The 56,315-nt window shown below is 61.5% G+C and carries 53 protein-coding genes; 25 read left to right on the top strand and 28 right to left on the bottom strand.

The features are described 5' to 3' along the window. Window positions 1-7 precede the first annotated feature (7 nt). Together U862_RS0118300 and U862_RS0118295 are read left to right on the top strand one after the other, a co-directional pair. A complete protein-coding gene (locus U862_RS0118300; RefSeq protein WP_025111746.1) occupies window positions 8-565 on the top strand; it encodes a DUF4136 domain-containing protein in 558 nt (185 codons plus the stop codon). Window positions 566-828: 263 nt separating this feature from the next. After that, window positions 829-2,826, top strand: coding sequence for a pilus assembly protein TadG-related protein (locus U862_RS0118295; protein WP_025111745.1), 1,998 nt, complete (start codon window positions 829-831; stop codon window positions 2,824-2,826). Here the strand turns inward: U862_RS0118295 and U862_RS0118290 are convergent. Beyond that, window positions 2,823-5,570, bottom strand: coding sequence for a PAS domain-containing protein (locus U862_RS0118290; RefSeq protein WP_025111744.1), 2,748 nt, complete (start codon window positions 5,568-5,570; stop codon window positions 2,823-2,825). The genes U862_RS0118295 and U862_RS0118290 overlap by 4 nt on opposite strands. Then, a complete protein-coding gene (locus tag U862_RS0118285; RefSeq protein WP_025111743.1) occupies window positions 5,567-6,010 on the bottom strand; it encodes a TadE/TadG family type IV pilus assembly protein in 444 nt (147 codons plus the stop codon). Before U862_RS0118285 ends, U862_RS0118290 begins: the two co-directional genes overlap by 4 nt. A gap of 75 nt (window positions 6,011-6,085) precedes the next feature. Between U862_RS0118285 and U862_RS0118280 the strand changes: the two genes are divergently transcribed. Next, the gene (locus U862_RS0118280; RefSeq protein WP_025111742.1) at window positions 6,086-6,556 is read left to right on the top strand and encodes a prepilin peptidase; all 471 of its coding nucleotides are present in this window, start codon (window positions 6,086-6,088) and stop codon (window positions 6,554-6,556) included. A gap of 118 nt (window positions 6,557-6,674) precedes the next feature. Further along, on the top strand, window positions 6,675-7,460 hold the full coding sequence (locus U862_RS0118275; RefSeq protein WP_025111741.1) for a response regulator transcription factor: 786 nt from the start codon (window positions 6,675-6,677) through the stop codon (window positions 7,458-7,460). A gap of 60 nt (window positions 7,461-7,520) precedes the next feature. Here U862_RS0118275 and U862_RS0118270 read toward each other — a convergent pair whose 3' ends face one another. The 3 genes from U862_RS0118270 to U862_RS0118260 all read right to left on the bottom strand — a co-directional run bounded on the left by U862_RS0118270 (window position 7,521) and on the right by U862_RS0118260 (window position 8,534). Then, window positions 7,521-7,928: a response regulator gene (locus U862_RS0118270; protein WP_025111740.1), complete on the bottom strand. Its 408-nt coding sequence runs from the start codon at window positions 7,926-7,928 to the stop codon at window positions 7,521-7,523. A 66-nt stretch (window positions 7,929-7,994) separates the two neighbouring features. Further along, entirely contained in the window at window positions 7,995-8,207 is a 213-nt protein-coding gene (locus tag U862_RS0118265; protein ID WP_025111739.1) for a Flp family type IVb pilin, read from the bottom strand. A 120-nt stretch (window positions 8,208-8,327) separates the two neighbouring features. Beyond that, the gene (locus U862_RS0118260) at window positions 8,328-8,534 is read right to left on the bottom strand and encodes a Flp family type IVb pilin (RefSeq protein ID WP_025111738.1); all 207 of its coding nucleotides are present in this window, start codon (window positions 8,532-8,534) and stop codon (window positions 8,328-8,330) included. A 335-nt stretch (window positions 8,535-8,869) separates the two neighbouring features. On the opposite strand from U862_RS0118260, the gene cpaB reads away from it, so the two are divergent. From cpaB to U862_RS0118220, 8 genes are read left to right on the top strand one after another with little or no spacing between them, the layout of a single operon-like run. Then, the gene (cpaB, locus tag U862_RS0118255; protein WP_025111737.1) at window positions 8,870-9,802 is read left to right on the top strand and encodes a Flp pilus assembly protein CpaB; all 933 of its coding nucleotides are present in this window, start codon (window positions 8,870-8,872) and stop codon (window positions 9,800-9,802) included. 20 nt (window positions 9,803-9,822) lie between these two features. Next, window positions 9,823-11,046: a type II and III secretion system protein family protein gene (locus U862_RS0118250; protein ID WP_025111736.1), complete on the top strand. Its 1,224-nt coding sequence runs from the start codon at window positions 9,823-9,825 to the stop codon at window positions 11,044-11,046. After that, window positions 11,043-12,236, top strand: a complete 1,194-nt coding sequence (locus U862_RS0118245; RefSeq protein WP_025111735.1) for a pilus assembly protein — start codon at window positions 11,043-11,045, stop codon at window positions 12,234-12,236. Before U862_RS0118250 ends, U862_RS0118245 begins: the two co-directional genes overlap by 4 nt. Further along, window positions 12,233-13,501 (top strand): CpaF family protein, encoded by a 1,269-nt coding sequence (locus U862_RS0118240; RefSeq protein WP_025111734.1) that lies wholly within the window; start codon window positions 12,233-12,235, stop codon window positions 13,499-13,501. Before U862_RS0118245 ends, U862_RS0118240 begins: the two co-directional genes overlap by 4 nt. An 18-nt stretch (window positions 13,502-13,519) precedes the next feature. Then, on the top strand, window positions 13,520-14,404 hold the full coding sequence (locus tag U862_RS0118235) for a type II secretion system F family protein (RefSeq protein ID WP_025111733.1): 885 nt from the start codon (window positions 13,520-13,522) through the stop codon (window positions 14,402-14,404). A 1-nt stretch (window position 14,405) separates the two neighbouring features. Continuing rightward, window positions 14,406-15,290 (top strand): type II secretion system F family protein, encoded by an 885-nt coding sequence (locus U862_RS0118230; RefSeq protein ID WP_025111732.1) that lies wholly within the window; start codon window positions 14,406-14,408, stop codon window positions 15,288-15,290. 23 nt (window positions 15,291-15,313) lie between these two features. Continuing rightward, a complete protein-coding gene (locus U862_RS0118225; RefSeq protein ID WP_025111731.1) occupies window positions 15,314-16,036 on the top strand; it encodes a tetratricopeptide repeat protein in 723 nt (240 codons plus the stop codon). Between the two features lie 17 nt (window positions 16,037-16,053). Continuing rightward, window positions 16,054-16,326: a DUF3613 domain-containing protein gene (locus U862_RS0118220; protein ID WP_025111730.1), complete on the top strand. Its 273-nt coding sequence runs from the start codon at window positions 16,054-16,056 to the stop codon at window positions 16,324-16,326. Window positions 16,327-16,393: 67 nt separating this feature from the next. On the opposite strand, the gene U862_RS0118215 is transcribed toward U862_RS0118220, so the two are convergent. The 4 genes from U862_RS0118215 to U862_RS0118200 all read right to left on the bottom strand — a co-directional run bounded on the left by U862_RS0118215 (window position 16,394) and on the right by U862_RS0118200 (window position 22,409). Next, complete coding sequence (locus U862_RS0118215) at window positions 16,394-18,064, bottom strand: ShlB/FhaC/HecB family hemolysin secretion/activation protein (protein WP_025111729.1); 1,671 nt, start codon at window positions 18,062-18,064, stop codon at window positions 16,394-16,396. A 135-nt stretch (window positions 18,065-18,199) separates the two neighbouring features. After that, the gene (locus U862_RS0118210) at window positions 18,200-19,873 is read right to left on the bottom strand and encodes a collagen-like triple helix repeat-containing protein (protein WP_025111728.1); all 1,674 of its coding nucleotides are present in this window, start codon (window positions 19,871-19,873) and stop codon (window positions 18,200-18,202) included. A gap of 326 nt (window positions 19,874-20,199) precedes the next feature. Next, on the bottom strand, window positions 20,200-21,054 hold the full coding sequence (locus U862_RS0118205; RefSeq protein WP_025111727.1) for a MaoC/PaaZ C-terminal domain-containing protein: 855 nt from the start codon (window positions 21,052-21,054) through the stop codon (window positions 20,200-20,202). A gap of 2 nt (window positions 21,055-21,056) precedes the next feature. Then, window positions 21,057-22,409, bottom strand: coding sequence for a 3-oxoacyl-ACP reductase (locus U862_RS0118200; RefSeq protein ID WP_025111726.1), 1,353 nt, complete (start codon window positions 22,407-22,409; stop codon window positions 21,057-21,059). A gap of 249 nt (window positions 22,410-22,658) precedes the next feature. On the opposite strand from U862_RS0118200, the gene U862_RS0118195 reads away from it, so the two are divergent. The 3 genes from U862_RS0118195 (at window position 22,659) to U862_RS0118185 (ending at window position 26,578) form a co-directional block, all read left to right on the top strand. Further along, window positions 22,659-23,936 (top strand): acetyl-CoA C-acetyltransferase, encoded by a 1,278-nt coding sequence (locus tag U862_RS0118195; protein ID WP_025111725.1) that lies wholly within the window; start codon window positions 22,659-22,661, stop codon window positions 23,934-23,936. Between the two features lie 317 nt (window positions 23,937-24,253). Beyond that, window positions 24,254-25,150 (top strand): PA4780 family RIO1-like protein kinase, encoded by an 897-nt coding sequence (locus U862_RS0118190; protein WP_025111724.1) that lies wholly within the window; start codon window positions 24,254-24,256, stop codon window positions 25,148-25,150. A 225-nt stretch (window positions 25,151-25,375) separates the two neighbouring features. Further along, entirely contained in the window at window positions 25,376-26,578 is a 1,203-nt protein-coding gene (locus U862_RS0118185) for an MFS transporter (RefSeq protein WP_025111723.1), read from the top strand. Here the strand turns inward: U862_RS0118185 and cueR are convergent. The 3 genes from cueR to U862_RS0118170 form a co-directional block, all read right to left on the bottom strand. Further along, window positions 26,532-26,945 carry a Cu(I)-responsive transcriptional regulator gene (gene cueR / locus U862_RS0118180; protein ID WP_025111722.1) on the bottom strand — a complete coding sequence of 138 codons (414 nt, stop codon included), beginning with the start codon at window positions 26,943-26,945 and terminating at the stop codon, window positions 26,532-26,534. The two genes, U862_RS0118185 and cueR, sit on opposite strands and share 47 nt — an antisense overlap. After that, on the bottom strand, window positions 26,942-29,335 hold the full coding sequence (locus tag U862_RS0118175; protein ID WP_025111721.1) for a heavy metal translocating P-type ATPase: 2,394 nt from the start codon (window positions 29,333-29,335) through the stop codon (window positions 26,942-26,944). The genes cueR and U862_RS0118175 overlap by 4 nt, the downstream gene beginning before the upstream one ends. Before the next feature lie 195 nt (window positions 29,336-29,530). Continuing rightward, window positions 29,531-29,914, bottom strand: coding sequence for a hypothetical protein (locus U862_RS0118170; protein WP_025111720.1), 384 nt, complete (start codon window positions 29,912-29,914; stop codon window positions 29,531-29,533). Window positions 29,915-30,062: 148 nt separating this feature from the next. On the opposite strand from U862_RS0118170, the gene U862_RS0118165 reads away from it, so the two are divergent. Together U862_RS0118165 and U862_RS0118160 are read left to right on the top strand one after the other, a co-directional pair. Continuing rightward, window positions 30,063-30,260 (top strand): cation transporter, encoded by a 198-nt coding sequence (locus tag U862_RS0118165; RefSeq protein ID WP_025111719.1) that lies wholly within the window; start codon window positions 30,063-30,065, stop codon window positions 30,258-30,260. Between the two features lie 90 nt (window positions 30,261-30,350). Continuing rightward, a complete protein-coding gene (locus U862_RS0118160; RefSeq protein WP_025111718.1) occupies window positions 30,351-31,553 on the top strand; it encodes a multidrug effflux MFS transporter in 1,203 nt (400 codons plus the stop codon). Between the two features lie 5 nt (window positions 31,554-31,558). On the opposite strand, the gene U862_RS30920 is transcribed toward U862_RS0118160, so the two are convergent. The 3 genes from U862_RS30920 to U862_RS0118145 form a co-directional block, all read right to left on the bottom strand. Continuing rightward, window positions 31,559-31,732 carry a hypothetical protein gene (locus U862_RS30920; protein WP_177327351.1) on the bottom strand — a complete coding sequence of 58 codons (174 nt, stop codon included), beginning with the start codon at window positions 31,730-31,732 and terminating at the stop codon, window positions 31,559-31,561. 153 nt (window positions 31,733-31,885) lie between these two features. Beyond that, window positions 31,886-32,899, bottom strand: coding sequence for a zinc-binding alcohol dehydrogenase family protein (locus U862_RS0118150; RefSeq protein WP_025111717.1), 1,014 nt, complete (start codon window positions 32,897-32,899; stop codon window positions 31,886-31,888). A gap of 32 nt (window positions 32,900-32,931) precedes the next feature. Beyond that, entirely contained in the window at window positions 32,932-33,225 is a 294-nt protein-coding gene (locus U862_RS0118145; protein WP_025111716.1) for a putative quinol monooxygenase, read from the bottom strand. Window positions 33,226-33,345: 120 nt separating this feature from the next. Here U862_RS0118145 and U862_RS0118140 point away from each other — a divergent pair, with 120 nt between their 5' ends. From U862_RS0118140 to U862_RS0118130, 3 genes are all read left to right on the top strand, one after another. After that, window positions 33,346-34,275 carry a LysR family transcriptional regulator gene (locus tag U862_RS0118140; protein WP_025111715.1) on the top strand — a complete coding sequence of 310 codons (930 nt, stop codon included), beginning with the start codon at window positions 33,346-33,348 and terminating at the stop codon, window positions 34,273-34,275. 316 nt (window positions 34,276-34,591) lie between these two features. Continuing rightward, on the top strand, window positions 34,592-35,323 hold the full coding sequence (locus tag U862_RS0118135; RefSeq protein WP_025111714.1) for a helix-turn-helix transcriptional regulator: 732 nt from the start codon (window positions 34,592-34,594) through the stop codon (window positions 35,321-35,323). A 130-nt stretch (window positions 35,324-35,453) separates the two neighbouring features. Continuing rightward, window positions 35,454-36,836 (top strand): MFS transporter, encoded by a 1,383-nt coding sequence (locus U862_RS0118130; RefSeq protein WP_025111713.1) that lies wholly within the window; start codon window positions 35,454-35,456, stop codon window positions 36,834-36,836. 108 nt (window positions 36,837-36,944) lie between these two features. On the opposite strand, the gene U862_RS0118125 is transcribed toward U862_RS0118130, so the two are convergent. The 3 genes from U862_RS0118125 to U862_RS0118115 all read right to left on the bottom strand — a co-directional run bounded on the left by U862_RS0118125 (window position 36,945) and on the right by U862_RS0118115 (window position 40,160). Next, window positions 36,945-37,898: an adenosine deaminase gene (locus U862_RS0118125; protein WP_025111712.1), complete on the bottom strand. Its 954-nt coding sequence runs from the start codon at window positions 37,896-37,898 to the stop codon at window positions 36,945-36,947. Between the two features lie 80 nt (window positions 37,899-37,978). Beyond that, window positions 37,979-38,944: a 2-oxoglutarate and iron-dependent oxygenase domain-containing protein gene (locus tag U862_RS0118120; protein WP_025111711.1), complete on the bottom strand. Its 966-nt coding sequence runs from the start codon at window positions 38,942-38,944 to the stop codon at window positions 37,979-37,981. Between the two features lie 142 nt (window positions 38,945-39,086). Further along, the gene (locus U862_RS0118115) at window positions 39,087-40,160 is read right to left on the bottom strand and encodes a BMP family ABC transporter substrate-binding protein (RefSeq protein ID WP_025111710.1); all 1,074 of its coding nucleotides are present in this window, start codon (window positions 40,158-40,160) and stop codon (window positions 39,087-39,089) included. A 286-nt stretch (window positions 40,161-40,446) separates the two neighbouring features. Between U862_RS0118115 and U862_RS0118110 the strand changes: the two genes are divergently transcribed. After that, window positions 40,447-41,538, top strand: coding sequence for a calcium:proton antiporter (locus tag U862_RS0118110; protein ID WP_025111709.1), 1,092 nt, complete (start codon window positions 40,447-40,449; stop codon window positions 41,536-41,538). A gap of 126 nt (window positions 41,539-41,664) precedes the next feature. On the opposite strand, the gene U862_RS0118105 is transcribed toward U862_RS0118110, so the two are convergent. From U862_RS0118105 to U862_RS0118095, 3 genes are all read right to left on the bottom strand, one after another. Further along, entirely contained in the window at window positions 41,665-43,023 is a 1,359-nt protein-coding gene (locus U862_RS0118105; protein WP_025111708.1) for an 8-oxoguanine deaminase, read from the bottom strand. A gap of 257 nt (window positions 43,024-43,280) precedes the next feature. Continuing rightward, complete coding sequence (locus U862_RS0118100) at window positions 43,281-43,967, bottom strand: SDR family oxidoreductase (RefSeq protein WP_025111707.1); 687 nt, start codon at window positions 43,965-43,967, stop codon at window positions 43,281-43,283. A 17-nt stretch (window positions 43,968-43,984) separates the two neighbouring features. After that, window positions 43,985-44,341, bottom strand: coding sequence for a MerR family transcriptional regulator (locus tag U862_RS0118095; RefSeq protein ID WP_025111706.1), 357 nt, complete (start codon window positions 44,339-44,341; stop codon window positions 43,985-43,987). An 82-nt stretch (window positions 44,342-44,423) separates the two neighbouring features. Between U862_RS0118095 and U862_RS0118090 the strand changes: the two genes are divergently transcribed. Further along, complete coding sequence (locus U862_RS0118090) at window positions 44,424-44,837, top strand: hypothetical protein (RefSeq protein ID WP_025111705.1); 414 nt, start codon at window positions 44,424-44,426, stop codon at window positions 44,835-44,837. 79 nt (window positions 44,838-44,916) lie between these two features. Here U862_RS0118090 and U862_RS0118085 read toward each other — a convergent pair whose 3' ends face one another. The 7 genes from U862_RS0118085 to U862_RS0118055 form a co-directional block, all read right to left on the bottom strand. Continuing rightward, complete coding sequence (locus U862_RS0118085; protein WP_025111704.1) at window positions 44,917-45,843, bottom strand: ABC transporter permease; 927 nt, start codon at window positions 45,841-45,843, stop codon at window positions 44,917-44,919. Then, entirely contained in the window at window positions 45,843-46,949 is a 1,107-nt protein-coding gene (locus tag U862_RS0118080) for an ABC transporter permease (protein ID WP_025111703.1), read from the bottom strand. Before U862_RS0118080 ends, U862_RS0118085 begins: the two co-directional genes overlap by 1 nt. A gap of 14 nt (window positions 46,950-46,963) precedes the next feature. Continuing rightward, window positions 46,964-48,523, bottom strand: a complete 1,560-nt coding sequence (locus tag U862_RS0118075) for an ABC transporter ATP-binding protein (RefSeq protein ID WP_025111702.1) — start codon at window positions 48,521-48,523, stop codon at window positions 46,964-46,966. 538 nt (window positions 48,524-49,061) lie between these two features. Next, window positions 49,062-49,643: a YigZ family protein gene (locus tag U862_RS0118070; protein WP_025111701.1), complete on the bottom strand. Its 582-nt coding sequence runs from the start codon at window positions 49,641-49,643 to the stop codon at window positions 49,062-49,064. 8 nt (window positions 49,644-49,651) lie between these two features. Then, window positions 49,652-50,302 (bottom strand): TetR/AcrR family transcriptional regulator, encoded by a 651-nt coding sequence (locus tag U862_RS0118065; RefSeq protein WP_025111700.1) that lies wholly within the window; start codon window positions 50,300-50,302, stop codon window positions 49,652-49,654. Window positions 50,303-50,389: 87 nt separating this feature from the next. Beyond that, the gene (locus tag U862_RS0118060) at window positions 50,390-51,778 is read right to left on the bottom strand and encodes a uracil-xanthine permease family protein (RefSeq protein WP_025111699.1); all 1,389 of its coding nucleotides are present in this window, start codon (window positions 51,776-51,778) and stop codon (window positions 50,390-50,392) included. 120 nt (window positions 51,779-51,898) lie between these two features. Continuing rightward, window positions 51,899-52,819: a LysR family transcriptional regulator gene (locus U862_RS0118055; protein WP_007968115.1), complete on the bottom strand. Its 921-nt coding sequence runs from the start codon at window positions 52,817-52,819 to the stop codon at window positions 51,899-51,901. Between the two features lie 138 nt (window positions 52,820-52,957). On the opposite strand from U862_RS0118055, the gene U862_RS0118050 reads away from it, so the two are divergent. From U862_RS0118050 to U862_RS30790, 3 genes are all read left to right on the top strand, one after another. Next, the gene (locus U862_RS0118050; protein WP_025111698.1) at window positions 52,958-54,307 is read left to right on the top strand and encodes an aspartate aminotransferase family protein; all 1,350 of its coding nucleotides are present in this window, start codon (window positions 52,958-52,960) and stop codon (window positions 54,305-54,307) included. Between the two features lie 76 nt (window positions 54,308-54,383). Further along, entirely contained in the window at window positions 54,384-55,877 is a 1,494-nt protein-coding gene (locus U862_RS0118045; RefSeq protein WP_025111697.1) for a CoA-acylating methylmalonate-semialdehyde dehydrogenase, read from the top strand. Between the two features lie 158 nt (window positions 55,878-56,035). Further along, complete coding sequence (locus U862_RS30790) at window positions 56,036-56,191, top strand: hypothetical protein (protein WP_157836077.1); 156 nt, start codon at window positions 56,036-56,038, stop codon at window positions 56,189-56,191. Window positions 56,192-56,315 lie beyond the last annotated feature (124 nt).

Below are 56,315 nucleotides of genomic sequence, written 5' to 3'. Positions count from 1 at the left end.
AAAAACCATGTTCCGCCGTCTCGCTTTACTGGCCATGGCCGCGCTGCTCAGCGCCTGCGCCGCCAACCAGGTCAACCATGACTTCGACGCCAGCCGCGACTTTGCTGCGTATCGCAGCTGGAGCTGGAAAGAACCCGCGCTGCAATATCGCCCGGATGATCCCCGGATCAAAAGCGACCTGACCGAACAACGGATCCGCCAGGCCGTCAGCGATCAACTTGATCAGCGCGGTTTGCGTCCCGCCGCAGCGGGGGCCAAGGGCGACTTGAGCGTGCAGACCTATCTGATCGTCGAGGATCGTCAGCAGCAAGTGACCACCAACTACGGCGGTGGTTGGGGCGGCCCGTGGAACGGTTACTGGGGGGCGCCGATGTACAACGAGACCCGCAACATCACCTACAAGGTAGCGACGATCCAGATCGACCTCCTCGACGGCAAGGACGGCAAGCTGGTGTGGCGCGGCAGCGATGAGCAAATGCTCAGCAGCACGCCCAATCCGCAGGATCGCAGCAATGCGATTCGCGAGACGGTGGGCCGGATTCTGGCCAACTACCCACCGCGCTAAGCCGGTGTACAAAACGGGAGCCCAAGTGGCTCCCGTTTTTTTGCCTGACACAAATCCCCTGTGGGAGCGGGCTTGCTCGCGAAGGCGTCGTGTCAGTCACCTCCAATGTGAATGACACATCGTCTTCGCGAGCAAGCCCGCTCCCACAGGGGATCTTCATCGTTGCGAAGTGGCGCGTTGCCAGCAGTCTCGCTCAGCGCCGTCTACACTCAAATCCACCATCGGAGGTAGCGCTCGGCAATGCGCCGGCAAAGGAGTGCGCCATGTCGCCTCGTTCGCAGTTCAACGGCCCGGCCCGGCAACACGGGGCGATCGGGTTGATGGCGGCTGCCACCCTCAGCCTTGCATTGGTATTGATGCTATTGGTGGTCGATACGGGGCGGCTGTACATGGAGCAACGCAAGTTGCAGCGGGTGGTCGACAGCGCCGCGCTGGAAGCCGTCAGTCGTGGCGGCAATTGTCAGTCAGGCCTGACCGCAGCCGCTTACGCCGGGCAAAGCGCCGTGCGCAATGGCTACACCGTCGATGCCAACAACACCCTGGCAACCACTTGCGGCAGCGTGCAGACGGCGGCCAGCGGACTGCGCGCATTCACTGTCGATGCGACTCAGTCGAGCGCGATCAAGGTCGCCGCCAGCCGCACGGTGACCACCAGTTTTGCCGGTGGCGTACAAGCGTTGTTCACAGGCTCCCCCGTCAGCCTGAACACCACGCTGAATGCCTCGGCCGTTGCCGCCTTGCCGATCCCGACGGTGGCACAACTGAACATTCGCAGCACACTGGCGAGCATCAACACCGCCCAGTCGAGCATTCTCAATCCATTGTTTTCCGGGCTGCTCGGCGGCAACGTCAACCTTACCGCACTGGGTTGGGACGGGCTGCTCAATACCGACATCAACCTGCTCAGCTACCTCAATCAACTGGCGATCAACCTCAACGTCGCCGCCGGCAACTACACGCAACTGCTCAATACCCAGGCCACGGTCACCCAGCTGATTCAGGCAGCGGCGACGGTGGTACAGCTCAACGGCGCGACCGCCACGGTGATCACCGCGCTGGGGCAATTGCAGGTTGCGGCGATCAACGCCGCACCGGTCAAACTCGGCGACATCCTGCAGTTGCAGACCGGCACCACGGCGGCCGGGCTGGACGCCAACCTGCAACTGCTGCAATTAATTCAGGGCGTGGTGCAACTGGCCAACAGCAAAAGCGCGGTGGCCGCGACCTTGCCGATCAGCGTGCTGGGGCTGGCGAACGTCACGGTACGGGTCAAGGTGATCGAGCCGCCGCAGTTTTCGGCGATTGGCGACCCGGCGCGTGCCAAGGCCAACCCGTTGGGGGCGGACCGGATTTATGTGCGCACGGCGCAGATCCGCACGCTGCTCTCAGTGAATCTGCCGGTGCTGTCCGGGGTGACCGGGCTGCTCAATGCGGTATTGGGGCTGGTGGGAACGTTGACCCCGACCCTCAATGCCCTGTTGAGCCTGAATCTGGTGGCGACGCTCAATTCGGTCGGGTGTCTGCTCGGCGCCGGTTGCCAACAGCTGGATCCGCAGCTGTTGCCGTCGCCGGAAATCGACATTGCCCTGGATGCCGGCGGCGCGATCAGCTACGTCACCGACTACAGCTGCCCGGTCGGCACCACGGGCACCAAAAGCCTGACCGCTCACACCATCACCTCGATCGCGGACCTCAAGGTCGGCAAGATCGACCCGACCAACGCCTTTTCCTCGCTTGCCGAACCGACGGTCACACCGTTGCCACTGGTCGATCTCGGCACCGTCACCTGTCACAAGATTCTCGGCATTGGCAGTTGCGACGAGAGCACCCACGTCCAGTACGGGGCGGGCGGCATTGCGATCATGGTCAACACCAGCGTCGCGCAAAATACTCAGGACCTGGTGTATTCCAGCGGCACGCCGTTCGCCACTCCGGCCAACCTCAAACTGGCGCCGAGCGTGATTTCCGCAGCGCCGTCGAGCAACATCGTCAACAGCCTGGCGAACACTCTGGCGGGGATCAATCTGATCGTTTACAAGCCGCAGGGCAGCAACCCGCTGGGGGCCATCGTGACCGGCGTGGCCAGCCTGATCAGCGATGTCACGACCATCCTGCAACCGCTGATTACCAACCTGCTCAGTCCGTTGCTCGATCCGCTGCTGAACAATTTGCTCAAAGCCCTGGGCATCAACCTGATGGACGTCGATGTCGGCGCCAACATGACCTGCGGCCAGACCGGCAAGGCCTATCTGGTGATTTAGACCTCCGGTGCCACTGGCAGCTCAATGCAGAAGCGTGCGCCTTCCACCGAGTTGCGCACGCTGAGATGGCCGCCCATGTTTTCGATGATGCCGTAACTCACCGACAGGCCCAGCCCGGTGCCGACGCCCACCGGTTTGGTGGTGAAGAACGGTTCGAAAATCCGCTCCAGCAAGCGCGGGTCGATGCCGCCGCCGTTATCCTCGACCCACAGCCGCACCTTGTGCTCATCACGCTCGGCATAGATCGAGATCCATGGCTTGAACGTTGAATCCTTCTCGCGTTTGCTGAGCAAGGCATCGCGGGCGTTGACCATCAGGTTGATCAGCACCTGTTCCAGCTGATCGACATAACCGCGTACCTGCACGCTAAAACCGGTTTCGCTGATGCGCAGGTCCACGCCCTTGCCGCGCATGCCCTCGGCCAGCAACGACAGCGTGCCTTCGATGGCCGAAGCCGGGTTGAACAGTTGCTGCTCGACCTCCGAGCGACGACCGAACACGCGCATGTGATCGACCACTTTTGCCGCGCGCTGCACCTGGGCGTCGATGCGGTTGAGTTTGTCGGTGAGGTAGTCGATCTGCACATCGCCGTTGCCCAGGCGCTTGAGCACGTTGACGATGGCCATGCGCATCACGTTCAGCGGCTGGTTGATCTCGTGGGCAAGGCCGGTGGCCATTTCGCCGAGGGTGGCCATTTTTGCGCTTTGCGTGAGCTGCTGCTGCGAGCGCCGCACCTCGGTGTTATCGCGTCCCACGGCCTGCACTTCGAGCAGGTGCCCGCGTTCATCGAACACCCCGCGATCAGACCACACCCACCACGCATGTTCGCGCCCGGGCAGTTGCAGGCTGATTTCGGCGGTGCTCACTGGCTGCTCCGGGGTGAGCAGCGCCAGGCGTTGCACGAACGCTGCGCGTTGTTCGTCGGACATCCAGCTGCCCAGATCGACGCCCGGCAATTGCTCCGGCGTGCATTCCAGATAGGTCGCCAGCGGCCGGTTGCCGAAGGTCAGCGTCAGGTCCGGGCGATAGCGGCAGATCATCGCCGGCGAGTCTTCCACCAGAATCCGATAGCGCTCTTCGCTGTGTTTGACCTGTTCGGCAGCGAGGGTCGCTTCGGTGACGTCCAGCCACAGGCCGACGGCTTCGACCGGCAGGCCAAGGTCATTGCGCAGCAGCTTGGCTTCGTCGAGCAGCCAGTGGTAATCGCCGCGCGCGTCGCGCAAGCGATAACGCGCGCGCACCGAACCTTCGCGCAACAGCTGTCGGGTGCGGGCGAAATACAGCTCGCGGTCTTCGGGATGAATGCGTTGCGCCCAGTCGGTGGCGTTGCAATCGTCCAGCGTCCAGCCCAGCAGGGGTTCCAGGCTGGCGCTGAAAAAAGTCGGGATCAGCGCGCCTTCGACGTAGCGCTGGACATAGATCACCGCTGGCGAGCTGGCGATCAGGTTGTCCAGTCGCGCATGGGCGGCTTCGGCGCGTTGCTGCTGATTCTGGATGTCGCTGATATCGAGCATGAACCCGACCAACCGGCGCTGTTCACCGGTGCCTGCGACCTGTCCCTGTACGCGATACCACAGCGATGTCTGTCCGAGGCCGGTACGGTGCAGACGAACGTTCAGGGTCAGGGCCTCGCCGTGCAGTTGCAGGGCGTGCAGGCGGCTGCGCAGTTCTTCGCGGTCGGCCGGATGAATCAGCGCCAGCCACTCCTGCTGCGAGATTCGGGCACGCTCGGCAGGCAACACATCAAGCAGCAACGGTGCCAGCAGCACGTCGTCGCCGAGCATTTCCCACCAACCGGTGTCGAGCAGGGTTTGCAGCGATTCGAGGCGCTCGGTGTATTGATGATGTTGCTGGTCACGCAGGCGGCTGAGCAACGGGCCGGCGAGGGCGCTGGTCAGTGCCATCCAGTCGCGGTCGCTCAGGTACGGCGCGGCGGTGTCCACGGTGTAGAAGCCGCAGAGCAGCCACGCCATCACCCCGCGATCATCGCTGTAAGGCACGGCGAAACCATCGGCGTTGCCGAACGTGGCTTCCACCCGCGCGTGCTCGTACAGACCATGATGCGCACCGAGACGCTGCGGCGCACTGCCGTTGAGGCTGTCGAGCGGCGTGCCCAGGCGCTGGCCGTCCTGCCACAGCAGCGGCGCATCGTGGGCGCGATATTGCTCGAAGATCTGCCAGCCCTGTTCCTGTTCGTCGAGCAGGGCGATGGCCAGACACGGGATGTGCCAGCGCTGGGCGATGGCCTGCAATTGCTCGCTGACTACCACCGGCAGACGCATCAGGCTGCAGGCGCGCAGGTGTTCGCTGATCTGCCCGGCGAGGGCCTGACAGGATTCGCGGTGACGCGATTGCTGACGTTCCTGCAGCAGGTCGGCGATGTCCAGCAGTTGCAATACCCAGCCCTCGGCCAAAGGCTGCACCCAGCCGCGCAGGTGCAAGGTCTGATCGCTGAGGCCAGGGAAGTCCAGATCAAGCATTTGCCCCTGCCAGTCCCGAGGGCGGCCTTCAATCGCCAACGTGCTGTGCGCCAGTAAATAAGCCGACAGCGGCAACGGTGATTCGTGGGGCGGCTGTTGCGCCAACTGGTGGCGCAACGGTCCGGCCATCTGCAATACGCCGCCGTCGTTATCCAGATGCAGGTGCAAACCCAGCGGCGCAGAGCCGAGGGGGTCGGGCAGTTCATTGGCAGGTGCTGGCGCGCGTTTGAGCAGGCGCCCGAACAGATTATCGCCGGAGGTCAAAATTTCAGGCTCGACGTGGCGGTGAGGTTAGCGGGCAGGCTGGGTACGGCGCCCACGCCCGGCAACACCAGAAACGGGATGATCTGATTGAGCTTGCTGGTGGGGTAGTTGACGCTGACCGTCAGTGTGCCCTGAGTGGCGTCATACACCGCTGAGGTATCGACGCCCACTACCAGGTTCAGCGTTGATGTCCATTGCAATTGCTGGGTCAACGCGGCGTTGGCGGTGCTCACCACCACGGAGGCATAGCCGGGAGTATTGGGATCGACCGCGACGCTGCGGCGCACCGCTTCGGACGTCGCCTCATTGAAGCTCTGCATCAATAGAAACGGCAGGCTGTAGCTGACCAGCGCGTAGAACACTGCGAAAAAAATCACGAATACCAGGGCGAACTCGATCGCCACTGCGCCTGCCTGTGATTTTGCGAAGCCGGTTTTCATGACTGCGTCTACCCTGACGTGCACTGCGTAGTATCAGCATAGAATCATTCAGCAAAATCGGACGGATTTAACCGGATGCAGAGTTTAGTTCTCCTGATCTGGCTAGCGCTGTGCGCAGCCCAGGATGCCCGTCAACGGCGTATCTCCAATGTGCTGACATTGGGTGCGGGAGCGCTGGCGCTGATTTACCTGTGGGTGACCGGCACGACCTGGCTCGGGGCCGATGTGCAGGCGGGACTCTGGGCTGGCGTGATCGCGCTGGTGCTGACCGTACCGGGCTATTTGATGGGACGAATGGGCGCCGGGGATGTGAAATTAATGACAGCCATGGGTCTTGCGACGAACGGTTTGTTCATTCTTTGTGCGTTTATCGGCGCTGGCGTCGCCAGTCTCTTGTGGCTGCTCGTTGCGCCAAGAGTCTGGCTTCATATGAGTCAAGGACTTAGGCAACATCTTCGATATTTAGAGCCTAGAGCGTCAAAAAAGCTGCCATTTGCACCGTTCGTGCTGATGGGTGTACTGGTTTCGATCCATTGGATCCATTAGTCGCCAGTTGCCACTAGTCCTATGTACATAGTCGGAAAGTGCGTCTACTTTCAAATGAAGTCGTTACACCGCCAAAGTGTAGAAAAAGTCAGCTTTGGCCCGAGCAATGGAGTAGTTCGTGAACAAGCTTACGTCTGCGGTAAAGGTGCTCGTGGTCGATGATCAACCGCTGATCGTCGAAGAGTTGTGCGAGTTTCTCGAAAGCAGCGGCTACCGCTGTGTGCCGTGTGAATCCAGCCAGCAGGCGATCGAGCGTTTCAGCGAAGACGCCGAAATCGGCCTGGTGCTGAGCGATCTGCATATGCCGGACATGGACGGCATCCAGTTGGTGCAGGCGCTGCAACGTATCAGCGGCAAACACCGGGTGTTCGAAGCAATCATGCTCACCGGTCGCGCCGATAAACAGGATGTGATCAAGGCGCTGCGCGCAGGCATCGCCGATTACTACCAGAAGCCGATCGATCTGGATGAACTGCTCGAGGGCGTGAAGCGTCAAGAAGCGGCCCTGCAGGAGCGGCACAAGAATGTGCAGTTGGGCCACCTGAACCAGAAGCTGCAATTTCTTTCCGAGTCCATCGACGATCTCTACCAGGACCTGGACAAGGTTCGACGCAGCCCGGCGGCGGTGGTCAGCGATATGCTCGGCGGCGATGCTCACGAGGCGGAACAGGAGATCCCGGCTATCTTCAATCAGTTGTCGCCACGGCAACTGGATGTGGCGCGTCTGGTGGGCAAAGGGCAGACCAACTATCAGATCGCCTGTGAGTTGGGCATCACTGAAAACACCGTGAAGCTGTATGTCTCGCAGGTGTTGCGCCTGACCCACATGCACAACCGCACGCAGTTGGCATTGGCGCTTTCCCCCAGCGCTTCGGCGGCTCGTCAGCGTGTAACCGCACACTGATCCCGATTGCCTGTCCATCGCGGGCAGGCAGTCAATTCTTCCAAAAACACTTCGCCTGAATTACCCGGCCTGCGTCTTCGGTTTGGGGAACAGATTGTCCAGGGTTTCCAGCAGGCGCACGTGGTAGATCGGCTTGCGAAACAGGTCCAGCACCTGCAGGCGCAGCATGTCGCTGACGTCCTCCATGTCGGCGTGCCCGGACGTGACGATGACCGGCAGATGCTGGCGCGAAGTGTGTTCGCGCAGGCGTTTGATCAGCGACATGCCAGACTCCTCCGGCATGCGCAGATCGGTGATCACCAGGGCGATATCCGGATGCCGGGTGAGGTGATGCAGGGCGAGTTTCACCGATGTCGCGGTGTGGCAGACAAAGCCTTCGCCCTCCAGTAACTCGGCCAGCTCAAGCAACGCGTCCTCTTCATCGTCAACCAGAAGCAACTGTTGGCGGGGTAATGAGGAAGCAGTCATGGGCAATCCCTGAGAAGCTGAAAGTGCAATCGAGTGTAGCGCGACATTCGCCGGACGCGACTCACATCAGGGCGTCTGCACCGGAGCTGTCTGCGCAGTACCGCCGAGGGACACCAGTACGCTGTTGAAAATCGCCAGCACCTTGGCCCCCACCGGAGTCACGAACACCACGACCACCACCGCTACCATGGCCACCACAATCGCATACTCGATGGCCGAGGCCGCTTCAGTACTCGCCAGGAACGCCCGGGCACGCATCAGCAGATATTCAAGAGCCATGAACATTCTCCTTTGCCCCGGCCTGTGACCGGGCACTGGAAATTCAGGGGCCTCGTCAATGCCCGGGCGCGCTTTTACTCATTCGCGCACAGGCACTGAAAGGGAAGGGAGGGAGAGCGATCAAGGCGTAGGCCGGACCTGTGCCGTGCCGCCGAGACTGGTCAGGACTGCGTTGAAAATCGCCAGTACCTTATTGCCGACAGGTGTCACAAACACCACGACGACCACGGCTACCATTGCCACCACGATTGCGTACTCGATTGCCGATGCCCCTTCCTCGCTTTTGAGAAATACGCGGGCTCTGGCCAACAGATATTCGAGAATCATACGTCCACTCCTTTGCGCCTCTGGCGCCGATCCTACGCTACAGCGGCATGTTTTCACCGTGCTATCAGAGCATTGTCAACAAACCCCCGGTCAACAACTGTAAGAACGAATTAATCACAAAGGATTAACCGGATCGTTAGTCGACCCTGTCCCTACAGTTAATTGGCCAAGACTCATACTTTAGTGAGTTATTTTCCTGTCAGTAATGGCGTTTTGGCTCGGATCAGCTAGCTTGGAAATAGCGAAATAGTTGCATGTTCATAGCTGCCTGATCGCGAAAAATTCTCTCATCAGGAAGTACAGGCTGTCGGTGCAGCAGGAAAGGGAGATCCGTCATGAACAGTCGCGTCACCATGGCCCTTGCAGCAGTGCTGCTGCTGGGAGCAATCATCGTCGGTTACTGGGGCCTGGTCCTCAGTCGGCAGCCGGCGCCCGTTGCCCAGGCGCCTGCCGCTCCGGCAGTCGTCGTGGAAAAAACCGTCGCCGCCGCCGAAGACCAGACCCGCCAGCCGGTGGTCGTGCTGTTGCACGATGTCCCGCCTTTCACCCCGTTGACGGCTGCCGATGTGGCGCTGGAAAAGCTGCGCAGTGCCCCGGCCGGCAGCCTGTCCAGCGTCGATCAAGCAGTGGGCCGTACCCCTTGGCGGCACCTGAGCGCCGGCACTTGGCTCAACGATGAAAGCTTCGAGGCCGGTGGATCGCTGGCGCGGATGATCCACAGCGACGAGCGCGCTCTGACCGTGGCGGTGGATGAGGTGATCGGCGCTGCCGGGCAACTGATTCCCGGTGACTACGTCGACGTCCTGCTCTATCTGCGCCAGGACGCGAGCAACCTGCAGCAATCGGCGCAGATCGTCGTGCCGGCCATGCGCGTGCTCGGCGTCGGTGAACAATACGGGCTGACCAACGACGGCCAGCCAGCCACTCCGGCCCTGAGTGCCGACGACAAACTCAAACAGGATCAACGCCGGATCGCCGCGCGCACCGTGGTGCTGGCGGTGCCTGAGCAATTGCTGAGCCGGATGATGCTCGCCACCCAGGTCGGCACATTGCGCCTGGCCGTGCGCAGCAGCGAGGAGCAGCGACTGGCCAAATACTGGGCCGGAGAAAAGCAGGCGCCGGCTCATCTGGACAACGCCAACAGCCAACTCTTTCAGTTCACGCAACTGGCCCTGGGCGCCGCGCCGAAAACGCCGTCCACTGGCGGCCATGCGCGCACGCCGATGGAAGTGATCCGCGGCAATCAGGTTTCCCAACAAGCCCCATGACTGAGCAAGGATCCACGTGCATGCAGAGTCGATTCAGGCCGATAGTAAAACCTGTAGTCCGGGCCTTGATACTGATGGGACTGTCGATGAACGCGGCCATCGCGGCCACGGGCAATTGCTCGGCGCTGGGCCGTATGCCGGCGGTGATCGAGATCGGCGAAGGGTTCCAGCAGGACATCCAGTCGCCGGTGGCAATCACCCGCGTGGCTATCGGCGACCCGAAAATCGCCGATGTGCATGACACTGGCAGCGCTTCGTTTTTGCTGACCGGTGTGGCTCCCGGCGCCACCAGTCTGATGGTCTGGACCTCGTGCTCCAGTGAGCCGCGTCAGAGCATGGTGTTCGTTAAAGGCAGCGCCACCGCGGCATTGACCAGCGCCAGCAGAATGCCTTCGGATGATCCGACGTTGCCCTCGCAAGTGCAGACCGACATTCGTTTCGTCGAAGTCAGCCGCACCAAACTCAAGGAAGCCACGGCCTCGCTGATCGGTGTACGCGGCAACTTCCTGTTTGGCTCTCCGAACACGCTGCCGAACGTCGGCGGCGTTCCGACGCCGAAGTTGCCGGTGGACAACGGTCAGTTCAACTTCTCGTGGATCGGCGGCAAGACCATGGCGATCATCAATGCGCTGGAAGGCAGTGGCTTCGCCTACACCCTGGCGCGGCCGAGCCTGGTGGCGCTGAGCGGGCAGAGCGCAAGTTTTCTTGCCGGTGGTGAAATCCCGATTCCGGTGCCCAGCTCCGGCAGCGACACGGTGACCATCGAGTACAAGGAGTTTGGTATCCGCCTGACCCTGACCCCGACCGTCATCGACCGCAACCGCGTGACGCTGAAGGTCGCCCCGGAAGTCAGCGAGCTGGATTACGCCAATGCGATTACCATCGCCGGCACCCCGGTGCCGGCCCTGACCGTACGGCGTACCGATACCAGCGTGTCGCTGGCCGACGGCGAAAGTTTTGTCATCAGTGGCTTGATCAGCACCTCCAACACCTCGCAGGTGAACAAGTTTCCGGGGTTGGGCGACATCCCGGTGATTGGCGCGTTTTTCCGTGACTCGCAGATCAAGCGCGAAGAGCGCGAACTGTTGATGATCGTCACCCCGCACCTGGTGCAGCCACTCGCGGCGGATGCGCAACTGCCGTCGCTGCCGGGCGAGAAACTGCGCAACTACGACCCGAATTTCTACCGCATGTTCTTCCTTGAAAACGGTAACTTCGACAAGCGCAGTGGGTTGTCCCAATGAACCAGAACCTGAGCCAGACGTTTCTTGCGATCACCCGCAACAGCACTGATCTGGAGTGGCTGCAAGGCGCTCTCGCACCGCTGGGGCAAGTAGTGAGTGCCGGGGCCGGAAGCCTGGATGAGTTGCTGGCGCTGGTGGATGTCACCTTCGCCAGCCTGGTGTTCGTGGGCCTGGACCGTGACCATGTGGTGGCGCAGAGTGCATTGATCGAGGGTGCGCTGGAAGCCAAGCCGATGCTCGCCATCGTTGCGCTTGGCGATGGCATGGACAATCAACTGGTGCTCAATGCCATGCGCGCCGGTGCCCGGGATTTCGTGGCATACGGTTCGCGGGCCAGTGAAGTCGCCGGGCTGGTGCGCCGCTTGAACAAACGCCTGCCACCGGTGGCCACCAACACCCAGCTCGGTGGCCTCACGGTGTTGTACGGCACACAGAGCAATTCTGACGGCGCACTGCTGAGCAACCACATGGCGCAGGTGGTACAGAAAAGCGGCCAGCAAACCCTGCTGCTGGATCTGGGCCTGCCCCGTGGCGACAGCCTGGCGCTGCTCGGGCTCGAGAGTTCGTTTCACTTCGGCGATGCCTTGCGCCATTTGCGCAGGCTCGACACCACCCTGATCGACAGCGCCTTCACCAGTACGGACGGGGGCCTGCGAATACTGGCATATGCCAGCAACGACGAGCCGCTGGAAAGCACCAGCGCCGCCGAGCTGTACATGCTGCTCAGCGCCTTGCGTCAGCACTTCCAGCACATCGTCGTGAACCTCACCGGACAGTCCGACAGCGAAGCCTTGCGCACGTTTGTCAGCCATTGCGACAAGCTGCTGTGGTACACCGATCAGAACGTGATCAACTGCCGCCGCAATCTCGCTGTGCTCAATCTGTGGCGAGAGAAAGGCATGAAACTCGACCACGCCCGTTTGCTGGTGGACGGCTATCTGGGCAGCGTTGCACCGGATGCCGAGACCCTGGGCAAAACCTTCAACCTGGAAGTGATCGCGGTGCTGGCGGCCAACGCTGAAGTACGCCTGAACGCCAAGAACCAGGGCGTCAGCCTGTTCGAACTGGCCCCCCGGGAAAAACTCACGCAGAGCCTGCGCACCCTCGGCGAGCGCCTGGCCAAACGCTCCGAAGGACTGAGCAAACCGAAGGCCGTCACCTGGTTCGATCGCTTGCGAGGCACCTCATGAGCGCGGAAAAACTGTTCGGCGCGGTGCAACATGGCCCGGCCGGCAACTCCGATCACGAAGGCCTGAAGCTGGTCCTGCACCGCTACATCATCGATGCCATCGAGGAGTCGGGGAAAAACCTGCTGGAAGGTTCGCGTCAGTTGCTGGCGCAGTTTGTCACCGACAAGGTTGCCGAATACATCGCCCGTCTGCACCTGGCGATTTCCCGTTACGAGATGGAGCGGCTGGCCGAAGAGATCGTCGACGAACTCACCGGCTTCGGTCCACTGGAAGTGTTGCTGCGCGATCAGTCGGTGACCGAGATTCTGGTCAACGGCCCGCACCGGGTATTCATCGAGCGCGACGGCGTGCTGCACCAAAGTGACCTGCGTTTTATCGATGCGCATCACGTCGAGCGGGTCATGCAACGAATTCTTGCGCCACTCGGGCGCCGCCTCGACGAGTCCTCGCCGATGGTCGATGCGCGTCTGCCGGATGGCAGTCGGGTCAACGCGATCATTCCGCCGATTGCCCTCGACGGCCCGTGCCTGTCGATCCGCAAATTTCGCAAGGACATGCTCAAGAGCAGTGACCTGATGGCGATGCAGACCATCGATCTGGCGATTTTCGAATTCCTTCAAGAGGCGGTGGGCAAGCGCTGCAACGTGCTCATCAGCGGCGGCACCGGCACCGGCAAGACCACGCTGCTGAACATTCTCAGCCAGTTGATCAACCCGCACGAACGGCTGGTGACCATCGAAGACGTCGCCGAACTGCAACTCGGCCACCCGCACGTGGTACGCCTGGAAACCCGTCCGCCGAATGCCGAGGGTCACGGGGAGGTCAAAGCCAGCGACCTGATTCGTAACGCCCTGCGGATGCGTCCCGACCGGATCATCCTCGGCGAGATTCGCGGCGTCGAAGTGGTCGATGTGCTGACAGCGATGAACACCGGCCACGACGGTTCGATGAGCACCGTGCACGCCAACAATGCGCAGGATGCGTTGTTGCGTCTTGAGACATTGGTGGGCCTGACCGGCCGTTCCATCGCCGAGCGCACCTTGCGCCAGATGATCTGCGCCGCCCTCGACGTGATCATCCAGCTGACCCGCATGCCTGACGGCCGGCGCTGCGTCAGCGAGGTGGTGGAAGTGGTCGGCATTCGTGAAGACGTCTACGTCACCAACACCCTGTTTCGTCTGGATCGGCGTACCGGTTTCGGCTTCCTGCGCGAAGCGGTCAACCCGGCTGGCGACAAGTTGCGGCACGAGACGAACCTGGGCTGACAGCATGGGACGCACATCATGATCGGACCGGCCATTCTCATCCTGCTTTGCCTGATCCTGCTCGGGCTGTCGATCTGGCTGTTCCTGCACGGTGTGCACAAGACCAGCAACGAGCGTGTGCTCAACCGCCTCGCGGCAGGACAGCCACAACTGGTCGCGCCAAAGCCGACCTGGGTCGGGCTTGAACGGATGTTTCTGCGTGCCGGGCTGGGCCGTCCCACCGAACGCTTCGGCCTCTGGCTGACCTTGTGGGGCGTGGCGATGGCTCTCGGTTATCTGCTGGCGAGCTGGATCGGTTTGCTGACGATGCTGCTGGCGCCGCCACTGGTCTTGCGTCTGTACATTTCCTGGCTGTACCACCGGCGGATCAGGCGCATGATCGAGCAGTTGCCGCAGCTGCTCGACCACACCGTGCGCAGCCTCAAGTCCGGACGCACCTTGAGTGATGCGGTCATGGGCAGCATTGAGGCGAGTGACGATCCGCTGAAAAAAGCCATGGGCCGGGTGCAGCGCAACGTGCAATTGGGCGTCAATCTGCCGGATGCGGTCAGTGATTTTGCCGAGCTTTATGAGCAGGACGAACTGCGCATGTTCGCTCTCGGGCTGAAGGTCAACCATCGCTACGGCGGCAACGCCAGCGAGTTGCTGGAGAACCTGATCAAGCTGATCCGCGAGCGAGATCAGGGCGCCCGGCAATTGCGCGCGCTCACTGGCGAGACGCGCATGACGGCGTGGGTGCTGGGTTCGCTGCCGGTGATCCTGGTGAGCTATTTCATGCTGACCAACCCCGGCTACATGTTGGGTATGTGGCATGACTCCGGTGGCCAGACCATGTTGATCATCGCCGTGGTGTTGCAAGTGACCGGCTGCCTGGCGCTGTGGCGCATGTTGCGGAGTGTTTGAAATGGTCTATCTCGCTGCCTTGATGCTGCTGCTCGGTGCCCTGTTGCTGGTGGTCAATCACTTGCTGACGGAGCGGCGCCGGGTACGCCAGGTCAACCAGCGGTTGCAGGGCCATCTGGTGCGCGAGAACCGTTTCGGCCATTGGCTGCGCGCCTTGGGCAGCAGCCGGTTCGGCCAGCGTTCGGTGAGCATCGACAGCGAAACCCAGACCTTGCTCAGCCGCCTCGGCTGGCGCCGCGCCAGTGAGCGCTCGCTGTACGCCGCCTGCCAGATCGGCACGCCGTTGCTGGCGCTGGGACTGGCGATCTTTCTGCAGGAAGTGTTTTTCCCCCACGCGGCCAACGGCTGGCTGGTGCCCATGTTCGCCGCAGGTGGCGGGTACCTGTTACCCAAGCGGCTGTTGGCGTATGCCGCCGGGCGTCGGCAGAAAACCATCGCCGTGGAGATTTCCACGTTCATTCCGCTGTTGCGCATCCTGTTCGAGTCCGGCATGGCGGTCGAACAAGCCTTGCGCGTGCTCAGCCTGGAAGGGCAAAAACTGCTACCGGAACTGACCCGCGAACTGCGCCTGATTCTGGCGCGGGTCGACTCGGGACTTGAGCTGGGACAGGAACTGAACAAGGCCTCGGTGATGCTCGCGGTCGATGAATTCACTGACACCTGCGTGATCCTGCAGCAACTGATTCAGCAGGGCGGCGGGGCGATGAAATCGCTGCTGGCGCTCAAGCAATTGCTCGATGATCGACGCCTGACCCGACTGCAGGAATACATCTCGAAGATGTCGGCGAAGATGTCGGTGGTGATGATGCTGTTTCTGTTTCCTGCCTTGCTGATCGTATTGGCCGGTCCGGGGTTCACCGCGATTACCCGGGCGTTTGCAAACTGACGTTGGCTCATGGAGAGCGTTTGATGAAAGCACTGATTGTCGTGGCAAGTCTGTTGATGCTCGGTGGCTGTGCCACCGACGGCCAGGCGCCGTGGTCGGCAATGCTGGCGCCGACCAGTTGCAGCAAGCTCGATTCCGAGCAGGAACTGGCCCTGAACCTGGCGGACGATCTGGCCAACGACGGCAAGCTGCACGCCAGCCTGGCCAACCTGCAAAGCCTGCCCGACAACCTGGCTGAAGTGCGCCTGCGCAAGGCCAGGGTCTATCGGTTGCTCGGGCGCAACGAAGCCGAGCCGCTGTACCGTGGCTTGCTCGGTACTTGCCTGACGGCGGATGCCGAACATGGCCTGGGCCAGCTCTATGCGGCCCGTGGCGACAACGGCCAGGCGCAGGCGCACTTGCAGCGCGCGGTACGTCTGGCGCCGACCAATGACAAGATTCGCAACGACCTGGGCGTGGTCTACCTCAATCAGCTGCGCCTTGAAGACGCCCGCTTCGAGTTCCTCACCGCCATTGAACTCAAGCAGAGCGATCAACTGGCGCCACTGAATCTGGTGACCTTGCTGCTGTACCAGAACAACTGGCAGCAAGCCGCTGAAATTGTCAGCCGTGCGCATCTGACGCCGGAGCAATTCTCCGAAGCCCAGAGCCGTGCGGAAAAGCTCAAGGTTCCGGCCAAGGCCCCGACGGCGGCCGGCAATCAGGTGGCGGTGGTGGCTGACCCACAACCGTCGACGATCAAGTGACTTTCAGGGAGAACGCCATGAACCTCTTGCACCGTGTGTGCTGCCTGACCCTGCTCGGCCTGCCGCTCGCGGCTCAGGCGATCGACGCCGGACCGGCTTCGGCGCAGCAACAGGAAACCGAAGGCTGGCTGGTGTTGCAAAGCCGCAATCACGCCGCTTCGCCCAAACCGCAAACCGCCACGGCAGCCGAACGGGAACTGGCGATGCAACGCTGGTTGAAGAAGTACAAGTACGAGATTCCGGACTTCTATGACCCGGATGCCGGCGGCAAGATCGAGACTAAAAACTAGCTTGCTTGCGACACCCGGGCCAGACCGTCATCGCCGGCTTGCCGGCGATGACGGTCTGGCTGATGGCCTAAAGCTGATAGCTGAAACTGATGCTGTAGCGCGCCCGACGATTGAACGTATCCAGCGCCTCATCGGACATTGGCTTGGCCGCCTCCAGCGCAATGTTGTAATACTTGGCATCGCCAAAACGCAGGCCCACCGCCGCCGATGACAGGTCGTTGCTCTGCACCTGCAGTTTGTTGAACCAGGTTTTCGAACGGTCCAGCACCACGTACGGTTGCAGAATGCGTACCCAGTTACCGTCGCGATTGAAGCTGTAGTTGACCTCGTAAGCCGCGCCCCAGCCCTTGTCGCCCGAGGCCTGGTCATCCGGGTAGCCACGGCCGAAATTCTGTCCGCCAAACACTGCGCGTTCACTGTCGGGCAGGGTGTCGTCACTCCAGTACAGCGCCGCCGAAAGCACGCCTTGCCAGTTGTCGAAGAACTTGTCGCTCTGCACCCCGGAGAGTCGCAGACGCAGGAAGTTCAGGTCCAGCGCCGGGTTGTTGGAGTGCGCACCCATGCTGTCGAGGCCTTGGTACAGACCACCGCTGAGAATCCGCAGTTGCCGGGCATCGGTCTTGCGCCAGTCGCCCTCGAACGCGAGGGCGCGCACGTTGGTGCGCTCTTCGATGCTGATCGGGTAGCCGACCACGTCATAACGGTTTTTGTCATCCACCGCATACAGCCGCGCACCGGCGTTGAGCAACTCGTTTGATGCCGCAATGAACGGGTGGCTGACACCGATGGAATAACGGTCGTCTTCCTTGTGCGGCTTGAGTTCGAAACCGTCGCTGGTGAGCACGTTGGTGCCCGGGTCGGCCCGGTAGCGCGACGCAAACAGGCTCAGTTGCGTACCTTCACTGTTGAGGAACTGGTTGTAGTCCAGGCGGTAGTAATGTTCGTGATCATCCCCCGGCGGAAACAGTCCGCTGAGGGTTAACTGCTCGCCCATGGCGGTCTGCGAGTTGCTGCTGACCCCCAGCAGTGCCTGAGTGCCGTTGCGGTTGTCTTCGGTGGTGCTCATGGTGCTGGTGAACGGTTTGCGACTGGCCTGGGCAACCAGCGTTGTCGCGCCGTCGGTGGTGCCGGGTGGTGGTACTTGCGCCTGAATGGTGACGCCGGGGATGCGGGTCATCAGGGTGGTGTAGCGTTCGAACGTCTTGCGGGTCAGCGGCCGCTCGGCCTGGATTTTCGCCGCCAGTTCGTCGAGCAGGCCCTTGACCCGGCCGACATCGCCCTGCACCTGGACATCGCGCACATAACCTTCGACCAGCACCACCCGCGCCACACCATCGTCGAAGCGCTGTTGCGGCAGGAAGGCATAGGACAGCAGATAACCGTCCTTCTGATAGCGCCGGGTGATGTCGCGGGTGGCTTCGATCAGAGCGGCCAGGCTGGTCTGATGGCCGATCAGCGGTTTGTAGACTTCGGCCAGTTCGTTGAGCGGGTAGATCGTTCCGCCTTCGATCTGCACGGTCTTCAGATTGATTTTGGTCTCCATCAACAACGGCTGCGCGGCGGCCGCGCCAGGTTCGGGGACTTGCAGTGGCGCGGCGGCCGGGCGGTAGGCATCGGCCGGCAGGTTCGGCACGGGCAGGTTGCGGGTGGTTTCGTTGCTGTTGAGAAAACTGGGCAGGGTGTCGGCGAGGGCGGCGGAACTGAGACTGAGGAACAGCAAAGATGCCATTACGCGCATAGGACACTCCATGGTCAGATCACAGCGCTGGACGGAATTTTTTCCTAAGAAAAAAGCGGAAGACTCGTGGGAGTCTTCCGCCCTCAACCAAGCGTAGGCGCTGTAGGTGAGGCCGTCGAATCGGCCAGGTGCAATTTAGCGTTTGTTGCCTCCCAGAGCGCCAGTCAGGCCACCGAGTACACCGCCCAGTCCTCCGGTTGCGGTGCCGCCGGTGCTGGTGCCACCGTTGAGCAGGCCTCCGACGGCAGCGACGGTACCGCCCACGTTGCTGACCACACCACCGACCGCGGTGGTGACCGGGTTGTTGGTGGACGCGATGGTCGCGCCGACTGTGCTGACCGCTCCGCCGACCTGACCGGTGAGGCCGGCGACCGGTGCACCCAGGCCTGTCGAGGCGCCGACTTGTTGGGTCACGCTGGTGACCGCAGTGGTCACCGGGTTAAGCCCTGCGCCCACCGTGGCACCGACTGTCGCCAGCGGCGAGGTAGTGGCAGTGATCGGTGTGCCCGAACCACCGAGGACGGTGTTGAGCGAAGCAACGGTGTTGCCCAGCGAAGCGGTGGTGACGCCACCGGCACTGACTGCACCGTTGGTGTTGCCGGCGTTCAGACCGCTGCCGACGTTGACTACGGCGCCGCCAACGGTTTGCAGCAAGCCGGTACCGCCCAGCCCGCCACCCAGCCCGCCACCCAGACCGCCGCCCAGGCCACCACCGGACGCGGTGCCGTTGTCGACCAGACCGCCGGCTTTGCCAACCGTGGTGCCGACGTTGGTCAGGGCGCCGCCGACGGTATTGGTCAGGGCATTGCCGCTGCCAGCGCCGGTAACCTGACCGCCGAGACTTTTGACTGCGCCACCGACCTGGCCGATCACGCCATTGAGCGGAGCGCCGAGGCCGGTCGCATCGCCTACTTTGTCGGTGGTGCTTTCAACCATCGCAATCACTGGCACCAGGCCGTTGCCGACGCTCTTGGTCACTGAACCGAGCGGGCCGGTGGTCGTGGCAAGGCTAAGGGTGTCGCCGAGCATGGTGACTTTTTCGCCAACGCCATCGAGCACCGGTGCGACTTTGGTGACCACGCCGCCGACGACTGGAACGCTGCCGGTGGCGGTCGCCAGTTTGCCGCTCAGGTCCGAGACGCCGTTGCCGACATCCGTCACCACGCCGCCCACCGAGGAGGCGGTCACGCCCAGGCCATTGTCAACCGTGCCCAGTTTGCCGATACCGTTGGCCACACCATTACCCAAGGTGCTGACCACATTGCCGGCGGTGTTGGCCGCGCTTTGCACGACGCCACCGACGACCGGAACGGTGCTCAGCGAATCGCCGACCTGGCCGACGCCGTCGCCGACGCCGCTGACCGTTTTGCCAACATCCTGCACCAGGGTCGTGGTCACCAATGGGGTAGTGGTCGGGCCCGTCGGATCAGTTCCGCCTGTGCCACCTGTGCCTCCGGTTCCTCCAGTGCCACCGGTGCCACCCGTGCCGCCAGTGCCGGTGCCACCTGTACCGCCGGTACCACCTGTGCCAGCGGTGCCCGTGCCTCCGGTTCCTCCTGTGCCACTCGTGCCACCGGTTCCGCCTGTGCCGGCGGTTCCTCCGGTTCCGGTATCCGAACCACCGGTTCCGCCGGTTCCGCTGGTTCCGCCGGTTCCGCTGGTACCACCGCTGCCTGCTGCCGCACTGTCTGGCGATGAGCTGCCGGAGCTGCTGTGATGGCCGCCACCGCCGCTGCTGCAGCCTGCCAGGCCAAGGGAGAGGATCAATGCCAGCGCTGTTGCCGATTTGCACCACACTTGAGTTTTCATGATTGAGATTCCTTGCACCTGTAACAACATTCGTCGTTTTCGATGGCTCACCGATCTGTTGCCGGTAATGCCTCGTCCGTGGTGCCAATCTCAATCGCGCCGCCGCTTCCTGCCATTCTCAAGTTGGTATTAACGCCTTTATATATAAGGCGCTGCACAGCGCCTAAGGACTAATACCGAGGATATAAACGCGCAAAAAAAAGCCTTGAAAATCAAGGCTGGATGTTTTTCAGGGCGCGGTGCACGGCGCGGAAAAACTTAAGTGATATACACACAATTTACAGGCTTGCCGGGCTCCCGGCGGATGGAAAACCCGAGGCGAGGACTCAGGCAATCGGCTGCCACTGTCCGACCATGTGCTCCAGATCCCCCGCGCCGATCAGGCGTAATTCTCCACTCGACCCCGGCGCACTTGCCAGCAGCGAAACCTCACTGGGCAAGCGCACCGGTTTGCGAAAGTGCATTGCCACTTCAAGGTTGGCCTTGGGCAAGTGATCGGCCAGCGCCGCGAGGGTTCGCGCCTTGTTCCACAGTCCATGGGCAATCGCGGTGGGAAAGCCGAACAGTTTGGCGCTGGCGGCGCTCAGGTGGATCGGGTTGTAGTCGCCGGAAACTTTGGCGTATTGCCGACCGATGTCGGCCGGCGCTTTCCATTGCGCCACTTGCGTCAACACCTGCGAGGGCTCCCAAATGTGCTCGACAGGTTCACCATCAAGCTTCACCCCGCGACAGAGCATCTGGCTTTCGGCTTCCCACAGCGGTCCGAGTTGATCATCCAGAGTGGTCAGCACATCGAAGGTCGCACCTTTGGGATGCGGTTGCAGGTTGTGCACCCGGACACCGACTTGCGCGCGACTGATTCCGCCCATCGGCCGCAAGACACGGATACGGTTGCTCAGGTGAATAAGCCCCAACAGAGGGAACGGAAAGTCCTTGGCGGTGAGCAATTGCATTTGCAGGGCGAACGCGAGGATGTGTGGATAGGTCGGCGGCAACAGGCCGTCATCGGCAAAGCCGCAGACCTTGCGATAGGCCGCCAGTTTCTGCGCGTCGACATCGACCCAGCAGCGCAAGCCACTGTCGGGCAGTTGGGTGCCGGTGATCTTGCGGCGCGTCGCGGCCCGCGCATACAGCCCGGGCAAGCTCGGTTCGCGGTCGAGGGTGTGCCATTCAATGCTCATGCCTACGCCCCCAGAACACTTTGTCCACAGACCCGCAGCGCTTGTCCGGTGAACGCGCCGGTACCCGGTTGTGCCAGCCACGCAACGGCTTCGGCGACGTCTTGCGGCAAGCCGCCCTGGCCCAGCGAACTCATGCGCCGTCCGGCCTCACGCAGACCGAACGGGATGTGCGCGGTCATCTGGGTTTCGATGAAGCCCGGTGCCACGGCGTTGATGCTGATGCCGCGTTCGAGCAGCGTGGGCGCCCACGCCTGGGCCAGGCCGATCAACCCGGCCTTGCTGGCCGCGTAGTTGGTCTGCCCACGGTTGCCGGCAATGCCGCTGATCGAGGCCAGCAGAATCACCCGTGCATTGTCGTGCAGGGTGCCGCTGTCGAGCAGGGCTTTGGTCAGCACTTGCGGGGCATTGAGGTTGACCGCCAGCACCGCGTCCCAGAATTCCGGGGTCATGTTGGCCAGGGTCTTGTCGCGGGTAATCCCGGCGTTGTGCACCAGAATGTCGAGGCCGTCCGGCAGGTGTTCGATCAGTTGCGTAGCGGCGTCTTCGGCGCAGATGTCGAGGGTGATCGCGCGGCCACCGAGGCGTGCGGCGAGGGCTTCCAGATCAGTCTTGGCCGGCGGTACGTCGAGCAGGATCACCTCGGCGCCATCACGGGCCAGGGTCTCGGCAATCGATGCGCCGATGCCGCGTGCTGCGCCGGTGACCAGCGCCTTGCGTCCGGCCAATGGACGGGTCCAGTCGGTGACTGGGGTGGCGCACGCGGTCAGGCGAATCACCTGCCCGGAGACAAAGGCACTTTTCGGTGAAAGAAAAAATCGCAACGGGCCTTCCAGTTGTTCCTCGGCACCGTCACCGACATAGATCAGTTGCAGCGTGCCGCCACTGCGCAGCTCCTTGGCCAGCGAGCGCGAGAAACCTTCGAGCGCTCGTTGCGCACTGGACACAAAGGGATCGCGCAGGGTTTCCGGGGCGCGCCCGAGAATCACCAGGTGCGCGCTGTGTTCGAGATTCTTCATCAGCGGCTGGAAGAATTCGCGCAGTTGTTTGAGCTGGTCGGTGTGCTGCAGGTCGCTGGCGTCGAACACCACGGCCTTGAGTTTCGGGCCGTGGCCCGGAATCCACGCGGTGGCCATCGAGGGTTCGGTGCCATAGCTGTAGATCGCATCGGTCAGGCGGTTGGCGAACGCATTGACCCGTTCGGCCAGCGGCCCGCCGCCGATCAGCAGTGCACCGTCCACCGGCCGCAGGCGCCCGGCCTGCCAGCGTTCCAGCCGCACCGGCGACGGCAGGCCCAAAGCCCCGACCAAACGGTGGCCGATGGATGAGTTGGCGAAGTCGATATAGCGGTCAGACATGGAACGCTCTCCAAAAGTTGGGGTTCAAAGTGTGGACTACCAACGGCAATCAATCGTTCGATCCACGCAATAAGGCCTACGCTAGATCACTGAGGTTTAGCAGGTCTTGCAGATAAATGCGGTTCATGTGGCAGCGAGCCTGCTCGCGAAGGCGGTGCAGCAGGCCCTGAATATGCCGGCCTCTTCGCGAGCAGGCTCGCTCCCACTGGGGATTGTGCAAATTTCGACCATTTGGAAAAGGAGCTTTTCATGAGTCAGCTGCGCCGCGTCGCCATCATCGGTGGTAACCGTATCCCTTTCGCCCGTTCCAACGGGCCGTACGCCACTGCCAGCAATCAGGTGATGCTCACCGCTGCCCTCGAAGGCCTGATCGAACGCTACAACCTGCACGGCCTGCGCATCGGTGAAGTGGTCGCGGGTGCGGTGCTTAAATTGTCACGGGACATGAACCTGACCCGCGAATGCGTGCTTGGCTCACGACTGTCGCCCACCACCCCGGCCTATGACATCCAGCAAGCCTGCGGCACCGGGCTGGAAGCGGCGCTGCTGGTGGCGAACAAGATCGCCCTTGGCCAGATCGATTGCGGCATTGCCGGCGGCGTCGATACCACCTCTGACGCCCCCATCAGCGTCAGCGAAGGCCTGCGCAAGATTCTTCTGCAGGCCAACCGCGCCAAGACCACCGGCGACAAGCTGAAGACCTTTCTGCAACTGCGACCGCGACACCTGATCCCGGAGTTCCCGCGCAACGGCGAGCCGCGCACCGGTCTGTCGATGGGGCAACACTGCGAGCTGATGGCGCAGACCTGGAACATCCCCCGTGAAGAGCAGGATCAACTGGCCCTCGAAAGCCATCACAAACTCGCCGCCTCCTACAGCGAAGGCTGGCACAACGACCTGATGACGCCGTTCCTCGGCCTGACCCGCGACAACAATCTGCGCCCGGACCTGACCCTGGAAAAACTCGCCGCACTCAAACCGGCCTTCGAAAAAAGCGCTAAAGGCACGCTGACGGCGGGCAACTCCACGCCGCTCACCGACGGTGCTTCGGTGGTGCTGCTGGCGAGTGAGGAATGGGCGAAGGAACGTGGCTTGCCGATCCTCGCGTATCTGCGCGACGGCGAAGCGGCGGCGGTGGATTTCGTCAACGGCGCCGAAGGTCTGCTGATGGCCCCGGTATACGCGGTGCCGCGTCTGCTGGCGCGCAACGGCCTGACCTTGCAGGACTTCGACTACTACGAAATTCACGAAGCGTTCGCCGCGCAGGTGCTGTGCACGCTCAAGGCCTGGCAAGACCCGGAATACTGCAAGACCCGCCTCGGGCTGGAGGCGCCGCTGGGTTCGATCGACCGCAGCCGGCTGAACGTCAAAGGCAGTTCGCTGGCGGCGGGGCATCCGTTTGCCGCGACCGGCGGACGGATCGTCGCCAACCTGGCGAAACTGCTGGATGCGGCAGGCACGGGCCGAGGACTGATCTCGATCTGCGCCGCGGGCGGCCAGGGCGTCACCGCGATCATCGAACGCTGAGCATCGTTTACTGTGCGAGCGGGCTTGCTCGCGAAGGGGCCGTGTCAGTCGCCGTTATTGTGTCTGACACATAGCCTTCGCGAGCAAGCCCGCTCCCACGGGGATTGGTGCCGTGTCAGATTCTGTCGCAAATGCCCTCGACGGCCGATAACTACAAGCACGGTGTGCTCGGCTATGATCGGCAACGGTCGATTTTTCGGCACAGTGTGTGCATCCACAGGGTTCACAGGTCGGCAACCCCTCCCCGTAGCGCGAGGATTGCCGTATAACGAGTGACATTCGCGTGTTTGGTAATAAAGGACCCACAATAAAAGCTGATGAAGACTCCAAAACGCATTGAACCCCTGATCGAAGACGGTCTGGTCGACGAAGTGCTGCGCCCACTCATGAGTGGTAAAGAAGCAGCTGTTTATGTGGTGCGCTGCGGTAACCAGTTACGTTGCGCGAAGGTCTACAAGGAGGCGAACAAACGCAGTTTCCGCCAGGCGGCCGAGTATCAGGAAGGCCGCAAGGTGCGTAACAGCCGGCAGGCCCGGGCGATGGCCAAGGGCTCCAAGTTCGGTCGCAAAGAGACCGAAGATGCCTGGCAGAACGCCGAAGTCGCGGCGCTGTTCCGTCTGGCCGGTGCCGGCGTGCGAGTGCCCAAGCCGTACGATTTTCTCGATGGCGTGCTGCTTATGGAACTGGTGGCCGACGAGTACGGCGATGCCGCGCCGCGTCTGAACGACGTGGTGCTGGAGCCGGATCAGGCCCGTGAGTATCACGCGTTCCTGATCTCGCAGATCGTGCTGATGTTGTGTACCGGTCTGGTGCACGGTGACCTCTCGGAGTTCAACGTGCTGCTGACGCCGACAGGCCCTGTGATCATCGACCTGCCGCAGGCCGTGGATGCGGCGGGCAACAACCACGCGTTCAGCATGCTGGAGCGGGATGTGGGCAACATGGCTTCGTACTTCGGGCGCTTTGCCCCGGAGCTGAAACAGACCCGCTACGCGAAAGAAATGTGGGCGCTGTACGAAGCCGGCACCTTGCACCCCAACAGCGTACTGACCGGCGAATTTGACGATCCGCAAGATCTGGCTGACGTCGGCGGCGTGTTGCGCGAGATCGAGGCGGCGCGTCTGGATGAAGAGCGCAAGCAGGCGATCCGTGCAGCGGATGACGAGCCGAAAGGCAAGTCCGACGAACCGCCTCCGCCACCGTGGATGCAGTAAGCGTTAAAAAAACCGGCTTCGGCCGGTTTTTTTGTGCCTGCCCCATTGCCAGAACCACCGCAGATCCCCTGTGGGAGCGGGCTTGCTCGCGAAGGCTGTGTGTCAGGCAGCAATGATGGCGGCTGACACGGTCCTTTCGCGAGCAAGCCCGCTTCCACAGGTTCTATGGTGTTCTTGAAATGTGTATGGGACTCTTGTCAGCCCCCGCACACTCAAGGATTGAATGTGAACGCCCGCCTGATCATCACCGCCCGCCTGATCTCCGACTTCGGTGCTTTCCTCAACATGGTCGCGCTGGCGACTTACGTCTACCTGCTGAGCAACAGCGCCATGAGCGTCGGGATCTTCCTCGCCAGCCGTGTCGGCGGGGGGATTTTTGCCAGCCTGATCGGCACGCGCTTCTATCGGCGCTGGAGTGGCCGGGTGCCGTTGATCGCTTTCGATCTACTGCGTGCGGTGCTGCTCGGCGGGCTGTTGATTGTGCCGGTCAGCCAGCAGGCGTTGCTGTTGCCGGTAGTCGCCTTCGGCCTGGGCTTTGGCAACTCGATGTTTGCCATCGGCCTCAACAGCCAGTTGCCGCGGCTGATCGAACCAGATCAGTTGCTGAAAACCAATGCCTGGATCACCTCGGCGTCATCGGCGGCCATGGTGGGTGGCAGTCTGGTCTCCGGTTTGCTGGTGGCGGCATTCGGCTTCGAAACGGTGTTCGCACTCAACGCACTGACCTATTTGCTGGCCGCGCTGTTGATCGCACCGTTGCGTTTCGCCGTGTCAGCGATCGACGAACAATCGGCCAGCGAACGCAACGAATGGTCAGCCCTCAGACAAGGCCTGCGCAGTGCCCCGGTGATCGCGGCGATGCTTGCCGTGACCATGGCCGACACCCTGGGCAGCGCTGCGCACAACGTCGGTTTCCCGATCATTTCCAGACTGCTGACACCGGACTCGGCCAGCACCACGCTGGGCCTGATGCTGGCGGTGTGGGCCAGCGGCAAACTGCTCGGCGCGCGGATCGCCAGTCGCCTCGAAGGCTCGGACAACCGCCATCTGGAGCGGCGGTTTTTCTTCGGTGTGGCGTTGATGTCCTGCGGCTTCATCCTGATGTTTCAGCAGCACAGCCTCTATGGTCTGTTGCTGTTTTCCCTGCCTGCCGGGTTGGGCGACGGCTTTTCCGAGGTCGGCCTGATGTCGCGCCTGCAACGCGAACCGGAGCATCTGCGCCTGCCAATCTTCAGCTTCCTGACCTTGCTGCAAATGACCGGGTTCGGCGTCGGCATGCTGATTGCCGCGCCGTTCTATGGCTGGTGGACACCGGGTGCCGTGGTGCTGCTGTTCCACGGCATCCCGCTCAGTACGTTGTTGACGGTGAAAGGGCTGGCGCTCAGGCGCGAGCGGGTTGCGCGCAGCAGCCCGACGCCAGTTCCTTGAGGATCGGGCAATCGGGGCGATGGTCGCCATTACAGTGCTCGACCAAATCCTGCAGGGTGTCGCGCAACTCGCCGAGTTCGCGGATCTTCTGGTTCAACTCGTCGATGTGCTGACGTGCCAGCGCCTTCACATCGGCGCTGGCGCGTTGGCGATCCTGCCAGAGGGTCAGCAGCTTGCCGACTTCTTCCAGAGAAAAGCCCAAGTCCCGCGAGCGCTTGATGAATGCCAGTGTGTGCAGGTCATCATCGCCGTAAACCCGGTAGCCGCTGTCGGTGCGATGGGCGGCCTTGAGCAGGCCGATCGACTCGTAATAGCGGATCATCTTCGCGCTCAGGCCACTGTGCCGGGCCGCTTGGCCGATGTTCATCGGTGCTCCTCCAGATCCTTCGGTTTCCAGGTTTTCAACAGTAGCGCATTGCTCACCACGCTGACGCTCGACAGTGCCATCGCTGCACCGGCCAGCACCGGGTTGAGGAAGCCGAACGCCGCCAACGGAATGCCGATCAGGTTGTAGACGAACGCCCAGAACAGGTTCTGGCGAATCTTCGCGTAGGTCTTGCGGCTGATCTCCAGCGCCGCGGGCACCAGCCGTGGGTCGCCGCGCATCAGGGTGATGCCGGCCGCGTGCATCGCCACGTCGGTGCCGCCGCCCATGGCAATGCCGATGTCCGCTGCGGCCAATGCCGGGGCGTCGTTGATGCCATCGCCGACCATTGCCACCACGCCGGTTTTCTTCAGCTCGGCGACGGTGGCGGCTTTGTCGGCGGGCAGCACTTCGGCGTGTACGTTCTGGATGCCCAAGGCTTGGGCGACGACTTTCGCGCTACCACGGTTGTCGCCCGTCAGCAGATGGCTGTGGATATCTCGGGCGGCCAGTTGCTGCACCGCTTGCAGTGCACCGGGCTTGAGTGTGTCTCCGAACGCGAACAGCCCGAGCACACGTGGCTCCGGGCTTTGTTCGATCAGCCACGACAAGGTCCGGCCTTCGATTTCCCAGGCCTTGGCAGACTCGGCAAGATTGCCGGCGCTCAGGCCGCTTTCTTCCAGCAACCTCCGGTTGCCCAGCGCCAGGCGCCGACTCTGAAGATTGCCGGCGATACCGCGCCCGGTCAGCGATTGGCTGTCGCTGACATCAGGCACAATAAGGTCGCGCTCGGCGGCTGCGTCCAGCACTGCTTTGGCCAGTGGATGCTCGCTGCCGCGTTGCAGGGCCGCGGCCAGTGTCAGCAGGGTATTTTCATCACCGTCCAGCGCACTGAAATGGGCGATGCGCGGAGTGCCGGAAGTCAGCGTACCGGTCTTGTCGAAGACTACGTTGTCGACTTCATGCGCACGTTCCAGCGCCTCGGCATCCTTGATCAGAATTCCGTGACGCGCCGCCACCCCGGTGCCGGCCATGATCGCCGTCGGGGTAGCGAGGCCGAGCGCACAAGGGCACGCGATCACCAGCACGGCGACGGCATTGATCAACGCAGTTTCCATGGGCGCGCCGTACAGCCACCAGCCTATCAGCGTGGCGAGGGCAATCAGCAACACGGTGGGCACGAACACCTGGCTGACTTTATCCACCAGTTTCTGGATCGGTGCTTTCGCCGCCTGAGCGTCTTCCACCAGGCGGATGATCCGCGCCAGCACGCTTTCTGCGCCAAGGGCGGTGGTGCGCACCAACAGACGACCTTCACCGTTGATCGCGCCGCCGGTGACCTTGTCGCCGGGTTGTTTCGGCACCGGCAGGCTTTCGCCGCTGATCAGCGCTTCATCGGCGTGGCTCTGGCCTTCCAGCACTTCACCGTCGACCGGGAAGCGTTCGCCGGGTTTGACCAAGACTTGATCGTTCAGGCGCAGAGCGCTGATCGCAACGTCCTGCTCACGGCCGTCGATCACTTGCACCGCCCGTTCCGGGCGCAAGGCTTCCAGAGCGCGGATGGCGCTGGCGGTCTGGCGCTTGGCGCGGCTTTCCAGGTATTTGCCGAGCAGCACCAGGGCGATCACCACCGCCGACGCTTCGAAATACAGATGCGGCATGCGCCCGGCGGCGGTGGCCCATTCGTAGAGGCTCAAGCCATAACCGGCGCTGGTGCCGAGGGCCACCAGCAAGTCCATATTGCCGGCCCCGGCGCGCACGGCTTTCCACGCGGCCACATAAAACCGTGCACCGAAAATGAATTGCACCGGCGTGGCGAGGGCAAATTGCGCCCAGGCCGGGAGCATCCAGTGAATGCCGAACGGTTGCAGCAACATCGGCAACACCAGCGGCAATGCCAGAGCGATCGCGCAGATCAGCGCCCAGCGCTCATGTTGCAGGCGCTGTTGCTGGTTATCGGTTTGTGGGTGTTCTGCCTGCCAGACGCTGGCCGAGTAACCGGCCTTGCTCACGGCGTCGAGCAGCGCTTGTGGATCGACCTGACCGAGCAGCTCGAGGTGCGCGCGTTCGTTGGCGAGGTTGACGCTGACGTTCTTCACCCCGGGGACTTTGTTCAGGGCGCGTTCGACACGCCCGGCGCATGACGCGCAGGTCATGCCTTCAATGTTCAGTTCGATCGTTTGCTGCGGCACGCTGTAACCGGCGCGTTCCACTGCCTCCATCAACGCCGGCAAGCTGTCGCCGGGGGCCTGGACGCGAGCCTGTTCGGTGGCGAGATTGACGCTGACGGCACTGGCGCCGCTGACTTTGCTCAACGCCCGCTCGACACGCCCGGCGCAACTGGCGCAGGTCATGCCGGCGATCGGCAGATCGAAAGTAATGGAATCGGACATCGGTCGTACTCCCTGTAGTAGATGCCTACAAGGATCAACCTTGCCATGCGGGCAAGGTCAAGCGCCAATCTTTGACTCACTGCAAAACCAATGTGGGAGCGGGCTTGCTCGCGAAAGTGGTGTGTCAGTCACTATCATCGCTGAATGACACACCACATTCGCGAGCAGGCTCGCTCCCACAATTTGTGGTTTTGCTTAGTATTCGAGGGCGGCAGGTCGCAGGTACAAACCTTTGGCAGACGTTGCGATCCGGTACTTCACCACGTCCCCGGCCTTGAGCGTGATCTCCTGAGCCGGCGGCGCCAGCATGCCTGGTTTGCAACCGGGCACCTGGCTCGGCTCAAGTTTCAGGCGGATGGAGAACGTGCCATGTTGCAGGTTGAACGAGGTGGACTGTTCCTGCAGCAGGCGCCCGGCAAACTGATCCTGGATGTACACGCCGATCTCGCAGGAGGTCGGCACTTCGAGGCGCTCGCGCGAGATGATCAGAACGGCGTAGTCCTCGCCGGTCGCGTTGGCCTGGGGCAGGGCGGCGAACAGGCTGAGCAAGCCAAACAGGCTGAAAGCTGACCAGCGCATGGCTGAATCTCCTGAATTTGAGTCATTGATGCACGCAGCTTGGCTGAGCGCGACGCCGAATGCCAGCCCGGCAGTTTTTTGCAGAACTTGACCTTGCCATGGTGGCAAGCTCGACACTGCCGGCAACCTCACTCAAAGGAGTCAATCCATGCAAGTGTTCAACGTTCAAGGCATGTCCTGCGGTCATTGTGTCAAGGCCATCACCAACGCCGTGCAAGCGAAGGATCCGGCGGCCAGCGTGCGCGTCGATCTGGCGGCCAAAGAGGTTGGTGTCGAAAGTGCGCTGAGTGCCGAGCAGGTCATTGAGGTCATCAGCGAAGAAGGCTACGCCGTCAAACTCGCCTGATGTTTTTATAGTTAGCGAGCTATCGGAATGTTCAAGGCGTCCGGGCGCGGCTAGACTGTCGGGCTGCCGACTTGCCAACCTGGATGCCTGATGAACTTCCGTACCATTCTGATTCTCGGTGCCTTGACCGCCTTCGGGCCCTTGGCGATCGACTTCTATCTACCTGCATTTCCTTCCATGGCGCTGGCGTTCGGCACCGATGAGAAGCACGTGCAGATGACGCTGGCAGCCTATTTCGCCGGGTTGTCGATTGGCCAACTGGCTTATGGTCCGGTGGCGGATCGCTTTGGCCGGCGCATTCCGTTGCTCACCGGTCTGGCGTTGTTCACGCTGGCGTCGCTGGCCTGTGCGTATGCGCCTAATCTGGAATGGCTGATCGGTGCGCGCTTTGTCCAGGCGTTGGGCGGCTGTGCGGGGATGGTGATTTCGCGGGCGGTGGTCAGCGACAAGTGCGACGCGGTGGGGTCGGCGAAAGTCTTTTCGCAGTTGATGCTGGTGATGGGCCTGGCACCGATTCTGGCACCAATGCTCGGCGGCTTGCTGGTCAACACCACGGGCTGGCAATCGATCTTCCTCGTCCTCACCGGGTTCAGCGCCCTGGCTGGACTGGCGGTGGCGCTTGGCCTGCCGGAAAGCATGCCGGCACATATGCCGCGTCAGCCGTTGTCCGGTGCACTGCGCCAGTACGGCCGCCTGCTGCAGGATCGGGTCTATCTCGGTCATGCCCTGACCGGCGGTATCGCCATTGCCGGGATGTTCGCTTACATCGCCGGCTCACCGTTCATCTTCATCAAGCTGTACGGCGTGCCGGCCGAGCATTTCGGCTGGTTGTTCGGCACTAACGCGGCGGGGTTCATTCTGGTGGCGCAGGTCAATGCGCGACTGCTGGCCAAGCGTGGCCCGGCATTTCTGCTGTCGAGGGCGGTCTGGGTTTACCTGTGTGCCGGGCTGGCGCTGCTTGCGGTGAGTGTCCTGCACACCGAAGCCTTGTGGCCGCTGCTGATTCCGTTGTTTATCTGTGTCTCCAGCCTTGGCTGCATCAGCCCCAACGCAGCCGCCTGTGCAATGAATGGTCAGGGCGCTCGCGCCGGCAGTGCATCGGCGTTGCTCGGCTGCATGCAGTTCAGCGTCGCCGCCGGTGCTTCGGCACTGGTGGGTGTATTGCACGACGGCACCGCCGTGCCGATGGCCATGGTCATCAGCCTGTGCGGTTTATTGGTCGTGAGCGTCGCGATGCTCACCCGCCGCCTGCAGAATGCCCGGGCATTGGCGCAAGCCCAGGCCGAGGCGTAAAAGGCTCAGCCAGCCGCGCGATGCTGGCTGCGGTCGGGAATCTGATGGGGCGCGCAGAGTCGCGCTTCGAGGGTGCGGGTGAAGGCCAAGGCTTCGGCTTCACTGCGAAATGTCACGGCGTGCTGGTCCAGACGAACCTGCCATTGAGACTTTGCCACTTCTTTTATCAGGATCTTCATTGCTGACCTCCCTTGTGTAAAAGATGCATCGCAGAGGTTTCGATTGTAGACCTGAATACGATCGCATTTGTGACAACGGTCAAGCATCTGACTGACGGCAAAAACCAGCGCCAGCCCTTATGGGAGCTGACGCTGGTCATGACCTTCAGATTCTCAGAAACTTTCTAAAACAATTTTGCCCTTGGCTTTGCCACTTTCCAGCAGCTCATGCGCACGACGCAGGTTCGCCGCATTGATCGTGCCGAAATGCTCGCCCACCGTGGTCTTCAGTGTCCCCGTATCAATCAGTTCGGCCACGCGGTTGAGCAGTTTGTGCTGCTCGATCATGTCCGGGGTTTCGAACAGCGAGCGGGTATACATGAACTCCCAGTGCAGCGACAGGCTCTTGCGCTTGAGTTTGGTCACGTCCAGCGACTTCGGGTCATCGATCAGTGCCAGTTTGCCTTGCGGCGCCAGGGCCTCGACCAGTTGATCGAGGTGATGATCGGTCTGGGTCAGGCTGGCGACGTGGGTCACGTGGTCGATCCCGGCGCGCTTGAGTTCTTCGCTCAGCGGTTGGCTATGATCGATCACCCGATCGGCGCCCAGCTCAGTCACCCAGTCGCGAGTCTGCGTGCGGGAGGCGGTGCCGATCACCTTCAGGCCGGTCAACTGCCTGGCCAGTTGAGTCAGGATCGAACCCACCCCACCGGCAGCGCCGACGATCAGCAGGCTCTGGCCCTCATCTGTTTTACCTTCGCGAACCTGCAGGCGTTCGAACAGCAGTTCCCAGGCAGTGATGGCGGTCAACGGCAGGGCCGCGGCTTCGGCGAAACCGAGGGACTTGGGCATGTGGCCGACAATCCGCTCATCGACCACGTGCAGCTCGCTGTTACCGCCGGCGCGGGCGATGGAGCCGGCGTAGAACACTTTATCGCCGGTCTTGAACAGGCTCACTTCGCTGCCGACCGCCTTGACCACACCCGCGACGTCCCAGCCGAGGACTTTCGCCGCGCCGTTTTCCGGTGCCACGTTCTGCCGCACCTTGGTGTCGACCGGGTTGACCGAAATGGCTTTGACTTCCACCAGCAGGTCGCGCGGGCCGGCGACCGGTTCTGGCAGCTCGATGTCCTGCAGGGATTTTTCGTCGCTGATCGGCAGGGAAGCGTAATAGGCGATGGCTTTCATGATTGGCTCCGTGACAGTAATAGAAGAACGGCTCAGGCGATGGCGCCCAGGCGTTTCAATTGGAAGTGTTCGATGCAATGCCCCGCAGTCGCCTGGAAGTTCAGGAAATGCGCGCTGGCGTTGTGCGCCAGCAGGATTTCCTCGCCGGCCCAGTGTTCGATCACATAAAAGGTCAGTGGATCGGCCAGGTCGCGGTGCAGGTCGTATTGGCCGCAGCCTGCTTCGGCGCGGCTGGGTGCAACCAGCTCGCGCAGGGCGTTTTCGAGGGTGTCCTGCTGGCCAGGTTTGGCGATCAGGGTAGCGATGGCGGTGAATGGCTGGGACATGCTCGGCTCCAAAGCAGCGGGATGAATTCGATGGAGCAGATGATTGGCTATTTCTCGGCGCGATAAAACCGGCTAAAAGAGCAGTCTCTTTCAATATTTTTTTGATAATCGGGGCTGAGAATGCTGCGTTTCGATGATTTGCAGTTGTTCGTCCGCGCGGCGGATCTGGGCAGCCTGTCGGCGGCGGCGCGGGTCATGGACATGTCCGCTGCGGTGGCCAGTGCGGCGCTCAAGCGCATCGAACAACAACTGGGCGCACGTCTGTTGGCCCGCTCGACGCGCAGCTTGCGCCTGACCGCCGAGGGTGAAGGCTTTCTTGAATACGCCCGCGCCGCCCTGGGTCAACTGGATGAGGGGCGGCGCTACCTGTCCAGTGCACAGGATCAGGTCAGCGGAATCCTGCAGTTGTCGGCGCCGTCGGATTTCGGTCGCAACCTGTTGCTGCCGTGGCTCGACGAGTTTCAGCGCGAGCACCCGAAGCTGACCGTGCGCCTGCTGCTCGGTGATCGCATCGCCGACCTGTTCCGCCAGCCGGTGGACATCGCCTTGCGCTACGGCGAGCCGGAAGACTCCAGTCTGGTCGCCTTGCCCATCGCGGCGGAAAATCGCCGGGTGCTCTGTGCATCACCGGCGTACCTGGCGCGCCACGGCGAACCGCGGCAACTCGAACAACTGGCTCAGCACAATTGTCTGCTGTACATGCTCGGCAGCCGGGTTCACGACCATTGGAGTTTTCATGACGGCAGACGCGAAGTCGGTCTGACGGTCAGCGGCGATCGCTTCAGCGATGACGCCGATGTGGTGCGGTTGTGGGCAGTGGCAGGGGCGGGCATCGCTTACAAGTCGTGGCTCGATGTCGGCGCGGATGTCCTCGCCGGACGCCTCAAAGTGTTGTTGCCGGAATTGCTCTGCGAGCGTGCACCACTGAATCTGTTGTGCGCCCATCGCGCGCAATTGAGTAAGCCGGTGAACCTTTTAAGGGAAATGCTCGCCAGCCGATGCGCCGAATTGAGTAGTCAATTTCCGCATTTCCCGAAAGTTGATCATTAGTCGCAGGCAATTAGCGAAATTTCTCTCAGAAACTATCACCATTCGTGTCAGCCACGGCGCAGGAAGCGGCGTGCATCCCGCTTATACTAGCGACCGCCTCAAACCTGCGCCGACAACCGGCCAGGGCAGAGTCCGGCCGGTTTTTCCGGGGGTGGACCAGAAGTGCACAAACGCCGCGGGCACTCCATTGACGGGTGCTGCATCACTGGCCTGCGTTGCTCCGGTTCATGGCGTTTTACGCGTCTTGGCCGACGACGCATTACTGGTCAAGATGTCTTCGAGCAGTAGACGATACGATTCAACAGGGAGTGAATACATGGAACATGCACCTTGCATCAGCCAGATCGCCACGCTGCTGGCCGACCCCAAGCGCAGCGCGATGATGTGGGCGTTGATGGATGGCTCGGCCCGCCAGACCGAGGAGCTGGCGCTGCTGGCAGGGTTGTCGCCATCGTCGGCCAGTGCGCATCTGGGGCGTTTGTCCGCCGGCGGTCTGTTGAAAGTAGAGGTCCGTGGGCGCAAGCGTTTTTTTCGCCTGGCTGCCCCGGAGATCGCTGCCGCCATCGAAGCCCTGGCCAGTGCCACGATCGCCAGTGCACCGCGGGAGGTGCCTCACGTATTCAAGCGCTCGACACCGTTCGCCAATCCCCAGATCGCACCGTCATCGCTGCTGCGCGCGCGTTTTTGCGATGACCATTTGGGTGGCACGCTGGCCGCCGATCTGTATCAACGTCTGCTCGAAGCGGGCTGGATCGAACAGACCGAGCAGCGCGTCGTGGTAACCCTGAAGGGGGCGAACCAGCTGGCCAGCCGGGGCGTGTTCATCCAGGCGCTGGCCCATCGCAAGGCTCAGGTGGCGTGTGCCTGTCCGGACTGGAGCGAACGGCGTCCGCACATGGGGGGCTCTCTGGGAGCTGCGTTGTTGCAGCTGTTCATGCAGTCCGGCTGGCTGGTACTGCCCAAAGACTCCCGTGCCTTGCAGGTGACCCCGGCCGGGCAGCGGGAAATTCATCGTTTCGCCAAGGAAACCGAGCTGGAAATGGCGTAATAGAGCTTTCGCCGGCTGCCACTTCGACGCTGGCGTCGCCTGTGACTGTGAACAGGTCGCATCCAGAAAAAGCTTTGAACCGTTATCCCGCACACTCGATCGGCAAATATTGCGGATGGGGAGACGGGCCATGGATACGCGAAACTTCAGCGCGGCAGAACGACTGGAGCGCCTGCCGCTCAGCGGTTATCACCGCGTCATTTTCATCATCATTGCCCTGGCGTTCTTTTTCGACTCCATGGACCTGGCCATGATGACGTTCCTGCTCGGCTCGATCAAAAGCGAGTTTGGCCTGAGCAGTGCACAAGCCGGGTTGCTCGCCAGTTCGAGTTTTTTCGGCATGGTGCTGGGCGCATCGCTGTCGGGCATGCTCGCCGACCGTTTCGGACGCAAACCGGTGTTCCAGTGGAGCATCGTTCTGTGGGGTGTAGCCAGTTACCTGTGTTCGACCGCGCAAACGGTCGAGAGCCTGACGCTGTTCCGCATTCTGCTGGGGATCGGCATGGGCATGGAGTTTCCCATCGCTCAGTCGATGCTGTCCGAGCTGATTCCGGCCCGGCGACGGGGGCGTTATATCGCGTTGATGGACGGTTTCTGGCCACTGGGTTTTGTCGCAGCCGGGGTGTTGTCTTACTTCCTGTTGCCGTTGATTGGCTGGCGCGACATCTTCCTGGTATTGGCAGTGCCGGCGGTCTTCGTGTTGGCGATCCGTTTCTTTATCCCCGAGTCGCCGCGCTGGCTGGAGCAGGCCGGGCGGCATGACGCGGCGGACAAGGTATTGGGTGCAATCGAACAGCGTGTGCGAGCATCGCTCGGTGTTGCGACGTTGCCGGAGCCTGTGCGCTTGCCACGGACGGTGACGCCACCGGGTAACTTCTTCTCGGCCCTCAAGCAGATCTGGTCGGCGCAATACCGCCAGCGCACCACGATGATCTGGAGCCTGTGGTTTTTCGCCTTGCTCGGTTTCTACGGACTGACCTCATGGCTCAGTGCATTGCTGCAACAGTCTGGGTTTGCCGTGACCCAGTCGGTGTACTACACCGTGCTGATTTCCCTGGGCGGGATTCCCGGTTTTCTGATGGCGGCATGGCTGGTGGAGCGCTGGGGGCGTAAACCGGTGTGTATTGTCACCTTGCTCGGCGGTGGGGTGATGGCGTTTCTTTATGGCCAGAGCGCGGTGTTCGGCGGCAACGTCGCGTTGCTGATCGGCACCGGGCTGTTGATGCAGTTCTTCCTGTTCGGCATGTGGGCGGTGCTCTACACCTATACACCGGAGTTGTACCCGACGTCGGCGCGGGCCACAGGCTCGGGCTTTGCCTCGGCGATCGGTCGTGTCGGTTCGTTGCTCGGACCGCTGGTGACCGGCTTGGTATTCCCGATTACCGGGCAGGGCGGGGTGTTCGCCTTGGGGGCGTTGTGCTTCGCGATTGCGGCGGGGGTGGTGTGGCTGTTCGGGATGGAGACGCGGGGGAAAACGTTGGAGGAGCTGACTGAATCCCAGGTCGCAGGCTGAACACCCATCCAATTGCAGGAGTGAGTCTGCTCGCGATGGCGGAGAGTGTCAGTTAGACACTCCGCCATCGCGAGCAGGCTCACTCCTACAGAGGTTTTGCGCTGTTGCTTACGGTTTTACCAGGCGCGCATCCAGGCTGTTCTGCGCCAGGCGTCTGGCCTGATCTTGCGTCATGCCCAGGTGTTCGTGCAGCGCATGGAAGTTCTCGGTGACGTAACCGCCGAAGTACGCCGGGTCATCGGAGTTCACCGTGACCTTCACCCCACGCTCGAGCATGTCGAGAATGTTGTGCTGCGACATGTGATCGAATACGCAGAGCTTGGTGTTCGACAACGGGCACACGGTCAGCGGGATCTGTTCGTCGATGATCCGCTGCATCAGGCGCTCGTCTTCGATGGCGCGCACGCCATGGTCGATGCGCTGGATTTTCAGCAGGTCGATGGCTTCCCAGATGTACTCCGGCGGGCCTTCTTCGCCAGCGTGGGCGACGGTCAGGAAGCCCTCGTGGCGGGCACGGTCGAACACGCGCTGGAACTTGCTCGGCGGATGGCCCATCTCGGAGCTATCCAGGCCCACAGCAACAAACGCATCACGGAACGGCAGCGCCTGGTCGAGGGTTTTCTGTGCTTCGTCTTCGCTCAGGTGGCGCAGGAAACTCAAGATCAGACCGCTGGTGATCCCCAGTTGCTGCTCGCCATCCTTCAGCGCGGCGGCGATGCCGTTGAGCACCACTTCGAACGGGATGCCACGGTCGGTGTGGGTCTGCGGGTCGAAGAACGGTTCGGTGTGAATCACGTTCTGCTCTTTGCAGCGCAGCAGGTAGGCCCAGGTCAGGTCGTAGAAATCCTGGGACGTGCGCAACACGTCAGCGCCCTGGTAATACAGGTCGAGGAATTCCTGCAGGTTGTTGAAGGCGTAAGCCTTGCGCAGGGTTTCGACGTCGTTCCACGGCAGGGCGATCTTGTTGCGCTCGGCCAAAGCGAACAGCAGCTCGGGCTCCAGCGAGCCTTCCAGATGCAGGTGCAGTTCAGCCTTGGGCAAGGCGTTGAGCCAGTCGTACATATTCTTTTCTCATCAGGTGCAATGACGGCATTCTACAGATGCTCGCCGAAACAATTGGCAAAACCTGACCAAGCGATCCATCACACGGCTTCCTGCTCGCGACGGTAGGCGTAGGTATCGGCGAAGCGCGAGAGCAGGAATTCGGCGCAAGTGGTGGCCGGATATTTCGCCGGATGCTGTGCGTCCTGACATCCGGGCAGGCATTCGATGCGCGTGTCCGGGTGTGGCTCGGCGAAGAACGGCATCGAATAGCGATCCACCCCCAGCGGGCTGATCACCCGATGCGGGGTCGAGCGATAACGGTCGTTGCTCCAGCGCGCCATCATGTCGCCGAGGTTGACCACGAAAGTGCCTTCGATGGGCGGCGCGTCAATCCATTCGCCGTTGACGCTCTTCACTTGCAGACCACCGGCACTGTCCTGATAGAGCAAAGTGATGCAGCCGTAATCGGTATGCGCGCCGGCACCTTGCTGCTCGTTACTGCTGGCGGTGTGGCGCGGCGGGTAGTGGATCATGCGCAGCACGCTGACCGGCTCAACGAAGCGCGAGTCGAAGAAATCGCGCTCGATGTCCAAGGCAATCGTCATCGCCCGCAGCAGGGTTTGCGCCAGCGCCTGCATGTCGAGGTAATGCTGCTGCATCAACGCCTCCCAGCCTGCTTGCGCCGGATGGCGATTGGGCCCGCGCAGCGGTTTTTCCGCGAGCACGTCGGGATGATCCGCCGACAGGTGCAGGCCCATGTCGAAGGTCTCTTTCAGATCGCTGGGTTTGTCCGGGTCGAGTTGTTCGGTGGCGATGGCGCCGTAACCACGGTGATGGCGGGTCTGGGTAATGTCGATTTTGAGTTTTTCTGCTGCCGGTTGTGCAAAGAAGCGCTGCGCGTGGTCGAGCAGCGAGTCGATGCGCAGCGCGCAAATCGGGTGGCCCTTGATGTAGAAGAAACCCCACTTGCGGCAGGCGCGGTCGATCTGTTCGGCGACGGCGGGCCAGGCGTTTTCGTCGTCGGTGTAGAGCGGTGAGATGTCGATGACTGGAAGACTGTTCATACACAATCCTTGAAGACGCTGAAGATCCATTGTGGGAGTGGGCTTGCTCACGAAGGCGTCGTATCAGTTGATACATGAGTTGCCTGATGTAACGCTTTCGCGAGCAAGCCCGCTCCCACAGGGAATGGTGGTGGGGCCGGGATTACTTCGGCATCTCGGCCTTCATCCCTTCCACGTAATAGTTCATCGACGCCAGTTGCGCATTCGTCGCACTCACGCCCGCCGGAATTTTCTCGACCCCGGCCTGATCCTTGATCGGCCCGGTGAACGGCTGCAATGCGCCGCTCTTGATGTCGGCGATGATCTGTTCGGCCTCGGCTTTCACCGGCGCCGGTACCAGGTCGCTGATCGGCAATTCAACCGTGCCTTCCTTCAACCCGCCCCAGTAATCCTGTGATTTCCAGGTGTGGTCGATCACGCTTTGCGTTGCTTGAATGTAGTGCGGGGCCCAGTCGTTGACGATAGAGGTCAGCACCGCTTTCGGGCCGAAGTGCGCCATGTCCGAGGCGTAACCCACGGCGTACACGCCACGCCGTTCTGCCGCCTGGATCGGCGCCGGGCTGTCGGTATGCTGGAACACCACGTCCACGCCCTGATCGATCAGCGCGTTGGCAGCATCGGCTTCCTTGCCCGGGTCGAACCACGAATTGACCCACACCACCTTGATCTCGGTACCGGGGTTGTACTTGTTCAGGGCCAGCTGGATGGCGTTGATGTCGCGGATCACTTCCGGAATCGGGAACGAGGCGACGTAGCCGATTTTTTTGCTCTTGGTCATCTTCGCCGCGAGGAAACCGCCGACATAACGACCTTCATAGGTGCGGGCCAGGTAGGTGCCGAGGTTCTTGTCCTGCTTGTAGCCGGTGGCGTGCTCGAAGGTCACCTTGAGAAACTGCTTGGCGACTTTCAGGGTCGGGTTCATGTAGCCGAAGGACGTGGTGAAGATCAGGTCGTAGTTGTCCTTGGCCATGTTGCGGATCACCCGCTCGGCGTCGGCGCCTTCGGCCACGTTCTCAACGTAATTGGTGGTGATCTGATTGCCGAATTTTTCCGCCAGTGCCTTGCGTCCCTGCTCATGCTGATACGTCCAGCCGTGGTCGCCAATCGGGCCGATGTAGACGAAACCGACCTTCAGCGGGTCGGCAGCGCTGGCGCTCAGGCTGATCCCCAGACCGATGACGGCGCACAGCAGTTTGTGCAGCGGGCGTATTTGCATGAATTCGAACTCCATTTTGTTGTGTGTGGTCGGGGGCAATGCAAATTGCTGACCAACAGGACAACAAACAAGTCGAAACCGAGTCGCAGCCTTCGCGAGCAAGCCCGCTCCCACAGGAGATCGCATTCCAATGTGGGAGCGGGCTTGCTCGCGAAGAGGCCGGCAGGAACGATAAAAGTGCATGGCTGAAATCAACTGCCATCCACTGGTGCGCTAAGGTGTAACGAAACGTTAGCGCCACGCCGCAGTCAGTAGCTCATTCGAACCTCTCGGCAAAAGGCCCGCCATGCTCACGATCCTCAAGCAAGAAAGCTTTCTGCTGCTGGCGGTGATTGCCGCGTGCGTCGCTTATCCGCTGGAACACTGGATGTTGCACAGCGGCCAGATTGTCGCGTTGATCTCTGGCCTGGTGCTGATCGCCTTCATTGTCGCCGCCTCGATGCGTGTCGCCCATCAGGCCGAACTGCTCGCGGAAAAAGTCGGTGACCCTTACGGCACGATGATCCTGACCCTCGCGGCGGTGCTGGTGGAAGTGGTGATCCTGGCGATCATGATGAGCAACGAAGCGTCGGCCACGCTGGTGCGTGACACGATTTATTCGGCGGTGATGCTCGATATCAACGGCATCCTCGGCCTCGCTGCGTTGATGGGCGGGCTCAAGCATGGCGAACAGTCGTACAACGACGATTCGGCGCGCAGTTACAGCGTGATGATTCTCACCGCCATGGGTGTTTCGATGGTGGTGCCGGAGTTCATTCCGGCGGCCAACTGGAAGGTCTATTCGGCGTTCACCATCGGCGCGATGGTGGTGCTTTATGCGTTGTTCCTGCGGATGCAGGTTGGCCCGCACAGCTACTTTTTCAGCTACAGCTACCCGGACAAACGCCGCAAGAAAGAACCTGTCGAGGATGAACCAAAACCGCTGAGCCTGGCGTGGTCGATCGGCATTCTGGTGTTCGGGGTGGTGGTGATCGGCGCACTGGCCGAAGTGATGTCCAAGACCCTCGATCTGGGCCTGGAAGGCACGGGCGCACCGCCGGTGATCACGGCGATTCTGGTGGCGGCGATTTCGGCAGCGCCGGAGATTTTGACGGCGTTGCGGGCTGCCTTGGCCAACCGTATGCAGTCGGTGGTCAACATTGCCATGGGCGCGTCATTGTCGACGGTGATTCTGACCGTGCCGGTGATGGAAGCGATGGCGCTGTACACTGGCCAGCCGTTTCAAATGGCGATGACCCCGGTGCAGACGGTGATGATCTTCATCACGCTGATCGTCAGTGCGATCAACCTGAATGACGGCGAGACCAATGCCATCGAAGGCATGACCCACTTTGTACTGTTTGCGACGTTCATCATGCTCTCCCTGCTCGGTCTTTGAGCCCACCACAAAACCAGATGTGGGAGCGGGCTTGCTCGCGAAAGCGGAGTGTCAGCCAGCTCAAATGTTGACTGACAAGACGCCTTCGCGAGCAAGCCCGCTCCCACAGGTTTGATCAGCGGTGTATCAGGTGCCGGCGATCAACTGGCGAGCCGCCTGGCTGTGATCGGCAATCAGGCCTTTGAGATCCAGCCCTTCAACCTGACCATCAACCACACGCCACTTGCCGCCAATCATCACCCGATCCGCCCGATCGGCGCCGCACAGCAGCAACGCCGAAACCGGATCGTGGCTGCCGGAGAAACGCAGTTCATCCAGTTTGAACAACGCCAGATCCGCCTGTTTGCCCACCGCCAGTTCGCCGATGTCGGTACGCCCCAACAGGCTCGCCGAGCCCTTGGTTGCCCAACCCAGCACGCGCTCCGGAGTGATTTTCTCGGCGCCGTAACGCAGGCGCTGGATATACAGCGCCTGCCGCGCTTCGAGGATCATGTTCGATGCGTCGTTGGAGGCTGAACCGTCCACGCCCAGACCGAACAACGCGCCGGCATCGGTCAGATCGATGCTCGGGCAGATGCCGGACGCCAAGCGCATGTTCGAGCTCGGGCAATGGCAGATACCGGTGCCGGCCTGGCCGAGGCGGGCGATTTCGTCCGGGTTGAAATGGATGCCGTGGGCCAGCCAGGTGCGCGGGCCGAGCCAGCCGACGCTGTCCAGATAATCGACGGTGCGCAGGCCGAAGCGCTGCAGGCAGAAATCTTCTTCGTCGAGGGTTTCCGCCAGGTGCGTGTGCAGGCGCACGTCTAATTTGTTCGCCAGTTCGGCGCTGGCCGACATGATTTCCGGGGTCACCGAAAACGGCGAGCACGGTGCCAGCGCGATCTGAATCTGCGCACCGTCACCACGCTCGTGGTACTCGTGTATCAGGCGCTGACTGTCGTCGAGAATCACCTGACCTTCTTGCACGGTCTGCTGCGGTGGCAGGCCACCGTCCTTCTCGCCGAGGCTCATCGAGCCGCGGGTGAGCATGGCGCGCATGCCCAGTTCACGCACGGTGTCGACTTGCACGTCGATGGCGTTTTCCAGGCCGTCCGGGAACAGATAATGGTGGTCAGCTGCGGTGGTGCAACCGGAGAGCAGCAGTTCAGCCAGCGCGACCTTGGTGGCGAGGGCGAGTTTTTCCGGTGTCAGCCGCGCCCACACCGGGTACAGGGTCTTCAGCCATGGGAACAACGGCTGATTGACCACCGGCGCCCAGGCGCGAGTCAGGGTTTGATAGAAATGGTGATGGGTGTTGATCAGGCCCGGCAGGATCACATGCTCGCGGGCATCGAACACTTCATTGCACGGTGTGGACGGTTGCTGACCGGCCGCGAGAACTTCGACGATGACGCCGTCTTGCAGCACCAGGCCGCCACGGGCATCAAGCGCGTTGGCTGTGAAAATGGCGAGGGGATTTTTTAACCAGGTACGGGTCGCGGGCATTTTGCCGGCTCCTCTGAAAGTTGGGTTCAGGGTTGCCAGCTCAGTGATGCCCTGTCTGCTGATCCAGGGTCGCCGCGAGGACGAGGTGCGCAGTGTCAAACAAATTGCTGCATCGGGCAAGCCCGACCCGACAGGACAACACACAATCCCGTTATGGGAGTGGGCTTGCTCGCGAAAGCGTCGTCTCAGTTGGAACCTCTGGCGCAGACACACCGCATTCGCGAGCAAGCCCGCTCCCACATTTGCATCCTCGGTGCTTACCAGGGAATGGTTTCGCCCTTGTAGTTGATGAAGTGATGTCCGCCCTTGCCGGTATACGCATTCACCTGATCAACCAGCCCGCGGGTGCTGGTGTCTACATCAAGGTCGGCACCTTCACCCCCCATGTCGGTCTTTACCCAGCCCGGATGCAGCGATAGAACAGTGAGTTTCTGCTCGCCCAATTGCGTGACGAAGCTGTTGGTCATCGAGTTCAGCGCGGCCTTGCTTGCCTTGTACAGCGCCAGCTCCGGTGCGTCAGGTACGGTCACGCTGCCCAGCCCGGAACTCATGAACGCCAGCACGCCGCTGCCGTCGCGGATCTGCCCGACAAAGCGTTGCGCCAGATTGATCGGCGCCACGGCGTTGGTGAAGAACAGTTGGCCGACTTCAGCCAGTGTCGCGCCGCCCGGCGTCTGCACCTCCGGGCCTTTGACCCCGGCGTTGACGAACAGCAGGTCGAAGGTTTCGCCCTTGAGCTGTTGGCTCAGGGCGATCACCGCCTGCTGATCGTCCATGTCGAGTTTCTCGATGCGCACCTTGCCCAGCGCTTGCAGCGCCTCGGCCTTCTGCGGGTTGCGCACGGTGGCGGTCACTTGCCAGCCATCGGCCAGCAGGGTTTTCACCAACCCGAGGCCCAAGCCACGGGAAGCGCCGATGATCAGTGCATGTTTTGCCTGGGACATGATGGGTTCCTTGAAAGTCAGGGTTCAGGATTCAATGGACACGCCTGACCGAGCCGTTGTTGCAACTCTCGTCGCAACACATCGAGCTCGCTCATGCGGGTTTCGATCAATTGCAGTTTGTCGCGCAGCAGTTGTGCCACGGCATGGTCCGGTTCGGGCGCGTTCCACAACGCGGCGACGCTGTTGCCGATTTCGCCGAGGGTAAAACCCAGACGCTGCGCGGTCTTGATGTAGAGCACCAGTTGCAGCATTTCCGGCGGGTAGTCGCGATAACCGTTGGCACTGCGCTGCGCCGCGATCAACCCGCGCTGCTCGTAGAAACGCAAGGTATCGCGGCTGACGGCGCTGGCCTGGGCTAATTCACCGATGCGCATGCTGGGTCTCAAAAGAGGTCTTGACCCTGGAGCATACTCCAGGCTTTACCGTGGTTGCTCCTCAATTTTTGGAGCAAGGATGATGTGGACTTCGACCCAGTATCGCAATGTGGTGCGCGGCAGTGCCTGGTATGACCTGATCGTCACGGGCGCGTTTGCCACGCCGTGGAGTTTTGTCGCGTTGCATGGTTTTTTGACAGCGCTGAATTTGCCAGGTGAACTGCCGGCGTTTCAGCCTGTGCATATGTTGATGGCGAATCTGTTGGGTTCGGTGGTTTGCGTGTGGGCGGTGCTGCGGATTCGTGATCCGCAACCGGTGTATGGGCGCTATGACGCGGTGGCGCGGTTTCTGTTTGCGGCCTGGCAGGGGTATGCCTTGGCCCATGGCGCCAGTTCATTGCTGGTGGGTTTTCTGGTCTTCGAGTTGGCGTGGGGCGTGGCTCAGGTGTTGCCTGTTCGGACGCCTTCGCGAGCAAGCCCGCTCCCACAGGTTTAGTGTCTTTGACGAGTTCTGTATACGACACGGACACTGTGGGAGCGGGCTTGCTCGCGAAGAGGCCAACAGGGTCACCGCTTTAATGCCCTGACTGCCACGGCTGCCCCAACGACACCGGCGCATACAGCCGAGTCCGGATCGCATCCCGCGACAACAGCACCAACACCACAATCGTCGCCACATACGGCAGCATCGCCAGCAGACTCGAAGGAATCGCCAGCCCCAACCCCTGCGCCACCAGGTGCAGGATGCTGGCGAGGCCAAACAGATACGCCCCGAGCAGCAGGCGCCACACCCGCCAACTGGCAAACACCACCAGTGCCAGCGCAATCCAGCCGCGCCCGGCGGTCATGTTTTCAGCCCACATCGGCGTGTACGCCAGCGACAGATACGCCCCGGCCAGACCGGCCATCGCCCCGCCGAACAGCACCGCCAGGGTACGCACGGTCAGCACCGGCAACCCCATCGCACTGGCCGCATCCGGGTTCTCGCCAACCGCCTGAATGATCAGCCCGACACGACTCTTGATGATCACCCACGCCACCAGCGCAAACAGGGCGAACGACAGGTACACCAGCAGATCCTGAGCAAACAGCATCCGCCCGATCAGCGGAATTTCGCTCAAGTACGGAATCGCCAACGGCTCGAATCCGGCCAGCGGCTTGCCGACCCACGCTGCGCCGACAAAGGTCGACAGGCCCACACCGAAGATCGTCAGCGCCAGCCCGGTCGCGACCTGATTGGCGTTGAACACCAGCGCCACCAAGGCAAACAGCGAGGACAACAGCATCCCCGCGAGCATCGCCAGCAACACGCCGAGCCACAGGTTGCCGCTGTTGAGGGCGACGATAAAACCGATCACCGCGCCAAACAGCATCATCCCTTCCTGGCCGAGGTTGAGCACACCGCTCTTCTCGCAGATCAACTCCCCCAGCGCGACCAACAGCAGCGGCGTGCCGCAACGCACCATGGCGTAGAAAATATTGCTCAACAGATCGATATCCATCACAGCGCTCCGGCGGTTACGGCGGTGGTCGAGGTGCGCCGTGCCCAGCGCAGTTTCAGACGTGGCCGATAGAGAATCAGCACATCGCAGGCGAGCAGGAAAAACAGCATCATTCCCTGAAACAGTTGGGTGATGGCTTGTGGCAGATTGAGCGTCATTTGCGCACTCTCGCCGCCGATGTACAGCAGCGCCATCAGCAGGCTGGAAAACAGGATTCCGAGCGGATTGAGCCGGCCGAGGAACGCCACGGTGATCGCTGCGTAGCCGTAACCCGGTGACACCTGCGGCACCAGTTGGCCGATCGGCCCGGTCACTTCGCAGACCCCGGCGAGCCCGGCCAAACCGCCGCTGATCAACAGCGCGAGCCAGATCAGACGCTTCTGGCGAAAGCCGACGAATCCCGCCGCGCGCTTGTCCAGCCCGAGCACTTTGATCTGGAAACCGATAAAGCTTTTCTGCAACAACACCCACACCGCGACCAGCGCCAGCAATGCGAAATACACCCCGGCGTGTACCCGGCCATCTTCCATCAACAGCGGCAAACGACTGGCGTCACCGAACATTGCCGACTCGGGGAAGTTGTAGCCGGCCGGATCCTTCAACGGGCCGTGCACGCAGAACAGCAACAGGTTCAGCGCGATGTAATTGAGCATGATGCTGGTGAGGATTTCATTGGCGTTGAAGCGTGTGCGCAACCACGCCGTCAGTCCGGCCCAGGCGCCGCCGGCGAAAGTGCCGGTGAGCAGAATCAGTACCAGCGCCCAGCGACTTTGCAGGTCGATGATGTTCACCGCCAATGCACTGCCGGCAAGCGCACCGAGCAGCAATTGACCTTCGGCGCCGATGTTCCAGATCCGCGCTTGATAAGCCACGGCCAGACCGAGTGCGCAGAGCAGAATCGGCAGTGCCTTGACCAGTAATTCGGAGACGCCATACAAGTCGCTGATCGGCGCAATCAACAGGGTGTGCAAGGTTTGCAGCGGATCATGGCCGAGGGCGATGAACAGCAGCGAGCCACAGCCCAGTGTCAGCAGCGCCGCCAGCAACGGCGAGCACCACAGCATCAGGCGCGATTGTCGGCCACGGGGTTCGAGGGAAAGCAGCATGGGGGGAAACTCCGTCAGAGCGTGGCCGATGAAGGCGTGTCGTTGAATTGCCCGGCCATCCAGCCGCCGACGTCGCTCAGCAGGGTGTCGGCGGTGTTTTGCAGCGGTGACAGTCGCCCGGCGCACAAGGCGCCGAGGCGGTCGCTGATCTGGAACAGTTCGTCGAGGTCTTCGGAAATCACCAGGATCGCCGCGCCGGCATCGCGCAAGGCAATCAGCGCACGGTGAATGGTCGCCGCCGCGCCAACGTCCACACCCCAGGTCGGGTGCGCGGCGATCAGCAATTTCGGTTGCTGGAGGATTTCCCGGCCGAGGATGAATTTCTGCAGGTTGCCCCCGGAGAGACTGCGCGCGGCGGTTTGCGTGTTTGGGGTTTTCACGCCAAAACGCTGAATGATCTGTTGGGCGAGGGCTTCGACTTTGCTGCGTTCGATCAAGCCGTTGCTCACCAGTCCTTGTTGAAAAGCCGTGAGCAGGGCGTTGTCGGCGAGGCTCAATTCCGGCACCGCGCCATGCCCCAGACGCTCGGCCGGAACAAACGCCAGCCCGAGTTTGCGCCGCGCATCCGGGCGTAAATCAGCGACCGCTTGATCAGCAAAAGTAATCGTTGAAGCGTTGTCGCGCGGCAGGCGTTGTTCACCACTGAGCAGGGCGAGCAATTCGTCCTGGCCATTGCCCGCGACCCCGGCGATGCCGACGATTTCCCCGCTGCGCACCTGCAGGTTGATCTCGGCCAGCGAACAACCGAACGGATCGGGGTTGTGCCAACTCAAGCCGCTGACCTGCAAAAACGCCGCGCCACCGCTGACCTTCGGGTACTCGCCAATCAGTGCCGCCGATTCGCCGACCATCAGTTGCGCCAATTGCTGGTCCGAGCATTCAACCGGCACGCAATGCCCGGCCACCCGCCCGCCACGCAGCACCGTGGCGCTGTGGCACAACGCGCGCACTTCACCGAGTTTGTGGCTGATGAACAGAATGCTGCAGCCCTCGGCCGCCAGTCGACGCAGGGTGATGAACAACTCGTGCGCCTCTTGCGGGGTGAGCACCGAGGTCGGCTCGTCGAGGATCAGCAGGCGGATGTCCTGCATCAGGCAGCGAATGATTTCCACCCGTTGCCGTTCGCCGATCGACAGGCTGTGGACAAGTCGCTCCGGCTCCAGCGCCATGCCGTAGCGGCGCGACACGTCACGAATTTTCGGCTCCAATTGTTTCGGCGTGCCGGCCTTGGCGCCCATCGCCAGGGCAATGTTCTGCGCCACGCTGAGGGTTTCGAACAGCGAAAAGTGCTGGAACACCATGCCGATCCCCAACTGCCTGGCCTGCGCCGGGTTGCGGATATTCACCCGCCGGCCCTGCCAGAGCATTTCGCCCGCGTCGGCTTGGGTGACGCCGTAGATGATCTTCATCAGGGTACTTTTCCCCGCGCCGTTCTCGCCGAGCAGGGCGTGGATTTCTCCGGGGGCGATGCTCAGGTCGATGGCGTCATTGGCCAGACAACCGGGGTAGCGTTTGCTGATGTGGCGCAGTTGCAGGCGCGGGATGGGACCGGTGCTCGTAGAAAGGGTGTGCATGACAGGCTCGTCTGGCTTGGCGGTGTACCTGTGGATAAAGCAATTTCCTGGCCATTGAGTCAGGAACACCCGCCATGGCGGTTGCCGCGCGCCTGAGGTAGAGCATCGCGCAGAAAAACGCTGGGCAGGCGGGCACCAATTCAGAGCAAAGCCGTTGATCAGGCTCCACTTTTGCACCGTGACAAACTGGTTAAAAAACGAGCAGTCGGGGCGAAGCTATGCAGAACCTGCGACTGCGCCAGCCATGAACGGGTTATCCACAGGTTGTTCCACAGTATTTGTGCGCAAGCCGAAAAGCCGGGCATAAGCAATGACCGGTTATCTTCTAATGGTGATAAACAGCGCTAACTGTTTGTTTTTACGTGGGATTAATCTTTTTTCATGTGGATTGGACGAAAAGTGAGCAAATCGCGCAAAGCCACGTGACAGAAGGGTTACAGGAGGATGTGCTCAGGTTATCCACAGTCGGGTGCACAGCAGATGTGGGCAAGTTATTGGAATAAGCCCTTTGCCAGGCGCCCCAAAAGATTGCAGGTTGTCAGCGCTGCAGCAGAATGCGTCCGCGACTCAGATCGGCCAGTTGGCTCTGCAACAAATCGATCTGCGCCGCGCCGACTGCCAGCTGCAGTTCGACGCCGTTGGCGGTGAAGCTTTCCTCAACCACCAAACCACCCAGATCCGCCACTCGCAGTTTCACCAGTGGCAACTCGGCAAAGCCGCAGGCACAGCGCAGCGGCACCCTGCTGACCAACTCGATTTTTTCCGCATTTTGCAGGCACTTGTTGGCGCCGCCGCCATAGGCTCGGGCCAAACCACCGGTGCCCAGTTGAATGCCGCCATACCAGCGGATGACCAACACCGCGACCTGGTCGCAATCCTGCGCCTCGATCGCCGCCAGAATCGGCCGTCCGGCGGTACCGCCCGGTTCGCCATCGTCATTGCTGCGGTATTGATCACCGAGCTTCCATGCCCAGCAGTTGTGCGAGGCGTTCAAGTCGCTGTGTTGCTCGAAGAACGCCTGCGCGTCGGCAGGGCTGCTGATCGGCGCGGCGAAGGTGATAAAGCGGCTTTTGCGAATCTCTTCGCGGTACTCGCAAAAACCGCTGAGGGTGAAAGGCATAAAACGTCTTATACGCAGGGGGTGAGGCCGCAGCCTTTGAGGATGATGCGGATCAGGTTGTTGCCGGCATCTTCCATGTCTTGCTTGGTCAACTTGCTGCGCCCGCTGACCCGGCAGATCTGCGTGGCGAAGTCGGCGTAATGCTGGGTGCTGCCCCATAGCAGGAAAATCAGATGCACCGGATCCACCGGGTCCATTTTGCCTGCGTTGATCCACGCCTGAAACACAGCTGCGCGGCCCTGGAACCAGGCGCGGTAATCCTGGTTGAAGTATTCAGTCAGGCATTCGCCACCGCTGATCACTTCCATGGCGAAAATGCGCGAGGCCTGTGGCTGGCGACGGGAGAATTCCATCTTGGCGCGAATGTAGCGAGTCAGTGCTTCGGCCGGATCGTCTTCGGCGGTCAGGGTGTTGAAGGTGCTGTCCCACAGTTCGATGATGTTGCTCAGCACCGCCACGTACAACCCAAGCTTGTTGGTGAAGTAGTAATGCAGGTTCGCCTTGGGCAACCCGGCATTCTGGGCGATGGTGTTCATGCTGGTGCCTTTGTAACCGTGACGGGCGAATTCGTCTTCGGCGGCTTTGAGGATGGTCTCTTCGTTCTTCTGACGAATGCGGCTGGCGGGTTTGCCGCCGTGAGCAGGGACTTCAAAGGTCATAGGCACTTCCGGTTTGTCTGTGGGTGCAACCAGTTGCGTTGATAGCGCACCCACAGGCATCCGACAAGTCCTGATGCAATAAAACCGTTACGCCTGTTCGATCTTGTTCATCGATGTGGCGGACTCGACGGCCGTGGTTCGCGCTTCCGGCAGCAACAGGCAGAGGATGATCGCGGTCAGCCCGCCGCTGGTGATCGCCGAGTCGAACAGGTTCTGCACCAGCTTCGGCAGCAGGTGCAACAGGTTCGGTTGCGCGGCGATGCCCAGGCCCACACCCAGCGAGGTGGCGATGATCAGCATGCTGCGCCGGTCCAGTGGCGACTGCGCCAGAATCCGTACCCCGGCTGCCGCGACGCTGCCGAACATCACCAGCGTGGCGCCGCCGAGTACCGGTTTCGGGATCTGCTGCAGTACCGCGCCGATCATGGGAAACAGGCCGAGACAAAACAGGATCGCGCCGATGTACAAACCAACGTAGCGACTGGCGACGCCGGTCAACTGGATCACGCCGTTGTTCTGCGCAAACGTGGTGTTGGGGAAGGCGCTGAAGGTGGCAGCGATCATGCAGCTCACACCGTCACCGAGTACACCGCCGCGCAAACGGCTTATATAAGAAGGGCCGTTGATGGGCTGGCGGGCGATCATGCAATTGGCGGTGAGATCGCCGACGGTTTCGATGGTGCTGATCAGATAAATCAGCGCGACGGGCAGGAACGCAGTCCAGTCGAAGCTGAAACCGAACCTGAACGGTGTCGGAAGACTGACCAGCGGCAGGTCGGGCAAAGCCTGCGGAACCAGTTTGCCGCTGAACCATGCGGTCAGGCTGCCGAGCAGCAGTCCGATAATGATTGCCGACAGCCGCACCCACGGTGTGTTCGAGCGATTGAGCAGGATGATCGTCAGCAACACCATCAACCCCAGCGCCAGATTGCCTGGTGCGCCGAAGTCCGGCGCATTGAAGCCGCCACCCAGATCAGTGATGCCGACCTTGATCAGGCTGATGCCGATCAGGGTAATGACGATCCCGGTGACCAGTGGCGTGACGACTCTGCGCAACTGGCCGATGAAACGGCTGAGGACGATCTGCACCAAGGCCCCGAAAAAACACACGCCGAAGATCATCGCCAGAATGTCCTGCGGACTGCCCCCGCGCTGCTTGACCAGAAATCCGGCCGACAGCACGGCCCCGAGAAAGGCAAAACTGGTGCCCTGCAAGCAGATCATCCCGGCGCCGATACCGAACGGGCGGCGCGCCTGAATAAACGTGCCGACCCCGGAGACCATCAGCGCCATGCTGATCAGATAGGGCAGGTGTGCGTTCAGTCCGAGGGCCGAGCCGATCACCAGCGGCGGGGTGATGATGCCGACGAAACTGGCGAGCACGTGTTGCAGGGCGGCGAGGATCGCGGCCGGCGGTTTGGGGCGGTCGTCGAGGCCGTAGATCAGGTCGCTGGACGGTGCGGAATCTGGCTGCATGGGCGTGGGCTTCTTGTTGAAGGATCGGGTTGATCCTGCACTGCAAAAAGCTGTCCACTTGCTCAGGTTATTGCTTGATTCATTTGCTCAGGCCCGGCATGGTCGGGCCTCTGCTGGAATTCAGCGCGTTGCTGCCAGGCTTTCGAGAAAGCTTTCCAGCACCAAATGGGGGCGCCGGCCCTTGCGCGTGACCGATGCGAGGCTCAGGTCATAGAACCGTGTTGTCGACTTCAGCGCACGCAACCGACCTTGCTGCACCCACAGGCTGGCGTAGTGATCCGGCAGGTAACCGATGTAGCGCCCGGTCAAAATCAAAAACGCCATGCCCTCACGGTCAGATGCACTGGCCGTGCAATTGAGCGCCTGGTAATGCGCCTGAATCTCCGCCGGCAAACGAAAGGTCGGGGCAATCGCGTCCTGACTATTAAGGCGTTCGTCATCCAGTTGCTTGTCATCGACATAGAACAGCGGATGACCGACCGCGCAATAAAGCAGCGAACGCTCGCTGTACAACGGCTGATATTCCAGTCCCGACAGCGCACTGGCCTGCGGCACCACGCCGACATGCAGGCGGCCGTCGAGCACGCCTTGTTCGACTTCATTGGGGGCGATCATGCGGATCTGGATCTGCACGTCCGGCCCGCGCTCCTTCAACTGGGCTAGGGCATGGGTGATGCGCATGTGCGGCAGGGTGACGAGGTTGTCAGTCAGGCCGATGATCAATTCACCGCGCAAGTGCTGGTGCAGGCCATTGACCTCGGTGCGAAAACTCTCCAGCGCACTTAATAGTTGCAATGCCGACTGATAAACCTCGCGGCCCTCTTCGGTCAGCGAGAACCCGGCGCGGCCGCGCTGGCACAAGCGCAGGCCGAGGCGCTGTTCCAGATCGCTCATCTGCTGGCTGATCGCCGAGCGTCCGATGCCGAGCACGGTTTCCGCGGCCGAGAAGCCGCCGCATTCCACCACGCTGCGAAAAATCCGCAGCAAGCGGATATCAAAGTCACTGACCTGGGCCAGCGGATCGGGGCGGCGGCTGCTCATGTTGTTGTTCTCATTGTTTAGCAGGGATCTAACTGAAGGTTAGAGAAGTTGGATTTCACCGACTTTATCCGCGTGGCAATTTAGCTGCAACAACGCTTTCTATCTCCCTGATGCTTATGCCCTGCGAGGTTTTGCTCGATGAACATGCCTGAAAACGCGTCGTCGCCACTGGCCAGCCAACTGAAGCTGGACGCGCACTGGATGCCGTACACCGCCAACCGTAATTTCCAGCGCGACCCGCGCCTGATCGTCGGCGCCGAAGGTAGTTGGCTGATCGACGACAAGGGGCGCAAGGTGTACGACTCGCTGTCCGGTCTGTGGACCTGTGGCGCCGGGCACACCCGCAAGGAAATCCAGGAAGCGGTCTCCAGACAATTGGGCACCCTCGATTATTCGCCGGGCTTCCAGTACGGTCACCCGCTGTCGTTCCAGCTGGCGGAAAAGATCACTGATCTGACCCCGGGCAACCTGAACCACGTGTTCTTCACCGACTCCGGCTCCGAGTGCGCCGACACCGCGGTGAAAATGGTCCGTGCCTACTGGCGCCTGAAAGGCCAGTCGACCAAAACCAAAATGATCGGCCGTGCCCGTGGTTACCACGGCGTGAACATCGCCGGCACCAGCCTCGGCGGTGTCAACGGCAACCGCAAACTGTTCGGTCAGTCGATGATGGACGTCGATCACCTGCCGCACACCCTGCTGGCCAGCAATGCATTCTCCCGTGGCATGCCGGAGCAGGGCGGTATCGCCTTGGCCGATGAGCTGCTCAAACTGATCGAACTGCACGACGCCTCGAACATCGCGGCGGTCTTCGTTGAGCCTTTGGCTGGCTCCGCTGGGGTACTGGTTCCGCCACAGGGTTATCTGAAGCGTCTGCGCGAAATTTGCGATCAGCACAACATCCTGCTGGTCTTCGACGAAGTGATCACGGGTTTCGGCCGTACCGGCACCATGTTCGGCGCAACCACATTCGGCGTGACGCCGGACCTGATGTGCATCGCCAAGCAAGTCACCAACGGCGCGATCCCGATGGGCGCGGTGATTGCCAGCTCCGAGATCTACCAGACCTTCATGAATCAGGCGACGCCTGAATACGCAGTTGAATTCCCGCACGGCTACACCTACTCGGCGCACCCGGTGGCTTGCGCCGCAGGTCTTGCGGCACTCGATCTGCTGCAAAAGGAAAACCTGGTGCAGAGCGTCGCCGACGTCGCACCGCATTTCGAAAATGCCCTGCACGGCCTGAAAGGTTCGAAGAACGTCATCGACATCCGTAACTACGGTCTGGCCGGTGCAATCCAGATCGCGGCCCGTGACGGCGACGCCATCGTGCGTCCATTCGAGGCCGGTATGGCCCTGTGGAAAGCCGGGTTCTACGTACGCTTCGGCGGCGACACCCTGCAGTTCGGCCCAACCTTCAACAGCAAGCCGCAAGACCTTGATCGTCTGTTCGATGCGGTTGGCGAAGTGCTGAACAAGCTCGACTGATTTTCCCCTCTATATATACCTGCGAATAACAGGCGCCCCTTGCGGGCGTCTGTGCACAAGAATTCAGGAGTTTTCGATGAGCGTTATCCCGCATTTGATCAATGGCGAACTGGTGACCGAGAACGGTCGCGCGGTTGATGTGTTCAACCCGTCCACCGGTCAAGCGATCCATAAGCTGCCATTGGCCAGCAAAGAAACCATCCAGAAAGCCATTGATGCCGCCAAGGCCGCCTTTCCGGCCTGGCGCAACACGCCGCCGGCCAAGCGTGCTCAAGTGATGTTCCGCTTCAAGCAACTGCTGGAGCAGAACGAAGCGCGTATCTCCCAATTGATCAGCGAAGAACACGGCAAGACTCTGGAAGACGCCGCCGGTGAACTGAAACGTGGGATCGAGAACGTCGAGTTCGCGTGTGCAGCTCCGGAAATCCTCAAGGGCGAGTACAGCCGCAACGTCGGCCCGAATATCGATGCATGGTCGGACTTCCAGCCACTGGGCGTGGTCGCCGGTATCACCCCGTTCAACTTCCCGGCGATGGTGCCGCTGTGGATGTACCCGCTGGCGATCGTCTGCGGCAATTGCTTTATCCTCAAGCCATCGGAGCGTGATCCAAGCTCCACGTTGCTGATTGCTCAACTGCTGCTGGAAGCCGGTCTGCCAAAAGGTGTGATGAGCGTGGTGCATGGTGACAAGGCTGCCGTGGATGCGCTGATCGAAGCGCCGGAAGTCAAAGCGCTGAGCTTCGTTGGCTCGACGCCGATTGCCGAGTACATCTACGCCGAAGGCACCAAGCGCGGCAAACGCGTGCAGGCACTGGGCGGGGCGAAGAACCACGCGGTGCTGATGCCGGATGCTGATCTGGATAACGCGGTCAGCGCACTGATGGGCGCGGCCTATGGTTCCTGCGGCGAGCGCTGCATGGCGATCTCGGTGGCAGTGTGTGTAGGTGATCAGGTGGCCGATGCACTGGTGGCCAAACTGGTGCCACAGATCAAGGCGCTAAAAATTGGTGCCGGCACTTCGTGCGGTCTGGACATGGGCCCATTGGTAACCGGTCAGGCTCGCGACAAGGTCAGCGGTTATGTCGATGACGGCGTGGCGGCGGGCGCGACCTTGGTGGTCGACGGTCGTGGTCTGAGCGTGGCGGGGCATGAAGACGGCTTCTTCCTCGGGGGCTGCCTGTTCGACAACGTCACCCCAGAGATGCGCATCTATAAAGAGGAGATCTTCGGGCCGGTGCTGTGCGTTGTTCGCGTGAATAGCCTGGAAGAGGCGATGCAACTGATCAACGATCACGAATACGGCAACGGTACCTGCATCTTCACCCGCGACGGTGAGGCCGCGCGCCTGTTCTGCGACGAGATCGAAGTCGGCATGGTCGGCGTCAACGTACCGCTGCCGGTACCGGTGGCTTACCATAGCTTCGGCGGCTGGAAGCGTTCGCTGTTCGGCGATCTGCATGCCTATGGCCCGGATGGCGTGCGCTTCTATACCCGTCGCAAGGCCATCACCCAGCGCTGGCCGCAGCGTGCGAGCCATGAAGCTTCGCAATTCGCCTTCCCTAGCTTGTAATGTAGAAGGGTGTGACGAAGGCCGACCTCTAGAGGTCGGCCTTCGTATTTTCGGGCTTTTTTGACCGATATGACAGAAATGTGAAAATAGCTGTTGACGGCAGATTCTGGAGGTCTATAATTCGCCCCACTTCCGGCGCAGTCGAAACGGAAAACTCCTTGAGATTCAAAGAGTTACGCAGTTTTCGGCAGCGGCTTGCTTCAGTTCATCGAGGCCTGGAAGGAGTTGAAAATGCCGGCATGTCTGGCGCTTTTGACGGTTCGATCTTCTCGGTCGAAAGCGGTGAAAAAAAGGGTGTTGACAACAGCGAGTAACGCTGTAGAATTCGCCTCCCGCTAACGAGAGATCGGAAGCGCAAGTGGTTGAAGTTGTTGAAGAAATCTTCGAAAACTTCTGAAAATAATCACTTGACAGCAAATGAGGCTGCTGTAGAATGCG

The organism is Pseudomonas sp. H1h (genome assembly GCF_000633255.1).
Lineage (GTDB): Bacteria > Pseudomonadota > Gammaproteobacteria > Pseudomonadales > Pseudomonadaceae > Aquipseudomonas.
Note: the sequence above shows the minus strand (reverse complement) of the source record. Positions and strands in the feature narration are given on the sequence as shown.

Bases quoted from the DNA above. Each gene is read 5' to 3' on its own strand.
- U862_RS0118300 (WP_025111746.1), top strand. From the start codon at position 8: ATGTTCCGCCGTCTCGCTTTACTGGCCATGGCCGCGCTGCTCAGCGCC.
- U862_RS0118295 (WP_025111745.1), top strand. From the start codon at position 829: ATGTCGCCTCGTTCGCAGTTCAACGGCCCGGCCCGGCAACACGGGGCG.
- U862_RS0118285 (WP_025111743.1), bottom strand. From the start codon at position 6,010: ATGAAAACCGGCTTCGCAAAATCACAGGCAGGCGCAGTGGCGATCGAG.
- U862_RS0118280 (WP_025111742.1), top strand. From the start codon at position 6,086: ATGCAGAGTTTAGTTCTCCTGATCTGGCTAGCGCTGTGCGCAGCCCAG.
- U862_RS0118270 (WP_025111740.1), bottom strand. From the start codon at position 7,928: ATGACTGCTTCCTCATTACCCCGCCAACAGTTGCTTCTGGTTGACGAT.
- U862_RS0118265 (WP_025111739.1), bottom strand. From the start codon at position 8,207: ATGGCTCTTGAATATCTGCTGATGCGTGCCCGGGCGTTCCTGGCGAGT.
- U862_RS0118260 (WP_025111738.1), bottom strand. From the start codon at position 8,534: ATGATTCTCGAATATCTGTTGGCCAGAGCCCGCGTATTTCTCAAAAGC.
- cpaB (WP_025111737.1), top strand. From the start codon at position 8,870: ATGAACAGTCGCGTCACCATGGCCCTTGCAGCAGTGCTGCTGCTGGGA.
- U862_RS0118250 (WP_025111736.1), top strand. From the start codon at position 9,823: ATGCAGAGTCGATTCAGGCCGATAGTAAAACCTGTAGTCCGGGCCTTG.
- U862_RS0118245 (WP_025111735.1), top strand. From the start codon at position 11,043: ATGAACCAGAACCTGAGCCAGACGTTTCTTGCGATCACCCGCAACAGC.
- U862_RS0118240 (WP_025111734.1), top strand. From the start codon at position 12,233: ATGAGCGCGGAAAAACTGTTCGGCGCGGTGCAACATGGCCCGGCCGGC.
- U862_RS0118235 (WP_025111733.1), top strand. From the start codon at position 13,520: ATGATCGGACCGGCCATTCTCATCCTGCTTTGCCTGATCCTGCTCGGG.
- U862_RS0118230 (WP_025111732.1), top strand. From the start codon at position 14,406: ATGGTCTATCTCGCTGCCTTGATGCTGCTGCTCGGTGCCCTGTTGCTG.
- U862_RS0118225 (WP_025111731.1), top strand. From the start codon at position 15,314: ATGAAAGCACTGATTGTCGTGGCAAGTCTGTTGATGCTCGGTGGCTGT.
- U862_RS0118220 (WP_025111730.1), top strand. From the start codon at position 16,054: ATGAACCTCTTGCACCGTGTGTGCTGCCTGACCCTGCTCGGCCTGCCG.
- U862_RS0118215 (WP_025111729.1), bottom strand. From the start codon at position 18,064: ATGCGCGTAATGGCATCTTTGCTGTTCCTCAGTCTCAGTTCCGCCGCC.
- U862_RS0118210 (WP_025111728.1), bottom strand. From the start codon at position 19,873: ATGAAAACTCAAGTGTGGTGCAAATCGGCAACAGCGCTGGCATTGATC.
- U862_RS0118205 (WP_025111727.1), bottom strand. From the start codon at position 21,054: ATGAGCATTGAATGGCACACCCTCGACCGCGAACCGAGCTTGCCCGGG.
- U862_RS0118200 (WP_025111726.1), bottom strand. From the start codon at position 22,409: ATGTCTGACCGCTATATCGACTTCGCCAACTCATCCATCGGCCACCGT.
- U862_RS0118195 (WP_025111725.1), top strand. From the start codon at position 22,659: ATGAGTCAGCTGCGCCGCGTCGCCATCATCGGTGGTAACCGTATCCCT.
- U862_RS0118190 (WP_025111724.1), top strand. From the start codon at position 24,254: ATGAAGACTCCAAAACGCATTGAACCCCTGATCGAAGACGGTCTGGTC.
- cueR (WP_025111722.1), bottom strand. From the start codon at position 26,945: ATGAACATCGGCCAAGCGGCCCGGCACAGTGGCCTGAGCGCGAAGATG.
- U862_RS0118175 (WP_025111721.1), bottom strand. From the start codon at position 29,335: ATGTCCGATTCCATTACTTTCGATCTGCCGATCGCCGGCATGACCTGC.
- U862_RS0118170 (WP_025111720.1), bottom strand. From the start codon at position 29,914: ATGCGCTGGTCAGCTTTCAGCCTGTTTGGCTTGCTCAGCCTGTTCGCC.
- U862_RS0118165 (WP_025111719.1), top strand. From the start codon at position 30,063: ATGCAAGTGTTCAACGTTCAAGGCATGTCCTGCGGTCATTGTGTCAAG.
- U862_RS0118160 (WP_025111718.1), top strand. From the start codon at position 30,351: ATGAACTTCCGTACCATTCTGATTCTCGGTGCCTTGACCGCCTTCGGG.
- U862_RS30920 (WP_177327351.1), bottom strand. From the start codon at position 31,732: ATGAAGATCCTGATAAAAGAAGTGGCAAAGTCTCAATGGCAGGTTCGT.
- U862_RS0118150 (WP_025111717.1), bottom strand. From the start codon at position 32,899: ATGAAAGCCATCGCCTATTACGCTTCCCTGCCGATCAGCGACGAAAAA.
- U862_RS0118145 (WP_025111716.1), bottom strand. From the start codon at position 33,225: ATGTCCCAGCCATTCACCGCCATCGCTACCCTGATCGCCAAACCTGGC.
- U862_RS0118140 (WP_025111715.1), top strand. From the start codon at position 33,346: ATGCTGCGTTTCGATGATTTGCAGTTGTTCGTCCGCGCGGCGGATCTG.
- U862_RS0118135 (WP_025111714.1), top strand. From the start codon at position 34,592: ATGGAACATGCACCTTGCATCAGCCAGATCGCCACGCTGCTGGCCGAC.
- U862_RS0118130 (WP_025111713.1), top strand. From the start codon at position 35,454: ATGGATACGCGAAACTTCAGCGCGGCAGAACGACTGGAGCGCCTGCCG.
- U862_RS0118125 (WP_025111712.1), bottom strand. From the start codon at position 37,898: ATGTACGACTGGCTCAACGCCTTGCCCAAGGCTGAACTGCACCTGCAT.
- U862_RS0118120 (WP_025111711.1), bottom strand. From the start codon at position 38,944: ATGAACAGTCTTCCAGTCATCGACATCTCACCGCTCTACACCGACGAC.
- U862_RS0118115 (WP_025111710.1), bottom strand. From the start codon at position 40,160: ATGCAAATACGCCCGCTGCACAAACTGCTGTGCGCCGTCATCGGTCTG.
- U862_RS0118110 (WP_025111709.1), top strand. From the start codon at position 40,447: ATGCTCACGATCCTCAAGCAAGAAAGCTTTCTGCTGCTGGCGGTGATT.
- U862_RS0118105 (WP_025111708.1), bottom strand. From the start codon at position 43,023: ATGCCCGCGACCCGTACCTGGTTAAAAAATCCCCTCGCCATTTTCACA.
- U862_RS0118100 (WP_025111707.1), bottom strand. From the start codon at position 43,967: ATGTCCCAGGCAAAACATGCACTGATCATCGGCGCTTCCCGTGGCTTG.
- U862_RS0118095 (WP_025111706.1), bottom strand. From the start codon at position 44,341: ATGCGCATCGGTGAATTAGCCCAGGCCAGCGCCGTCAGCCGCGATACC.
- U862_RS0118090 (WP_025111705.1), top strand. From the start codon at position 44,424: ATGTGGACTTCGACCCAGTATCGCAATGTGGTGCGCGGCAGTGCCTGG.
- U862_RS0118085 (WP_025111704.1), bottom strand. From the start codon at position 45,843: ATGGATATCGATCTGTTGAGCAATATTTTCTACGCCATGGTGCGTTGC.
- U862_RS0118080 (WP_025111703.1), bottom strand. From the start codon at position 46,949: ATGCTGCTTTCCCTCGAACCCCGTGGCCGACAATCGCGCCTGATGCTG.
- U862_RS0118075 (WP_025111702.1), bottom strand. From the start codon at position 48,523: ATGCACACCCTTTCTACGAGCACCGGTCCCATCCCGCGCCTGCAACTG.
- U862_RS0118070 (WP_025111701.1), bottom strand. From the start codon at position 49,643: ATGCCTTTCACCCTCAGCGGTTTTTGCGAGTACCGCGAAGAGATTCGC.
- U862_RS0118065 (WP_025111700.1), bottom strand. From the start codon at position 50,302: ATGACCTTTGAAGTCCCTGCTCACGGCGGCAAACCCGCCAGCCGCATT.
- U862_RS0118060 (WP_025111699.1), bottom strand. From the start codon at position 51,778: ATGCAGCCAGATTCCGCACCGTCCAGCGACCTGATCTACGGCCTCGAC.
- U862_RS0118055 (WP_007968115.1), bottom strand. From the start codon at position 52,819: ATGAGCAGCCGCCGCCCCGATCCGCTGGCCCAGGTCAGTGACTTTGAT.
- U862_RS0118050 (WP_025111698.1), top strand. From the start codon at position 52,958: ATGAACATGCCTGAAAACGCGTCGTCGCCACTGGCCAGCCAACTGAAG.
- U862_RS0118045 (WP_025111697.1), top strand. From the start codon at position 54,384: ATGAGCGTTATCCCGCATTTGATCAATGGCGAACTGGTGACCGAGAAC.